The sequence below is a fragment of the Microbacterium sp. CGR2 genome, from assembly GCF_003626735.1.
Classification (GTDB): Bacteria; Actinomycetota; Actinomycetes; order Actinomycetales; family Microbacteriaceae; genus Microbacterium.
Map to the genome: position 1 here is coordinate 1701673 of NZ_RBHX01000001.1, position 47279 is coordinate 1748951.

At 65.7% G+C, this 47279-nt stretch carries 92 protein-coding genes; 47 read left to right on the forward strand and 45 right to left on the reverse strand.

The window, feature by feature from the left end:
- Positions 1-332: 332 nt before the first annotated feature.
- The 3 genes from D7252_RS08505 to D7252_RS08515 all read right to left on the reverse strand — a co-directional run bounded on the left by D7252_RS08505 (position 333) and on the right by D7252_RS08515 (position 1942).
- Positions 333-992 (reverse strand): cation transporter, encoded by a 660-nt coding sequence (locus D7252_RS08505; RefSeq protein ID WP_120776876.1) that lies wholly within the window; start codon positions 990-992, stop codon positions 333-335.
- The gene (locus D7252_RS08510; protein ID WP_120776875.1) at positions 992-1327 is read right to left on the reverse strand and encodes a helix-turn-helix transcriptional regulator; all 336 of its coding nucleotides are present in this window, start codon (positions 1325-1327) and stop codon (positions 992-994) included. The genes D7252_RS08505 and D7252_RS08510 overlap by 1 nt, the downstream gene beginning before the upstream one ends.
- A 69-nt stretch (positions 1328-1396) precedes the next feature.
- The gene (locus D7252_RS08515) at positions 1397-1942 is read right to left on the reverse strand and encodes a small multidrug efflux protein (RefSeq protein ID WP_120774992.1); all 546 of its coding nucleotides are present in this window, start codon (positions 1940-1942) and stop codon (positions 1397-1399) included.
- Positions 1943-2054: 112 nt separating this feature from the next.
- Here D7252_RS08515 and D7252_RS08520 point away from each other — a divergent pair, with 112 nt between their 5' ends.
- From D7252_RS08520 to thrC, 4 genes are all read left to right on the forward strand, one after another.
- Complete coding sequence (locus tag D7252_RS08520; protein WP_259461072.1) at positions 2055-3254, forward strand: sensor histidine kinase; 1200 nt, start codon at positions 2055-2057, stop codon at positions 3252-3254.
- Complete coding sequence (locus D7252_RS08525; RefSeq protein ID WP_120774994.1) at positions 3251-3853, forward strand: response regulator transcription factor; 603 nt, start codon at positions 3251-3253, stop codon at positions 3851-3853. Before D7252_RS08520 ends, D7252_RS08525 begins: the two co-directional genes overlap by 4 nt.
- 231 nt (positions 3854-4084) lie before the next feature.
- Positions 4085-4852, forward strand: a complete 768-nt coding sequence (erm, locus tag D7252_RS08530) for a 23S ribosomal RNA methyltransferase Erm (protein ID WP_120774995.1) — start codon at positions 4085-4087, stop codon at positions 4850-4852.
- Positions 4853-4942: 90 nt separating this feature from the next.
- Positions 4943-6346, forward strand: a complete 1404-nt coding sequence (thrC, locus tag D7252_RS08535) for a threonine synthase (protein ID WP_120774996.1) — start codon at positions 4943-4945, stop codon at positions 6344-6346.
- A gap of 15 nt (positions 6347-6361) precedes the next feature.
- On the opposite strand, the gene D7252_RS08540 is transcribed toward thrC, so the two are convergent.
- The 41 genes from D7252_RS08540 to D7252_RS08730 form a co-directional block, all read right to left on the reverse strand.
- The gene (locus tag D7252_RS08540; protein ID WP_120774997.1) at positions 6362-6772 is read right to left on the reverse strand and encodes a VOC family protein; all 411 of its coding nucleotides are present in this window, start codon (positions 6770-6772) and stop codon (positions 6362-6364) included.
- A 48-nt stretch (positions 6773-6820) separates the two neighbouring features.
- A complete protein-coding gene (locus tag D7252_RS08545; RefSeq protein ID WP_120774998.1) occupies positions 6821-7129 on the reverse strand; it encodes a thioredoxin family protein in 309 nt (102 codons plus the stop codon).
- Positions 7130-7253: 124 nt separating this feature from the next.
- Complete coding sequence (locus D7252_RS08550; protein ID WP_120774999.1) at positions 7254-7652, reverse strand: DUF1801 domain-containing protein; 399 nt, start codon at positions 7650-7652, stop codon at positions 7254-7256.
- A gap of 4 nt (positions 7653-7656) precedes the next feature.
- On the reverse strand, positions 7657-7881 hold the full coding sequence (locus D7252_RS08555; RefSeq protein WP_120776877.1) for a hypothetical protein: 225 nt from the start codon (positions 7879-7881) through the stop codon (positions 7657-7659).
- A gap of 131 nt (positions 7882-8012) precedes the next feature.
- Positions 8013-9023: an FUSC family protein gene (locus D7252_RS08560; protein ID WP_120775000.1), complete on the reverse strand. Its 1011-nt coding sequence runs from the start codon at positions 9021-9023 to the stop codon at positions 8013-8015.
- A 72-nt stretch (positions 9024-9095) separates the two neighbouring features.
- Positions 9096-9500 carry a VOC family protein gene (locus D7252_RS08565; protein ID WP_120775001.1) on the reverse strand — a complete coding sequence of 135 codons (405 nt, stop codon included), beginning with the start codon at positions 9498-9500 and terminating at the stop codon, positions 9096-9098.
- A 138-nt stretch (positions 9501-9638) separates the two neighbouring features.
- Positions 9639-10091: a hypothetical protein gene (locus D7252_RS08570; protein WP_120775002.1), complete on the reverse strand. Its 453-nt coding sequence runs from the start codon at positions 10089-10091 to the stop codon at positions 9639-9641.
- A 71-nt stretch (positions 10092-10162) separates the two neighbouring features.
- A complete protein-coding gene (locus tag D7252_RS19990) occupies positions 10163-10336 on the reverse strand; it encodes a hypothetical protein (protein WP_183055232.1) in 174 nt (57 codons plus the stop codon).
- Positions 10337-10403: 67 nt separating this feature from the next.
- The gene (locus D7252_RS08575) at positions 10404-11555 is read right to left on the reverse strand and encodes a hypothetical protein (RefSeq protein WP_120775003.1); all 1152 of its coding nucleotides are present in this window, start codon (positions 11553-11555) and stop codon (positions 10404-10406) included.
- A 3-nt stretch (positions 11556-11558) separates the two neighbouring features.
- Positions 11559-12017, reverse strand: a complete 459-nt coding sequence (locus D7252_RS08580) for a hypothetical protein (protein ID WP_120775004.1) — start codon at positions 12015-12017, stop codon at positions 11559-11561.
- A complete protein-coding gene (locus tag D7252_RS08585) occupies positions 12017-13012 on the reverse strand; it encodes a hypothetical protein (protein ID WP_120775005.1) in 996 nt (331 codons plus the stop codon). The genes D7252_RS08580 and D7252_RS08585 overlap by 1 nt, the downstream gene beginning before the upstream one ends.
- Positions 13013-13041: 29 nt before the next feature.
- Positions 13042-14586, reverse strand: coding sequence for a hypothetical protein (locus D7252_RS08590; RefSeq protein ID WP_120775006.1), 1545 nt, complete (start codon positions 14584-14586; stop codon positions 13042-13044).
- Positions 14587-14626: 40 nt separating this feature from the next.
- The gene (locus tag D7252_RS08595) at positions 14627-16327 is read right to left on the reverse strand and encodes a hypothetical protein (protein ID WP_120775007.1); all 1701 of its coding nucleotides are present in this window, start codon (positions 16325-16327) and stop codon (positions 14627-14629) included.
- Positions 16324-16578, reverse strand: coding sequence for an endonuclease domain-containing protein (locus D7252_RS08600; RefSeq protein ID WP_215110927.1), 255 nt, complete (start codon positions 16576-16578; stop codon positions 16324-16326). Before D7252_RS08600 ends, D7252_RS08595 begins: the two co-directional genes overlap by 4 nt.
- 326 nt (positions 16579-16904) lie before the next feature.
- The gene (locus tag D7252_RS08605; protein ID WP_120775008.1) at positions 16905-17402 is read right to left on the reverse strand and encodes a hypothetical protein; all 498 of its coding nucleotides are present in this window, start codon (positions 17400-17402) and stop codon (positions 16905-16907) included.
- Between the two features lie 157 nt (positions 17403-17559).
- Positions 17560-18993 (reverse strand): DNA sulfur modification protein DndB, encoded by a 1434-nt coding sequence (locus D7252_RS08610; RefSeq protein ID WP_120775009.1) that lies wholly within the window; start codon positions 18991-18993, stop codon positions 17560-17562.
- Positions 18994-19283: 290 nt separating this feature from the next.
- The gene (locus D7252_RS08615; protein WP_120775010.1) at positions 19284-19955 is read right to left on the reverse strand and encodes a hypothetical protein; all 672 of its coding nucleotides are present in this window, start codon (positions 19953-19955) and stop codon (positions 19284-19286) included.
- Entirely contained in the window at positions 19952-20515 is a 564-nt protein-coding gene (locus D7252_RS08620; protein WP_120775011.1) for a 5' nucleotidase, NT5C type, read from the reverse strand. Before D7252_RS08620 ends, D7252_RS08615 begins: the two co-directional genes overlap by 4 nt.
- Entirely contained in the window at positions 20515-21111 is a 597-nt protein-coding gene (locus D7252_RS08625) for a hypothetical protein (protein ID WP_120775012.1), read from the reverse strand. Before D7252_RS08625 ends, D7252_RS08620 begins: the two co-directional genes overlap by 1 nt.
- Complete coding sequence (locus D7252_RS19995) at positions 21111-21275, reverse strand: hypothetical protein (RefSeq protein ID WP_183055233.1); 165 nt, start codon at positions 21273-21275, stop codon at positions 21111-21113. The genes D7252_RS08625 and D7252_RS19995 overlap by 1 nt, the downstream gene beginning before the upstream one ends.
- Entirely contained in the window at positions 21272-21496 is a 225-nt protein-coding gene (locus tag D7252_RS08630; RefSeq protein WP_120775013.1) for a hypothetical protein, read from the reverse strand. The genes D7252_RS19995 and D7252_RS08630 overlap by 4 nt, the downstream gene beginning before the upstream one ends.
- Positions 21493-21723, reverse strand: a complete 231-nt coding sequence (locus D7252_RS08635; RefSeq protein ID WP_120775014.1) for a hypothetical protein — start codon at positions 21721-21723, stop codon at positions 21493-21495. The genes D7252_RS08630 and D7252_RS08635 overlap by 4 nt, the downstream gene beginning before the upstream one ends.
- A complete protein-coding gene (locus D7252_RS08640; RefSeq protein WP_120775015.1) occupies positions 21720-22037 on the reverse strand; it encodes a hypothetical protein in 318 nt (105 codons plus the stop codon). The genes D7252_RS08635 and D7252_RS08640 overlap by 4 nt, the downstream gene beginning before the upstream one ends.
- Positions 22037-22306, reverse strand: coding sequence for a glutaredoxin domain-containing protein (locus D7252_RS08645; RefSeq protein ID WP_183055234.1), 270 nt, complete (start codon positions 22304-22306; stop codon positions 22037-22039). Before D7252_RS08645 ends, D7252_RS08640 begins: the two co-directional genes overlap by 1 nt.
- Positions 22303-22587: a hypothetical protein gene (locus D7252_RS08650; protein WP_120775017.1), complete on the reverse strand. Its 285-nt coding sequence runs from the start codon at positions 22585-22587 to the stop codon at positions 22303-22305. Before D7252_RS08650 ends, D7252_RS08645 begins: the two co-directional genes overlap by 4 nt.
- Complete coding sequence (locus tag D7252_RS08655; protein ID WP_120775018.1) at positions 22584-22853, reverse strand: hypothetical protein; 270 nt, start codon at positions 22851-22853, stop codon at positions 22584-22586. Before D7252_RS08655 ends, D7252_RS08650 begins: the two co-directional genes overlap by 4 nt.
- Positions 22850-23050: a hypothetical protein gene (locus tag D7252_RS08660; protein ID WP_120775019.1), complete on the reverse strand. Its 201-nt coding sequence runs from the start codon at positions 23048-23050 to the stop codon at positions 22850-22852. The genes D7252_RS08655 and D7252_RS08660 overlap by 4 nt, the downstream gene beginning before the upstream one ends.
- Positions 23047-23616, reverse strand: a complete 570-nt coding sequence (locus tag D7252_RS08665; RefSeq protein ID WP_120775020.1) for an exonuclease domain-containing protein — start codon at positions 23614-23616, stop codon at positions 23047-23049. Before D7252_RS08665 ends, D7252_RS08660 begins: the two co-directional genes overlap by 4 nt.
- Positions 23616-23825 (reverse strand): hypothetical protein, encoded by a 210-nt coding sequence (locus D7252_RS08670; protein ID WP_120775021.1) that lies wholly within the window; start codon positions 23823-23825, stop codon positions 23616-23618. The genes D7252_RS08665 and D7252_RS08670 overlap by 1 nt, the downstream gene beginning before the upstream one ends.
- Entirely contained in the window at positions 23822-24142 is a 321-nt protein-coding gene (locus D7252_RS08675) for a hypothetical protein (protein WP_120775022.1), read from the reverse strand. Before D7252_RS08675 ends, D7252_RS08670 begins: the two co-directional genes overlap by 4 nt.
- Complete coding sequence (locus D7252_RS08680) at positions 24139-24387, reverse strand: hypothetical protein (protein WP_120775023.1); 249 nt, start codon at positions 24385-24387, stop codon at positions 24139-24141. The genes D7252_RS08675 and D7252_RS08680 overlap by 4 nt, the downstream gene beginning before the upstream one ends.
- A complete protein-coding gene (locus D7252_RS08685) occupies positions 24384-24632 on the reverse strand; it encodes a hypothetical protein (protein ID WP_120775024.1) in 249 nt (82 codons plus the stop codon). Before D7252_RS08685 ends, D7252_RS08680 begins: the two co-directional genes overlap by 4 nt.
- Positions 24629-24832, reverse strand: coding sequence for a hypothetical protein (locus D7252_RS08690; RefSeq protein ID WP_120775025.1), 204 nt, complete (start codon positions 24830-24832; stop codon positions 24629-24631). Before D7252_RS08690 ends, D7252_RS08685 begins: the two co-directional genes overlap by 4 nt.
- A complete protein-coding gene (locus D7252_RS08695; RefSeq protein WP_120775026.1) occupies positions 24829-25089 on the reverse strand; it encodes a hypothetical protein in 261 nt (86 codons plus the stop codon). The genes D7252_RS08690 and D7252_RS08695 overlap by 4 nt, the downstream gene beginning before the upstream one ends.
- Positions 25086-25376, reverse strand: coding sequence for a hypothetical protein (locus D7252_RS08700; protein WP_120775027.1), 291 nt, complete (start codon positions 25374-25376; stop codon positions 25086-25088). Before D7252_RS08700 ends, D7252_RS08695 begins: the two co-directional genes overlap by 4 nt.
- Positions 25373-25678, reverse strand: a complete 306-nt coding sequence (locus D7252_RS08705; RefSeq protein WP_120775028.1) for a hypothetical protein — start codon at positions 25676-25678, stop codon at positions 25373-25375. The genes D7252_RS08700 and D7252_RS08705 overlap by 4 nt, the downstream gene beginning before the upstream one ends.
- Positions 25675-26400 (reverse strand): hypothetical protein, encoded by a 726-nt coding sequence (locus tag D7252_RS08710; RefSeq protein ID WP_120775029.1) that lies wholly within the window; start codon positions 26398-26400, stop codon positions 25675-25677. Before D7252_RS08710 ends, D7252_RS08705 begins: the two co-directional genes overlap by 4 nt.
- Positions 26400-26987: a hypothetical protein gene (locus D7252_RS08715; RefSeq protein WP_120775030.1), complete on the reverse strand. Its 588-nt coding sequence runs from the start codon at positions 26985-26987 to the stop codon at positions 26400-26402. Before D7252_RS08715 ends, D7252_RS08710 begins: the two co-directional genes overlap by 1 nt.
- Positions 26984-27277, reverse strand: coding sequence for a hypothetical protein (locus tag D7252_RS08720; RefSeq protein WP_120775031.1), 294 nt, complete (start codon positions 27275-27277; stop codon positions 26984-26986). The genes D7252_RS08715 and D7252_RS08720 overlap by 4 nt, the downstream gene beginning before the upstream one ends.
- Before the next feature lie 254 nt (positions 27278-27531).
- A complete protein-coding gene (locus tag D7252_RS08725; protein WP_147406712.1) occupies positions 27532-27732 on the reverse strand; it encodes a hypothetical protein in 201 nt (66 codons plus the stop codon).
- Positions 27733-27779: 47 nt separating this feature from the next.
- Positions 27780-28076 (reverse strand): hypothetical protein, encoded by a 297-nt coding sequence (locus tag D7252_RS08730; protein WP_120775033.1) that lies wholly within the window; start codon positions 28074-28076, stop codon positions 27780-27782.
- Positions 28077-29261: 1185 nt separating this feature from the next.
- Here D7252_RS08730 and D7252_RS08740 point away from each other — a divergent pair.
- The 37 genes from D7252_RS08740 to D7252_RS08885 all read left to right on the forward strand — a co-directional run bounded on the left by D7252_RS08740 (position 29262) and on the right by D7252_RS08885 (position 43964).
- Complete coding sequence (locus D7252_RS08740) at positions 29262-29687, forward strand: hypothetical protein (protein WP_120775034.1); 426 nt, start codon at positions 29262-29264, stop codon at positions 29685-29687.
- Complete coding sequence (locus D7252_RS20370; RefSeq protein WP_259461073.1) at positions 29684-29812, forward strand: hypothetical protein; 129 nt, start codon at positions 29684-29686, stop codon at positions 29810-29812. The genes D7252_RS08740 and D7252_RS20370 overlap by 4 nt, the downstream gene beginning before the upstream one ends.
- On the forward strand, positions 29809-30345 hold the full coding sequence (locus tag D7252_RS08745; protein WP_120775035.1) for a hypothetical protein: 537 nt from the start codon (positions 29809-29811) through the stop codon (positions 30343-30345). The genes D7252_RS20370 and D7252_RS08745 overlap by 4 nt, the downstream gene beginning before the upstream one ends.
- A 571-nt stretch (positions 30346-30916) precedes the next feature.
- On the forward strand, positions 30917-31039 hold the full coding sequence (locus D7252_RS20375; RefSeq protein WP_259461074.1) for a hypothetical protein: 123 nt from the start codon (positions 30917-30919) through the stop codon (positions 31037-31039).
- Between the two features lie 55 nt (positions 31040-31094).
- Entirely contained in the window at positions 31095-31655 is a 561-nt protein-coding gene (locus tag D7252_RS08750; RefSeq protein ID WP_120775036.1) for a hypothetical protein, read from the forward strand.
- On the forward strand, positions 31652-31945 hold the full coding sequence (locus D7252_RS08755; protein ID WP_120775037.1) for a hypothetical protein: 294 nt from the start codon (positions 31652-31654) through the stop codon (positions 31943-31945). Before D7252_RS08750 ends, D7252_RS08755 begins: the two co-directional genes overlap by 4 nt.
- A complete protein-coding gene (locus tag D7252_RS08760) occupies positions 31945-32193 on the forward strand; it encodes a hypothetical protein (RefSeq protein ID WP_120775038.1) in 249 nt (82 codons plus the stop codon). The genes D7252_RS08755 and D7252_RS08760 overlap by 1 nt, the downstream gene beginning before the upstream one ends.
- 2 nt (positions 32194-32195) lie before the next feature.
- On the forward strand, positions 32196-32912 hold the full coding sequence (locus D7252_RS08765; protein WP_120775039.1) for a hypothetical protein: 717 nt from the start codon (positions 32196-32198) through the stop codon (positions 32910-32912).
- Between the two features lie 14 nt (positions 32913-32926).
- The gene (locus D7252_RS08770) at positions 32927-33271 is read left to right on the forward strand and encodes a hypothetical protein (protein ID WP_120775040.1); all 345 of its coding nucleotides are present in this window, start codon (positions 32927-32929) and stop codon (positions 33269-33271) included.
- Positions 33268-33564 carry a hypothetical protein gene (locus D7252_RS08775; protein WP_120775041.1) on the forward strand — a complete coding sequence of 99 codons (297 nt, stop codon included), beginning with the start codon at positions 33268-33270 and terminating at the stop codon, positions 33562-33564. Before D7252_RS08770 ends, D7252_RS08775 begins: the two co-directional genes overlap by 4 nt.
- Positions 33561-33731, forward strand: a complete 171-nt coding sequence (locus tag D7252_RS20000; RefSeq protein ID WP_183055236.1) for a hypothetical protein — start codon at positions 33561-33563, stop codon at positions 33729-33731. The genes D7252_RS08775 and D7252_RS20000 overlap by 4 nt, the downstream gene beginning before the upstream one ends.
- Positions 33728-33922 carry a hypothetical protein gene (locus D7252_RS08780; protein WP_120775042.1) on the forward strand — a complete coding sequence of 65 codons (195 nt, stop codon included), beginning with the start codon at positions 33728-33730 and terminating at the stop codon, positions 33920-33922. The genes D7252_RS20000 and D7252_RS08780 overlap by 4 nt, the downstream gene beginning before the upstream one ends.
- Positions 33919-34248, forward strand: a complete 330-nt coding sequence (locus D7252_RS08785; protein WP_120775043.1) for a hypothetical protein — start codon at positions 33919-33921, stop codon at positions 34246-34248. Before D7252_RS08780 ends, D7252_RS08785 begins: the two co-directional genes overlap by 4 nt.
- Positions 34245-34538, forward strand: a complete 294-nt coding sequence (locus tag D7252_RS08790) for a hypothetical protein (RefSeq protein ID WP_120775044.1) — start codon at positions 34245-34247, stop codon at positions 34536-34538. The genes D7252_RS08785 and D7252_RS08790 overlap by 4 nt, the downstream gene beginning before the upstream one ends.
- On the forward strand, positions 34535-34681 hold the full coding sequence (locus D7252_RS20005) for a hypothetical protein (protein WP_183055237.1): 147 nt from the start codon (positions 34535-34537) through the stop codon (positions 34679-34681). Before D7252_RS08790 ends, D7252_RS20005 begins: the two co-directional genes overlap by 4 nt.
- Positions 34678-34926 (forward strand): hypothetical protein, encoded by a 249-nt coding sequence (locus D7252_RS08795; protein WP_120775045.1) that lies wholly within the window; start codon positions 34678-34680, stop codon positions 34924-34926. Before D7252_RS20005 ends, D7252_RS08795 begins: the two co-directional genes overlap by 4 nt.
- Positions 34923-35216 (forward strand): hypothetical protein, encoded by a 294-nt coding sequence (locus D7252_RS08800; protein WP_120775046.1) that lies wholly within the window; start codon positions 34923-34925, stop codon positions 35214-35216. The genes D7252_RS08795 and D7252_RS08800 overlap by 4 nt, the downstream gene beginning before the upstream one ends.
- On the forward strand, positions 35213-35383 hold the full coding sequence (locus D7252_RS20010; protein WP_183055238.1) for a hypothetical protein: 171 nt from the start codon (positions 35213-35215) through the stop codon (positions 35381-35383). Before D7252_RS08800 ends, D7252_RS20010 begins: the two co-directional genes overlap by 4 nt.
- 10 nt (positions 35384-35393) lie before the next feature.
- Complete coding sequence (locus D7252_RS08805) at positions 35394-35795, forward strand: hypothetical protein (protein ID WP_120775047.1); 402 nt, start codon at positions 35394-35396, stop codon at positions 35793-35795.
- Positions 35792-36052, forward strand: coding sequence for a hypothetical protein (locus D7252_RS08810; protein WP_120775048.1), 261 nt, complete (start codon positions 35792-35794; stop codon positions 36050-36052). Before D7252_RS08805 ends, D7252_RS08810 begins: the two co-directional genes overlap by 4 nt.
- A complete protein-coding gene (locus D7252_RS08815) occupies positions 36052-36501 on the forward strand; it encodes a hypothetical protein (RefSeq protein ID WP_120775049.1) in 450 nt (149 codons plus the stop codon). Before D7252_RS08810 ends, D7252_RS08815 begins: the two co-directional genes overlap by 1 nt.
- Positions 36501-36704, forward strand: a complete 204-nt coding sequence (locus D7252_RS08820) for a hypothetical protein (RefSeq protein ID WP_120775050.1) — start codon at positions 36501-36503, stop codon at positions 36702-36704. The genes D7252_RS08815 and D7252_RS08820 overlap by 1 nt, the downstream gene beginning before the upstream one ends.
- Positions 36701-36931 carry a hypothetical protein gene (locus D7252_RS08825; RefSeq protein WP_120775051.1) on the forward strand — a complete coding sequence of 77 codons (231 nt, stop codon included), beginning with the start codon at positions 36701-36703 and terminating at the stop codon, positions 36929-36931. Before D7252_RS08820 ends, D7252_RS08825 begins: the two co-directional genes overlap by 4 nt.
- Complete coding sequence (locus D7252_RS08830; RefSeq protein ID WP_120775052.1) at positions 36928-37158, forward strand: hypothetical protein; 231 nt, start codon at positions 36928-36930, stop codon at positions 37156-37158. The genes D7252_RS08825 and D7252_RS08830 overlap by 4 nt, the downstream gene beginning before the upstream one ends.
- Positions 37155-37457, forward strand: coding sequence for a hypothetical protein (locus D7252_RS08835; protein ID WP_120775053.1), 303 nt, complete (start codon positions 37155-37157; stop codon positions 37455-37457). The genes D7252_RS08830 and D7252_RS08835 overlap by 4 nt, the downstream gene beginning before the upstream one ends.
- Before the next feature lie 182 nt (positions 37458-37639).
- On the forward strand, positions 37640-37855 hold the full coding sequence (locus tag D7252_RS08840) for a hypothetical protein (protein ID WP_120775054.1): 216 nt from the start codon (positions 37640-37642) through the stop codon (positions 37853-37855).
- Positions 37855-38214, forward strand: coding sequence for a hypothetical protein (locus D7252_RS08845; protein ID WP_120775055.1), 360 nt, complete (start codon positions 37855-37857; stop codon positions 38212-38214). The genes D7252_RS08840 and D7252_RS08845 overlap by 1 nt, the downstream gene beginning before the upstream one ends.
- 2 nt (positions 38215-38216) lie before the next feature.
- Complete coding sequence (locus D7252_RS08850; protein ID WP_120775056.1) at positions 38217-38519, forward strand: hypothetical protein; 303 nt, start codon at positions 38217-38219, stop codon at positions 38517-38519.
- Positions 38520-38536: 17 nt separating this feature from the next.
- A complete protein-coding gene (locus tag D7252_RS08855; RefSeq protein WP_120775057.1) occupies positions 38537-39112 on the forward strand; it encodes a hypothetical protein in 576 nt (191 codons plus the stop codon).
- Positions 39109-39264, forward strand: a complete 156-nt coding sequence (locus D7252_RS20015; protein WP_183055239.1) for a hypothetical protein — start codon at positions 39109-39111, stop codon at positions 39262-39264. The genes D7252_RS08855 and D7252_RS20015 overlap by 4 nt, the downstream gene beginning before the upstream one ends.
- Before the next feature lie 8 nt (positions 39265-39272).
- Entirely contained in the window at positions 39273-40838 is a 1566-nt protein-coding gene (locus tag D7252_RS08860; RefSeq protein ID WP_120775058.1) for a DEAD/DEAH box helicase family protein, read from the forward strand.
- A 45-nt stretch (positions 40839-40883) separates the two neighbouring features.
- The gene (locus D7252_RS08865; RefSeq protein WP_120775059.1) at positions 40884-42164 is read left to right on the forward strand and encodes an RtcB family protein; all 1281 of its coding nucleotides are present in this window, start codon (positions 40884-40886) and stop codon (positions 42162-42164) included.
- Positions 42164-42571, forward strand: a complete 408-nt coding sequence (locus tag D7252_RS08870; protein WP_147406714.1) for a hypothetical protein — start codon at positions 42164-42166, stop codon at positions 42569-42571. The genes D7252_RS08865 and D7252_RS08870 overlap by 1 nt, the downstream gene beginning before the upstream one ends.
- Positions 42568-42987 carry a hypothetical protein gene (locus tag D7252_RS20020; RefSeq protein WP_183055240.1) on the forward strand — a complete coding sequence of 140 codons (420 nt, stop codon included), beginning with the start codon at positions 42568-42570 and terminating at the stop codon, positions 42985-42987. The genes D7252_RS08870 and D7252_RS20020 overlap by 4 nt, the downstream gene beginning before the upstream one ends.
- Positions 42984-43478: a hypothetical protein gene (locus tag D7252_RS08875; RefSeq protein WP_183055241.1), complete on the forward strand. Its 495-nt coding sequence runs from the start codon at positions 42984-42986 to the stop codon at positions 43476-43478. Before D7252_RS20020 ends, D7252_RS08875 begins: the two co-directional genes overlap by 4 nt.
- Positions 43475-43729 carry a hypothetical protein gene (locus D7252_RS08880; protein ID WP_120775062.1) on the forward strand — a complete coding sequence of 85 codons (255 nt, stop codon included), beginning with the start codon at positions 43475-43477 and terminating at the stop codon, positions 43727-43729. Before D7252_RS08875 ends, D7252_RS08880 begins: the two co-directional genes overlap by 4 nt.
- Positions 43722-43964 carry a hypothetical protein gene (locus tag D7252_RS08885; RefSeq protein ID WP_120775063.1) on the forward strand — a complete coding sequence of 81 codons (243 nt, stop codon included), beginning with the start codon at positions 43722-43724 and terminating at the stop codon, positions 43962-43964. The genes D7252_RS08880 and D7252_RS08885 overlap by 8 nt, the downstream gene beginning before the upstream one ends.
- On the opposite strand, the gene D7252_RS20025 is transcribed toward D7252_RS08885, so the two are convergent.
- Entirely contained in the window at positions 43952-44128 is a 177-nt protein-coding gene (locus D7252_RS20025; RefSeq protein ID WP_183055242.1) for a hypothetical protein, read from the reverse strand. The two genes, D7252_RS08885 and D7252_RS20025, sit on opposite strands and share 13 nt — an antisense overlap.
- 620 nt (positions 44129-44748) lie before the next feature.
- On the opposite strand from D7252_RS20025, the gene D7252_RS08895 reads away from it, so the two are divergent.
- Genes D7252_RS08895 through D7252_RS08915 form a run of 6 tightly spaced genes read left to right on the forward strand, consistent with a single transcriptional unit; the run spans position 44749 to position 47278 of the window.
- Positions 44749-45276: a hypothetical protein gene (locus D7252_RS08895; protein ID WP_120775065.1), complete on the forward strand. Its 528-nt coding sequence runs from the start codon at positions 44749-44751 to the stop codon at positions 45274-45276.
- Positions 45269-45811 (forward strand): hypothetical protein, encoded by a 543-nt coding sequence (locus tag D7252_RS08900; RefSeq protein ID WP_120775066.1) that lies wholly within the window; start codon positions 45269-45271, stop codon positions 45809-45811. Before D7252_RS08895 ends, D7252_RS08900 begins: the two co-directional genes overlap by 8 nt.
- Positions 45808-45957, forward strand: a complete 150-nt coding sequence (locus D7252_RS20030; RefSeq protein ID WP_183055243.1) for a hypothetical protein — start codon at positions 45808-45810, stop codon at positions 45955-45957. The genes D7252_RS08900 and D7252_RS20030 overlap by 4 nt, the downstream gene beginning before the upstream one ends.
- Positions 45954-46673, forward strand: coding sequence for a helix-turn-helix domain-containing protein (locus tag D7252_RS19820; protein WP_147406715.1), 720 nt, complete (start codon positions 45954-45956; stop codon positions 46671-46673). The genes D7252_RS20030 and D7252_RS19820 overlap by 4 nt, the downstream gene beginning before the upstream one ends.
- Positions 46674-46692: 19 nt before the next feature.
- A complete protein-coding gene (locus D7252_RS19825; RefSeq protein ID WP_147406716.1) occupies positions 46693-46911 on the forward strand; it encodes a hypothetical protein in 219 nt (72 codons plus the stop codon).
- Complete coding sequence (locus tag D7252_RS08915; protein ID WP_183055244.1) at positions 46904-47278, forward strand: WhiB family transcriptional regulator; 375 nt, start codon at positions 46904-46906, stop codon at positions 47276-47278. The genes D7252_RS19825 and D7252_RS08915 overlap by 8 nt, the downstream gene beginning before the upstream one ends.
- Position 47279 lies beyond the last annotated feature (1 nt).

Genomic DNA, 47279 nt, shown 5'->3' on the forward strand with positions numbered 1-47279 from the left:
AACCTACGGGCAGGCGGTGCTCACGATCTTGTGTGCGTTATATGTCTCTTCGCCTTGCGTGCGCTAGCGATCAGCGTCTCAGGTGTCTCATTCCAGGGGAACACGCCGTCGCGGAACCGGTAGACGTGCACGATGCCGTTGTCGCTGCGCACCAGCATCGCATCGTCTATGAGGCGAGGATCGCGCGTCGTGAATGTCTCGACGACCACGGAGTGAGCGATCGCGCTGGAGACCGGCTCAGCCTCGCGGCTGCGCAGGAAATCGCGTCGACGTGAGGGGAGACGAGCGCCGATGTGGGCAACAGCGGGCGCCGATACCCGTGTCTCACGATTTCAGTCGTGCGACTGGTCGTGTTCGTCTTCGAGGATCATCCCCACAGAGGTGGCGCAGGCGTCGCCCTTCCACGCTTCGATGCCCTCGCGCACGGCGAAGGCGCTGATCACGAGTCCTGCGACGGCATCCGCCCACCACCACCCGAACAGCGAGTTGGCGAGGAGCCCGACCAGGACCGCGGCCGAGAGGTAGGTGCAGATGAGCGTCTGCTTCGAGTCCGCCACGGCGGTGGCGGACCCGATCTCGTGGCCGGCTCGTCGCTCCGCGAAGGAGAGGAAGGGCATGACCACGACGCTGACCGCGGTGAGAACGATGCCGATCGTGCTGTGGTCGGGCCGCTCGGCCGACACGAGCGCCAAGATCGAGGATGCGGCCACGTAGATCGCGAGGGCGAAGAAGGCGACAGCGATCACCCGCAGCGTCGGCTTCTCCCAGCGTTCGGGATCGCGGCGGGTGAACTGCCACGCGACGGCCGCCGCAGAGAGCACTTCGATCGTCGAATCGAGGCCGAATCCGATCAACGCCGCCGACGACGCCAGAGCCCCCGCGGTGATCGCGACGACAGCCTCGATCAGGTTGTAGCCGATCGTGAGCGCGACGATGAGGCGGATGCGGCGGTGCAGGGTCTCGCGTCGCTGGGACGTTCCGGTGATCGCCATCAGCAGGTGCACCCTTCGCCGCTGCAGCAGTCCGGTTCGACGACCAGCGTGACCCGCATGAGTTCGTCGAGAGTCGGAGCGATGTGAGGATCCGCCAGGCGGTAGCTGCTGCGGCGCCCTTCCGGGGTGCTCTCGACGAGGCCGCACCCGCGGAGGCACGCCAGATGGTTCGACATCGCCTGGCGTGAGACATCCAGGGCTTCAGCGAGTTCCGCGGGGTACTGGGCGGATTCACGGAGGGCGAGGAGGATGCCCGCCCGCGTCGGATCGGAAAGTGCGTGCCCCAGGCGGGCCACCGCCGCGACATGGGTGAGGGAGGCTGTTCTGGAGCTCATGACATTCATAATACAGAAGAGCGTGAATTCATGAATCCCTGAACGCCTCCCTCGAAGGTCCGACCGGACTCAGGCGACGGCGTTGACCGCCGTCGTGATGATCACAGTGAAGACAGTGGTCCATGCGATGATCGCGAGTCCCTGCCAGAACAGGATGCGGGCCTTGCCGACCCCGGCTGCGGCCAGCATGGTGGCCGTGAACTGCGTCGGCAGCAGGAGCGGACCGAGAAGGCTGACGCCGGGAACTCCGTAACGCTCGAAGGCCCGCTGGAACTTCCCGCGGCGGGCGGCTTTGCGGTCATTCTCGATGTCAGCGGCATCCACCGGCTGTGTCGTCGTTCCGCCACCGGCGAGTACCGGCTCGTTGGCCCGCGTACGGGTCACGATGGCTTTTCGCGCACCAGAGCTGGCGAGCACCAGCACCGCGACGCATACGAAGTTTCCGATGATGGCGGCGATGGCGGCGATCACCGGTGGGATGCCGCCGATGATGCCGATCGTGGCTGCACCCTCTCCTTCGATGAAGGGGACGGCACCGGCGAGAGCGACGATGAGCGGCTGCACGAGGTCGGGGACCTGGGCGACCCAGTTCTGGAAGGTTTCGATGAGGTTCATGAGTACATTCCATCGCTCGTCCGTCGCGAGCGACAGTGCCGGACCGTCACCGTTATCCGGGTGTATCGCCCTCTGACTCCATGACAACTGTCACGCCCGTATGGTGGTGGTCGTGAGCAGCTCCGCACCGCATGTCGCCTCCGCCGAACCGAGCCCCGGAGCGCAGCATCTCGCACGCGGCGTCACCGCCACCTGGTGGTACACGGTCACTGCGGTCGTCTTCCTCCAACTGGTTCTCGTCGGTGTGTGGACGGGCATCGTCGCGGCCACCGACACGCGCGGCGCCGTCATCGCCGTCGTGGGCATCGGTGGATTGCTGTGGTGTGCATCGACTCTTCTGCTGCTGTTCGACTATCGCCACCGCGTCGACGCCGGACCGGGTGTCCCCTGGAACCGGTTGGCTGTCCCGCTGCTCGTCGCCGTCGCCTTCGGTGTCACCGCCGGACTTGTCGGCGGCAGTTGGCAACTGGCGGCCATGCCGCTCATGCAGTCCGTCGTGCTGTTGAACTGGCCACGCGGAGTTCGTTACCGCGTGGTCATCGCGGCGACCCTCGTCCTGGTGATCCTGGGGTTCGTCGACTCCGCCACGCAGGCCGTCGACGCCGTCGTCCCCACCTTCCTCCCGGTGATCTACACCGCGCTGCTGCCGGGGATGACCGTGACCTCCCTGTGGTGGTGGGATGTGCTGATCACCCTCGACCGGGCCAGAGCGTCTGAGAGTCGACTCGCAGCGACGCAGGAGCGGCTGCGCGTCGCCACCGACGTGCATGACCTGCAGGGCCACCACCTGCAGGTCATCGCCCTCCAGCTCGAGTTGGCGGATCGCCTGCTCCCCGCCGATCCCGATGCCGGTATGGAACAGCTTCGCGCAGCGCGCGTGAGCGTCGACGAGGCGCGTCAGGGCACCCGCGACCTCGCCCTGCAGTTCAGGTCCGTGCCGCTGAGCGACGAGCTCGCCAATGCCCGCGATCTTCTCCGCGCCGCCGGTCTCGAGGTCGACGCGCTCATCGACGCAGATGCCGCGGCGGCGCCGGGATCGGCCCTGGGGCCGGTGATCCGGGAGACGACGACGAATGTGCTGCGGCACGGCGGCGGACGCCACGCCCGCCTGTCTCTCACCAGAACAGCGGATGCGTGGCGCTACGAGATCACGAACGATGTGCCGCCGGGCGCGGAGGTCGCCCCCGACGGGTCGGGGCTGGACGGCATGCGACGGCGCATCGACGACGCGCATGGCACACTCGAAGTGCGGGCTCAGAAAGACGAGTTCGCCGTGTTCGTGACCGTGCCGGTGGGGGAGACGAGCCGATGATCCGTGTGCTGCTGGCCGACGATGAGGGGATGATCCGCTCCGCGCTCGCCGCTCTGTTGCGACTCGAAGAGGACATCGATGTGGTGGCCGAGTGCGCGGACGGCGAGCAGGCCCTGGCCGAAGCTCTGCGACTGCAGCCGGACGTGTGCCTTCTCGACCTCGAGATGCCCGGTCTCGACGGGGTCGAGGTGGCCGAGCGTCTGAACCGGGCGATCGTCACCCGCTGCGTGGTGGTCACCCGCCATGCTCGCCCCGGCGTGCTGCGTCGAGCACTCGCGTCCGGGGTCGCAGGGTTCCTGCCGAAATCTCGCGGTGCCGGTGAGGTCGCGGAAGTCATCCGCCGGGTCGCTGCGGGAGCGCGCTACGTCGACCCGGAGATCGCGGCGGATGCCCTGAGCGACGAGCGCTCACCCCTCACCGATCGTGAACTCGATGTGCTCCGCGCCGGACGTCGGGGGCAGACGACGGGACAGATCGCGCGCACCCTGTCGCTCGCGCCAGGGACGGTCCGCAATCACATCTCGGTGATCCTGGGCAAACTGTCGGTCGGCACGCGGCAGCAGGCCGTGCTGATCGCCGAGGAACGTGGCTGGATCTGAGCGCGTTCGCTAGCATGTTGCCCATGGGAACAATATGCGCCGCGCCCGTGATGGGGCGCACCCTCGTGTTCCGCGACCGCCGCGCCTGACGGCGCGCTCGCTTCTCGCACGCATCTGCGCGCCGTCCACCGAGATGTCATCGCACCTCGGGACGGGCAGTCCGAACTGACGCATCTTCGCGTCCTCCTCCCTCCCTCCGAGGTGCTCCGAATCTTTCTCTGGAGCGCACTCATGCCTCGTTCAACCCATGGCGGCCGTCACGAACTCGGCCAGAACTTTCTCACTCACACCCCGACGCGGGACCGGATCGCGACACTCGTCCGGCAGACATCGGGACCGATCCTCGAACTCGGATCCGGCGACGGCGCACTCACACGCCCCCTTGCCGGCCTCGGCCGGCCCCTCACCGCGATCGACGTCGACGAACACAGAGTGCGGCGGCTGCGCAGTGCTCTGCCCGGTGTGCGCGTCGAGACGGCCGACGCGATGAGCTTTCCGCTCACCGCGGAGGTCGTCGTCGGCAACATCCCCTTCCACCTGACCACACCCATCCTTCGCCGCCTTCTGAGCGCACGGCGATGGCAGAACGCGATCCTGCTGACGCAGTGGGAGGTCGCCCGCAAACGGGCGGGGGTCGGCGGGGGCACGATGATGACCGCGCAGTCAGCGCCCTGGTTCGAGTTCGGGCTGGAGGGGCGTGTTCCGGCGTGGGGTTTCTCCCCGCAGCCCAGTGTCGACGGTGGTCTGCTGTCGATCACACGGCGCGGCTCACCGCTCGTCTCACCGTCGGACCGCGGCGCGTACGAGGCTTTCATCCGGGCGATGTTCACCGCTCGCGGGGGAACGCTGGATGCCGTCACCGCGACGGCATCGCGCGTCCCACGGCCGCGAGCGCGCCGCGCACTGGCCGCCGTCGGGGCAGCCACCACTCGGCTGCCGCGCGACCTGACTCCGTCTCAATGGGCAGGTCTGTGGCAGCATCTCAGCCCGACCCGCTGACGCGGGGAAGGACGGCATCCGTCATGCCGTCCTTCTCTGCCGTCACGGCCTGAGAGAATGAGGTGCCGAGTCCCGATCTGAGGAGCCACCGTGCCGTTCATCTCCACCCGTGGCGGAATGCAGCCGCAGTCGTTCAGCGAGACGCTGCTGGAGGGGCTCGCGCCCGATGGGGGGCTGGCGGTCCCCGAAGTCCTGCCGACGGTGGATGGGAAGACGCTCGAACGCTGGCGGGCGCTCACCTACCCGCAGCTCGCGACCGAGGTGCTGGGGCTCTTCGCTACCGACATCCCCCGCAAGGACCTCGCTCGCATGACGGCCGACGCCTATGCGGACTTCCCGGCGAGTGTCGTGCCGCTGCGGCCGATCGACGACGACCTCACCCTGGTGGGTCTGTCGGAAGGGCCGACGCTGGCGTTCAAGGACATGGCGATGCAGTTTCTCGGCCAGGCCCTCGAGTACACCTTGGAGCGCAAGGACGCCGTGCTCAACATCCTCGGTGCGACGTCGGGTGACACCGGCTCTGCTGCCGAGCATGCGCTCCGCGGCAAGGATCGCGTCGCCGTCTTCATGCTCTCGCCGCAGGGACGGATGAGCCCCTTCCAGCGCGCGCAGATGTTCTCTCTCGACGACGCGAACGTGCACAACATCGCCGTCGAGGGTGTCTTCGACGACTGCCAGAACCTCGTCAAGCACCTCGCCGGTGACCTGGTCTTCAAGCGGGCGCAGAACCTCGGCGCGGTGAACTCCATCAACCTGGCGCGCATCACGGCGCAGGTGGTCTATTACTTCTGGGCCTGGCTTCGGGCAACGGATGCCGGTGGCTGGACCGAACTCTCCTTCACCGTGCCATCGGGCAACTTCGGCAACATCCTCTCCGGTTTCTACGCGAAGCAGATGGGGCTGCCGATCCGCCGGCTCGTGCTCGCCGCGAACGAGAACAACGTGCTGGACGAGTTCTTCCGGACCGGGATCTACCGTCCCCGCAGCGCCGCACAGACCCTGGCGACGTCCAGCCCGTCGATGGATATCTCGAAGGCCTCGAACCTCGAGCGCTTCATCTTCGAGCTCGTGGGTCGCGACGCGACGCGCGTCACCGCCGCCTGGCGTGACCTCGCCGAGCAGGGCTTCTTCGACTTCGCGTCCGAGCAGTCGCGTTTCGTCGAGGAGTTCGGCATCGTGAGCGGCACGTCGACCCACGCAGACCGGATCGCCACCATCCGCGACGTGTACGAGACGACGGGGGAGATCATCGACCCGCACACGGCGGACGGCGTCAAGGTCGCCCGCGAGTACGTCGAACCGGGCGTGCCGATGCTCGTGCTCGAAACGGCGAAGCCCGAGAAGTTCGCGGAGACGATCCGCGAGGCGATCGGTGTGGAGCTGGCCTACTCGCCGGAACTTCGCGAGATGCTCGACGCCCCGCAACACGTGACCGAGATGGCGGACGACGAGCACGCCCTCCGTGCCTTCATCGAGGCGAACGCGCTGCGCTGAGCCGCGCGGCTCAGCTCACTCCGGGTCGCCGTGCAGCATCCAGGCGATCCCGAAACGATCGACCAGCATGCCGAACGTTCCACCCCACGGGGGGACGTCCAGCGGCATGGTGATCGTCGCGCCGTCCGACAGCTTGTCCCACACCTGCTGCGTGACTTCCTGCGTGTTGCCGCTGAGTGAGACCGAGATGCCCTGAGGCTTCTCGTACGTCATGCCGTCGGGAGTGTCCGACGCCATCAGCACGAGACCATCCGGGGTGTTCAGCTGGCCGTGCATGACGAGGTCCTGCTGGCTCGGGTCCTGCACCATGTCCGGGAAGTCGCCGAACACGCTGATGTCGAGTTCACCGCCGAGCACGCTCTGGTAGAACTCCAGCGCCTGTCGCGCGTCGGTGCGGAATGAGAGGTACGGGTTGAGGTCAGGCATGAACGGCTCCAGGGTGTGAGGGACGAGCTCGGCCGGGCTTCTGCACGCTCAGTCTGCGCTCGGCGCTGTGCTCTCCGCAAGGGTGGCTGTGTCAGGAGGAAGGGCGCGCACGGCTGCCGTCAGCACTTGCGGCACGGTGGGGACTCCCTCGGCGCGGAACACCTCGGTGCCGGAATCGTCACGGATGATGACGGTGGGGGTGAAGCGGATGTCCAGGTCTTCCGCGGCGTCCGGCTCGGCAGCGATGTCGATCTCGGTCACGGTCGCGTCCGGCAGAAACCGCACCGCGTCGGCGAGCACCGAGCGCGTGCGCGAACAGGCGCCACAGAAGGACGAAGAGACGAGCGTCAGCTCCATCGGTACCTCCTCGGTCGCGTCACGTGCCCGTTGATGCAACCGTCGGCGCCTGCCCGGTGTTCCCGGTCAGGTCACTGAGCGGTGATCTCTTGGCTGGGGGATCGCCATGGCCGGGGCGTCGACCTCAGAATTCCGTCCGCTTGACCAGACCGCGGTTCGTGCGGATGCGCTCGTAGTCCCACTGGATCGTGCGGGACTCAGCCAGCCATTCGGACAAGGCTTCGGTGTCGATCTCGGCGACGTCGTGGAAGCGCGCCTCTGCTGCCTGGAACGTGCCCGTCGGGGCGAGACCCGCCGCGTCGAACGACTGACCACTCCAGAACATCAGCCGCACGGCATCCTTCAGGCGGTCGTAGCCGACGATCGGATTGCCGTCGAGGAACCAGACCGGATGCGCGTGCCAGACCTTGCTCGTCGCTTCCGGGAGTGCGCGTTCGATCTCCGCCGCGAGCGCGTCGCAGATCTCGCGGTCCTCGGGCGAGAGCCGGGCGTGGTACGCGTCGATCTCCGCGGGGCGCGTCATGACGCTACTCCCGGTCCAGACCGAAGGTGCGCTTCACGAGGGCCTGCACATCGCGGTCGAGCCCGTCGATGCGCGTGTCGACGGCATCGAAGCGAGCAGTCAGTTCGCCTCGCAGACCGCCGATCTCCGCGCGCATCACCCGTGTCGAGACGGCGGTGAGCATGCCGAACATCAGGGCGATGAAAGCCCAGATGGTGGTCCAGATCTGCGGTTCGGTCAAAGCGGGCACGCTCCTATTCTCGTCGGTGAGTTCCATCCTGCCAAGCATCCGCAAACGCGGGCACGAGATGGGGAGAAGTTCGCTGCGGCGCCCGGTGTGGAGGAGAGCCGGCGGAGAACTGGCGGTGAGGGGGGCGCGGCTCAGGCAGGTTTCGCCCCGCGCCGCGGATGCAGGAGCCCGGATGCCGCGCCCAGCATCGCGCCGACGAGCGTGTCGACGATGCGTTCCCACGCCACGTCCATCGAGCCGATAGAACCGGTCGCCGCGCCGGTGAGCAGGAGGACGAGCGGGGTGATGAACACCAGGGCGAGCGCGTAATGACGCACGACGACCAACTCGATCGTGAACTGCAGGGCGCCGAGCAGCACGGCGAGCCAGATACCGGACGGATGCAACAGTGCGAGCAATGCGTACACGCCGACGCCCACGACGGTGCCCAGCATTCGGTGCAGACCTCGCTCGAAGGCCGCGCGCCGCGCCGCGGCGACACCGATCACGGCGACGGCCGAACCGACGATCCAATAGGTCCGCGTCGGATCGATCACGAGACCGAGGAGCACCCCCGATACAGCCACGACGGCAACGCGCAACAGCAGCACGCGTGAGTCGGCGTCCAGCGACGGGCCGGGGAGTATCTCCTTCAGTGGGCGTGGGTGCACCGCTCGCGCCCGCGGAAGAAGCAGCGGCGTCATCGCGACCAGCAGCGAGAACCCGCAGCCCGCAGCGAGCGCGGCGATGTAGACCAGCGGATCAACCGAGGAGGCGGCGACCACGTGCCCCGACAGCCCGAAGATCAGCACGAAGAACAACGGCCCAGGAGGGCCGAGGCGGAAGCCGAATGCCAGCGCTGCGGACCCGACCGCCACGATCACCACCCCGATGCCCACCCACCAGGCGTTGCCTGCCGCGATCACGCCGAGCGTGGCGCTGAGCACAAGGCCGGCGGCGACCAGAGGCAGCACGCGGACGCGGTCGATGACGGGAGCCGACCCGAGAAAGAGCACCGTGAAGGCGCCGCTCGCGGCGATATACCCGAGAGCCGGGGCGCCCGCGATCGTCATGACCGCGATCGGAACGCTGATCCCCAACGCCGCCTGGATGGCCAGCGGCCACCGGGGGCCTCGCGAGGGCGCCAGAGCGAAAAGAGTCACACCTCTATTCTCGTCCTCGTCAGGACGGCGTTCGACCCGGCGAACTCCGACGCCCGTCGCCTGTGCCGACAGTCATGCCTCGCGCGGCGGGTTGTACATGAACTCGATGCGGATGCCGTCGTCATCCTCGACGAACGAGGCGTAGTAGCGGTCGGTGTAACGGGGATAGTGCTTGGGATGGCGGACGGCGGTCCAACCGGCATCCAGCGCGACGGCGTGCAGTCGATCGACCTCGTCGCGAGAGGCCGCCGCGAACGCCAGATGCTGCCACCTCACGCGGCCATGGTGGTGCGGGGCTGTGCCGTCTTCGCGCGCCGAGTACAGGATCATCTCTGTCTCGCCGCCGTTGTTCCAGGAGATCGAGTGATCGTTCTCGTAGCCGCTCTCGTAGCCGAGGGCCGTGAGCACGGGATGGAACTGCGCCCGTCCCCGCTCGAGGTCGTCAACGGTGATGCCCAGGTGGTCGAGGAGTGCCATGCACCCAGTCTGGCTCCCCCTTCGCAGAAAGCCCAGACAGCTGACTGTCGCTGTGCCGCTCAGTGCGGAGCGTGGTACTCGGCTTCCACGGAATAACTCAATGGGCATGTTGTTGATCCGCGACAACTCTCCCGGAATCTAGCAGCTGTGGAAGCAGTCGAGCGGGCGGGGCGTGCCTTCCGGGCGGCAGGCGCAACGGCCGCGGCCTCGCCGGCCGCCGGGGGAGATGATCAGGAAGGAGTCGCTGGCGGCGGCATTCTCGCCTGCCGTGGCTTCGTCGAAGAACGACTGCGCGACCTTGAGAAGCGTATCGCCGCGTCCGATCGTGTTGATGGCCAGGTCGTCGGTCTTGATTGAGCGCTGGCTCTGCGCGTACTCGGCGGCGAGCTGCAGATAGAGATGGCCTGCGGCGCGGAGCACGTTGCCCGCCTGGGGGATCAGGACCGCCTCGAGGGCTGCGTCTGACCAAACGTAGTAGTCGCCCTGCCCATCGACGGGCGGGGCGAGCGGCTCGAACTGGGTATCGCCGACGAGGGCTCGGAGCTGGCCGACCGCAGTGTTCGGATCGAGCGGAGCGATTCCTGGGTTCACGAGTCCTCCTCGATTGGACCAGCCCGCCCCGAGGGCGAATCACCCGGAGCGGGCTGGATTAGGGGCTTGTTTTACGGCGTGGGTGGAACCACGGTGACCCACTGGACGACGCCGTTGACGTGCTGCAGCGTCTGGGTCTCGGTGGCGTCGTACCCCGGCGCCACGACCGCGAAGGGCTGCGGGTCGTTCAGGACGTGGTTGGCGGGAACGTCGCCGGTGAGGGTGATCGGCTTGGGATTGGCCATGCTGGACTCCTATTCTAGAAGAGCCGCTCCGGCGGTGGGGCTAGGGCGGCTCTTCTTACGAGGCGGGTTACGCCGGGTTGACCTTCAGGACGTACTTGTCGTCCCAGAGAACCGCACCGGTGAAGAGGCGCAGGCGGAACGAGGAGGTGTCTCCGTCGAAGCCACCCTCCCAGACGCCGACCTTGCCACCGCCGGGGAGGTAGCCCTGGTCGGAGCGCACGCGGATCTCGGGAGTCGTGTACCCCTTGAGGTTCAGACGGTCGAGGACCGGACGGGCGGTCGTGCCGGGGGCCGGGAACATGCGCCACTGGTTGCCCGAGAGGCGCGGGTGCTCCTTGATCGTCACGTTCGGGAAGAGGGCCTTGAGATCGGCATCGGGGGCGAGCGTGAGCGCGCCGTTCTGCACGGCGATGATGCGGCCGAGCTGATTGATGTCGTACTCGAGGAACCGCTTCTTGCCCGGCGCTACCAGAACGATGTAGCGAGAGATCTCGCCAATCGGGTTCTTGTTGACCAGGCGAGCTTCGATCTCCGCGGCACCCGCGATCAGGGCGTGAGCCGAGACCGGAGCGTTTGCTGCGACCGGCGTGCCGTCGATCAGCGAGGTGGCGGTGAGACCGAGAGACGCGGACTCGAGGGCCTCGAAGACCTCGGCGATGTGCGTCTTCTTCACCGTGGTCAGGAACTGATCAGGCAGTTCCTGGATCTCGCCCAGGTCGTCGTTGATGACGGCCTCGAAGGTGACGTCCGCACGGAAACCGCGCTTGCGAAGGCGGCTGTAGTAGCTCTCTTCGTCCGACGTGATCGTGACGTGCGGGTACGGCGTACCCTCGGGGACGACCGCGGCAGCGCCGTGCTCGTCGAGCCCGCCGCCGTCTTCACCCTCGGGGTCGTCGCCCGAGATGAGACCGCGCAGGACGACCGGGCGGAAGTCCTTGACGGTGCGCTGGCCAGCGATCTCGCCGATCTCCTCGAGGGCGTCGGGGAGCTGCGGGATCATGTTGACCGAGAGGACGTGCGCGATCGAGTGGCCCACGTCGGTCGACGTGAGCAGCTCGGCGAGCTGCGCCTCTGCGACGCGGCTGGTGGAGGCTGCATCGAGCAGCTCCATCGCGGCCTGCGCCTTTTCCTCGGTGACGCCCGGCTGGGGCTTGATCTGGTTGTCCAGCGTGAACTGGTCCTCGTACTGCTCGAGCAGCGTCTTGATGTCTGTAGCCATTGCTCAGAGTCCGATCGCGATGGGCAGCTTTCCGGCTGCCTTCTGGTAGGTGGCGGAGTAGTTCACGACGCCCACGCGGGTGTTGCTCGTCGAGACGAGCGTCAGCGCGCCGCCAGCCGTGAGGAACACCGGGGTGCCCTGCGGGGTGGAAGTCGGGACGGGGGTCGTGCCCGTGGAGACGATGTCGCGGAACGTGAAGGTTCCGTCGATGGCAACGCCTGCGGCGTACTGTCCGATCGATGTGGCCTTGTCGTTGCCGACGCCGGCTTCGGTGGGCTCGGAGATCTCGTACGGCCCGATCTCCGTCACCTTGCGGGCGGTGATGCCCGTGGTGTTGGTGAGCGAGACGCCGACGACGCCGTTCTGGACCGCGAGCGTCCCCTTCGGAGTCGGCGCAGCGAAGTTCCAGATCTTGACGAGGGCGTCAGTGTGCGAAAACACCGATGCGGTTGCGATAGCCATCAGCGACGGCCTCCCTTCAGGGCGAAGCCCTGCTTGGTGCCGGCGGGCTTGCGTGCCGACTCGATGACGTGGGCGCCGGGCTTGGCGCCGGGCTCCTGGGACTCGGCCACTGCGTCAGCGACCTCTTTCGCGGCGGCGATCTTCTCCGTGACGTCCTTGCCCTCGAGTACCTCGGCCTTGAGGGCCTCGGCGATCTTCTCGGGCAGCTTGGCGTCGTCGATAGCCTTGAGGCTGGCGGCGGCGTCCTTTGCACCCTCGGCGCGAGCGGAATCCAGAGCCTCGGCGGTGGCCTCAGTCTTGGACTCGTCGGCCGGCTTGGCGGACTCGGTCACGAAGTCGAACACCGGCTTGAGGGACTCGGTCATCGCTGCCGCGGTTGCGGTTGCGATAGCCGTGATGTCCTTCTCATCCAGCATGTGTTCTCCTTCTCTCTCCTCCGCCGAGGCTTCGGCAGCAGGTGTTTCACCCTCGGGGAGCCCAAGGGAAGATTCGATGGCGCGGAGGGATTCCTCCGCGCGCTTGATGCGCCCACCGCGGCCTGCGGCGACCACGACATCGACAGAGCGATACGGATCCTCGGCGTCGAACTCTCGGACGTTGAGCCGGCCATCCTGCAGAGTTTCGCCCTCGGCGCCGCAGAAGATAGACAGGCCGACGATGTCGCCGAACTCCTCGAGGAACTCGACGTACTCCTTGCGCGGCTTGTAAGCAGCGAGCAGTGCCCGCTTGCCTTTGTCCTCGCCCACGGACACATTCACAATGCGACCGGCGATGGATTCGACCGGGCGAAGGTGTGGCTTCTGCGGGTCGATGGGATGATTGAGGAAGGAGGCGACGTTCTCAAAGACGTGCTCGCTGGCCCCCTCTTCGAAAAGGTGGGGACCATAGCTGCCTGACGATCCTTCACCCTCCGTGATGATCACGATCGGGTAGGTGCCGTCGCTCTTCTTCGGCGCGAGCTTCGCGGCCTCCTGAATGAACAGACGCTTTCCCATGAGATCAACGCTAGACGCGAATTTGGCCCTTAATTCTGGATGTCGTTGCGAGTGTCCGTCGGTCGGCCGTCATCGCCGCCAGCGCCCTGACTGCGACCCTGAGTCGGCGAGGCCGCCTGCGCGCCACCGGAAGGCGCGCCGCCCCCGCTGCCTGAAGAATCCGCGTCGATGTCACGGCGGTTCAGGGAGTTCTTGTTGTTCGGGATGAGGACGCCGTCGGGGATCTCGTAGCCGCCGGGGACGCCGAAGATGTCGTCGATCTGTTCGGCCGCGTCCTCGGGGGTCATCAGGCCCTGCTGCCACTTCAGAACGACGGCCTGCACCTTGCGGTATAGCTCCGCGGCGTCGGCGAGCGTGCGGAAGTAGACCTTGATCTTCTTGGCGGCGTCGCCTTTGCCTGCCATCCAGCGCAGCACGCGCATGTCCAGCTCGACGTGCTCCTCGCGCCGGGATTCGACGGCGAGGCGGGTGGGCTCATCCAGCGTGGCGGCGCTGCCGTAGCTCGAGCCGGCGTCGCCAGGGTTGGAGGTGAGTGCGATGTTGGAGACGTCGAGGTTGGAGGCGATGACCGCGATCACTTCGCGGATGCTGCTGAAGTCGTAACCCTTGCCGGCGGTGCTCATCGCTGAGAGCGCGTTCCCGCCGCCGATGCTCGCCATCGAGCCGGCGCCGTTGGGTGTGGCGTAGGCGTTCTGCTGGTTCTTCGCGCCGGCGGCGCTCGTGCCGGTCGCCGCGTACAGGATGGTGGCCATGGCTTCCGAGACGTCGAGGCCGTCCATGTACATCTGCTTGGCGTAGTTGTTCCAGATCCACGCGCCGAGAGCATCGGGGAAGCCGAACTTCCATCCTTCGACCGTGTTGGCGTGCATGTCGAACGCGGTCCAACCCTCGGCGACTTCCTCGTCCTTGCCGTCAGTCTTGACCGTGGGCAGTTGCTCGCTCTTGTAGGTGTCGACGAAGTACCAGCGGACCTGGTCCGCATACTTGCCGTCGGACTGCCGCTGGCTCCATGCGCGGCGGTAGGCCCAGATGATGGACTCGTCGTCAGGGTCGCTCATCGTGTCAGTGATCTGCGAAAGGGGGACGCTGTGGAGAATCTTCGTGGAGTCCTCGCCCACCCACAGCGCGAGACCTTCGGAGTAGAGGCGCTTCTCGCGGCGCGTTCGCGCCTGGGGAGCGAAGAATGCGCGCTGATTGATCGGGTTGTCGATCAGCTCCTGGACGTTCGTTCCCTTGCCGCGGCCCTCAGTGGGGATGTCGTCGTACTGGATCTTGCCCTGCCAGACGTAGGTCGAGCGGAGACTGAAGCCCTTCTTCATCCAACCGACCATGGAGGACTCGAGGATGCGCTCCGCCCATCGCTGCAGGTCGGAGAGTTCGAGCCCTTCGGTCGGTCGGGCGTTGCCGCCGCGGAAGATGTCCCACCCCTTGTCATCCAGCGCGAGCTGGGCGCGGACGTTGTCCAGGCCCTCCTTGATGATCGCCTGCGCTCCCGCCGCTCCGGCCGTCTCCGTCGTCTGGGCGGCCGTGAGGACATTGAGCATATCTTCGATGATGCGGTTTTCGCGGGGCATAGCTCAACGTTAGGCGCGGATTAGGCGCTTAATTCTGGTCCTATACGGGCTGAACGCGCCGCGCGCGTCGCTGCTGGGTGAGTTCTCGGCCGAATTCACGAGCCGGCACCGCCTTGGAGTCAGCCTCTTCTTCGGGGATCAGCACCCGCAGCGAGGCGTACATGGCGGCGTCCGCCCGGTCTGGGGAGCCGCCCATCATGGTCTTCATTTTGTCCTTGGGGTCGATCTTGATCGCCCCGCTCACCAGCTTGTAGGTGATGAGCATCAGTTCGTCCCGGAGGAGGTTGTCCGCAGAATCGATGTCGAGGAGGCCGTCGCGCATGAGGTCGGCGAAGTGGTCGTGGATCTCGTCGCGCCAGATGCGCCAGCGAGAGATGTCACTCGAGGATCTGGAGCCGATGACGCGGATGACTTCGTACTTCCGATCGGCGAACTCCGGAGACCGCATGAGGTCAGTGGCTACGCCGGAGCCGACGGCGTTGCCGTCGATGCGGACTTCGGTGGCGCCGAGGTGCTTGGCGATCGCGTGGATCCGCCGCGCGTTCGTCAGCGTGTCCTCCTTCGACCAGACGCCGGTGGTCTCACGGGTCTCGGCGCCATCCTGGTACAGGATCGTGTCGGCGAAGAGGCGGAGGTGGCCGCCGCGGTTGACGTAGACGACGGACTCGTCATCACCGGTGGTCGCGATGTCGCAGCCGAGGATAACTGGCGTCTCGGGCTCGTACTCGATCTCCGTCTCGCGGGCCTTCGTGATGTGGTCCTCGGCGAAGAACGTGTTGTCGGCGTCGCCGGGGAACTCGCCCATCACCTTGGCGAGGAAGCGGCCGTTGGGTGTGCCACCCTCGCGCCGCATGTACTGGTCGTCGTCCGGGTGCTCCTCGTCAGGGATCAGGTCGCCGCCGACCTTCCACGCCCGCTCCTTGTGCGCGATCCAGAGCTTGCTCGTGAGGCCGGAGAGCATTCCCGCTTGCTTCGCTGGGTCGTCGGGGTAGACGATCTCCCCGGTCATCGTCGGCAGCTCGTAGGCGGTGATCGTGTGCAGGTTCCAGTCGGCGCCGGCGTCGGTGTTGAAGAGGTTGTAGAACGGGGTCGCGCGGTGGTCGGGGTTCCCGATACCAAGGATTCGAGAGTCGAGTCCTGTCATCACGGCCTCGGCCGCGGTGAACAGATCCTCCGGGAGGCCGCCCATCTCATCGAGCCCGACCAGCGTGCGGTACTTTCGCGTTCCCTGGAACGCGGAGACGATGTCGGTGTCGGCGGGGCGCTTGCCGATCGCGATCGCCTCCTTACCTGAACCGTCAGGCTTCTGGTAGTTCCATTCGAGTTGTTCGCTGATCCAGCCGATCGGGCGCTGCCCACCGCTCTCTTTCGCCTGGGTTGCCATGTAGCCGTAGGCGTCTTTCAGGTACTTGAAGATGACGGACTTGATCTGGTCGCGGCCGTTCGCTGAGAACAGCGCGAGGGACTCCTCGGGCGGGAAGGCAGTGACCCACCAAACGCCGAGGTCCGAGACGGCGAAAGACTTCCCGCAACCGTTGGCGCTCTTGATCGCGTTGCGGATCTTGCCGTTGGTCGGCGTCGCACACTCGACCATGATCCCGGCCATCTTCTCGTAATAGCGGCGTCCGAGAACGTCGGACGCCCATGCGAGATAGTCGTGCTGGTAGATGCGCTTCTTCGACTTCTGGACGAGTTCCTCCATCGCCAGGTCAAAGGAACGCGCGCTGATCGCAGAGGTCACGATGCGTTCTCCAGATAGGTGATCGCTGCGCGCAGAGTGTCGATGTCGTCCCCGAAGGCGCCGAGGCCCATGTTGCACGAGGTGCAGAGCACGCCTCGAACGCACTGTCCGCAGGCTGGTGAGACAGGGCAGCAGGCGTGGTCGTGGTCGATGGCGAAGTCCAAGCCTCCCGGCTCGTCACTCCCGCAGATGTCGCAGGTTACATCCGCCAGCAGCTCGACCAGGCGCTCATCGGAGATCCCGTACCGCATGGCGCGGCGGTGATGCTTAGCGCAGACGGTGCGGCCCCGTGCGCCGCGCTGACAGCGCGGCATTGCGCACGGGACGGTCACCTCGATTGCTTGCGGTGAGAGACCCCGCTTGGTCTGGTAGTAGTGCGTCGCGCAGAGGTCTGTGCTGTAGTGCGCACGGTCACAGCCCTCGAACGAGCAAGTTGCGCCAGACGGGCGCCGCGCGCGAATGTCACGGGTCTCGCCGTACAGCCGGAGATGTCGCAGGTGGGAGTGGCAAAAGCCGCTCCCCTTGCAGAAGCGCCCGCACGAGACGTGTGAGCAGACCGCGTCAGCGATGACCTGGCTCAATCCTCCACCGCTTTCTGTTCGATCACGGTCTGCGCGTGCCGCATCGCCTCGATGACGAGCTGGTCCCACAGGTCTGGGTCGACTTCCGAGCGCAGCGCGCCCTTCATGTAGGAGAGGCTTTGGTCGACGACCTGCCCGAGGACGCGCGCGACGTTCAAGTCGTACGTCTCGAGGTCAATCTTCGTGGCCTCGCGGCGCTTGTCGAGGCGAGCGCCGATCTCCTTGAGGAAGCGCAGCTGCACGAGTGCGTTGTCCAGGTCGAGGTACTTCTCTTCGAGTTGGGCGAGGATGTTGCGCAGCCGGTAGAGGACCAGCTCGTCCTGTTCGGCAGCATCAACCCACCGCTTCGAGGTGAGAAGCACCGTCTTCTGGGCTGCGACTCGTTCGGGAGTGATGACGCCGCCGAGCCGGCGGGAGATCTCCTCGGCGGATTCGGAATCGCAGTACCGGAGGATCGTCTGGTCGATCTTGCTCAGCACGACATCAGTGGACATCCCCCAAGTCTAGGGCGAATTACGTGCGTAAAGCGTGAACATCGTGTTATGCTCTACTCGTGTGATGGTGTGTCCCCGCCGGTGAACTGAAGGCCCCACCCCCATGATGCCGGATTGTTAACCCGGCGGAGGGGTGGGGCCTTCTGTTTGTCTCGGACTATTTCGTCTTGCCAGCCTTCGGCATTGAGGCCTCGAACTCGGCGTTCGCCGCCAGCAGTTGCTCCAACGCAGGATCGGCGAGGAGATCCGCATCGAGCGACTCTTGCTCGGCGGTCGGCGGCGCGGGGGGCGCATCCTTCGGTTCGGCCCACAGCCACGGTGCGCCCTTCTTGCCAAGGATCGCGGCGTCGACCAGCGTCTTGACGATCCCGCGGATGTCCTGGCCGCGCCCGTTCGGCGAGAAGGCGTTCACGCTGAATGCCTCGTTGGGCATGTTGTTGATCCAGATGGAGTTGAGGTGCGCGCCACCCAAGAGGTGAGGCTCGATCACCTTGAAGAAGTCCTTCACCTGCTCGCGGGTCCACTGGTGCTTCTCGCTCATCAGGTCGTGGTAGACGCCGGCGAGAACGCGCAGCATGGCGGGGGAGCCCAGGAGAGTGGTCGACCGCAGTGTCTCGACCGAGACTTGGCCGATCTTCATCGCCTCAAGCTGCGGGAACGTCTCGGACACGAGGTCGAGGAACGAGCGCGCATCCTCGGCGACCTTCTGATCACCGAGGATTCGCTCCTGCACCTTGCCGATTCGGCCTTCAAGCCCCACCTGCACGGCGCGGATGATGTCGGCGACGTGGCGTGCGGTGGCGTAGTCACTGCTGTTGCGCTTCAGGCGATCGTTTTCGAGGTCAACGCGCTTGTCGAGAAGGGGGTGCTCGAGCACGGTGGGCAGCGCACGGTTGACGACCTTGAAGCTGTCGAAGCGTGAGCGCACGGAGGCGGTGATGCCGAGCGCATTGTCTGCGATGTCGAAGAACATCTGACGGTACTCACGGGTGTCGTCGGTCACCTGTAGTTCGACGGAGACGCGCTCTGAGCTGAAGCGATCCTCGAGTGATCGGGCGGCGCGCAGGGCGGCCTCGGCTTCGCGGACGGCCGACGAGGTCTTGTCTCCGTGCTCGGCGCGCATGGCCCGTGCTCGGAAGTCCTGCGCCTTCTCGATTTGCTGGGCGATCAGCTGTAGTGCGATATGGAAGCCGAGGATACGGTGTTGGCCGTCAAGGATCTGAATCTTTGAGGCGGAGCGCTTCGGGTAGGACATGACGCCCCACTGCGCGAAGCCGTCCGAGGGCTCCATCTCGGAATCGAACTTGAAGATGGAGGGTGCCCGCAGGATGATGCCGGGAATGACCCAGCTCTCGCGCGAGAGGTAGTAGTCGGCGAAGGCCTTCGCGTGGTTCTCCCGGATGGCGCGGTTGCCAGGGTTCGGGACGCTCGGATCCGGGCGCGGAACCATGTTGACGATCTGTGCGGGGGACAGCGAAAGCCCGAAGACCGTGCGCCCACCCTGCTTATAGCGGGTCGCGTACGTCTGCTCTTCGGTCGCGATCCCAGCGACAACGCGGTCGCGTGTCGGTTCAGTAACGGTTTTGGCCACGAGAGGTCCCCTTCAATAGTGACGTGAATATGTACTTTACGCTCTAATTTGGGGGCGGCGCAACAACGCGCGGGGGAGAGCTGACTTCAATGTCGGAGGGCTCCGCCTATGCTTCTGAGCATTCGAAGAAATGTTCTAATGAGGACCGACGGAGGGGTTGGCCAGTGAAGACCGAGACAGTCAAATTCAAAGAGTTCGATGGAGGAAGGTCCGTGGAGATGCAGAGCGCCCCCGACTTCGTGTTCGTCGAAGCCGGGGGCCACTGCTACGCGTTCGATCGCGCACTGTTCCTACATGGAGTGTCGAAGCTCCTCGGGATCTCCGTCATCCTCGAACGCGACGTCGAAGGGGACTTTGCGCTCCCCTGACCGGTGACCGGCGATGACGTCCGCCTTCGCCTCCAGCTCGGCCAGCGTGCCGTCATTCAGGAGGGTCGAGTGGAAGTCGTCCGCCGACACTGAGTTCTCGCTGGCGTGCGCCGCGGTTCCAGCTGTGGGGGCATGGACACCTGGACGCTCGATCCAGAGGGCCTGACCACCGAGCTGCGCGATCATCCTGACTTCGTTGGGGAAGCGGATGCCGGTCACCACGACAGGGTGGCCGGCGGCGCGGTGATCGTCGATCTTCCGGGCCATGATCTGCACCCAGACGTTCTCGCCGATCATGTTGCGGCCGACCTCCGTCCCGAGCTGCTGCAGCAAGCGCCGCACCTCGGGAATCTTCTTCGCCTCTACGTACCCGACCTCCGCGATCAGCTCGGAGTATCTAGCGAATTCCACCTCGGTGTCGTAAACGTTCCCGTAAGCCTCGACGATCGGGTCGATCGCGAGCATGGCCTCGTGGAGTGCGTCCGACATCCCGAGCTTGACGTATCCGTGCTTGTCGACCAGGCGATCGGCGAATGCGTCCTTGCCGGAGCGGAGGCGACCGCCGAGACCAATGAGGGGTTGCGAGAGGTTCATGCGGGCACCCCCAGCCCGTCGATGAGGAGGGGCATCTCCGCCCAGTCGTGGAGCCGTGCGCGATCGGTGACGTGCCTGTTGTAGGCATAGTCGCCGAAGACGATGTGCTTCCAGGTCGGCTCCATCGAGCCACTGATCTTGGGCTTGTCGTCGATGAGGAAGTCGCCGTGCACGATCGTCTTGTCGTTGGTCAGCACGAGGCGGGAGGCCCAGTGCGAGCCGTAGTGGCGCATGATCCACGCGAGCTTGTCGCTCGCGCACGTCGGGTTCGAGATGTACGGGCTCGAGACGATCCGCACGTCGTGGCCGGCCTTGACGGCAGCCTTCAGCGCCTCTCGGGCGCCGGGGATCGGCTCCAGCCGGCTATAGAAGCCCGGCTTGGTCATGATCTGTTCGATGAGCACCTTCTCGGCATCAGTGCGGCCGAAAGTGAGATCCCACTGCGCCTGGAAGGCGGTTCGCGGGATGTTTGCTGCGGCGTCGCCGGCCAGATCGAGGCAGCGGTCGAACTCGTCACCCCAGTGGGCGATGACCGCGTCCATGTCGACGAGAATGCGCATCAGAACTCCCGTCCGTAGTCGATGCCAGTGACGCGGAGCTTCTTGCCCAACAGCCACGACCGGGCCTCGGGAATTCCCGCGTAGCTCGCGACCTCTGGGCGCAGGTAGGCGAGCGTCAGGTGCGGCTTGTACTCGGCGAACGAATCGACGTGCGGCAGGATGCTGAGCGCCGCGTTCATCTCTGCCAGCTCGTCACCGCCGAGGCGTGCCACGAGGCAGCCGTAGGGGAGGTCGGCGTAGGGGGACTCGAAAACCTCGATATCGACAACCTCGACCGACACCTCACGCGGCCATCCGATCAGCTCGTTGATGACGTCCTTGCGCTGATGCGATGGCGTAAGCAGTCCGTACTTTGCGGTGACGTGAGCGCTGGCCTCGGCCACGGGGCCCTGGACCCAGTGTCGCCAGTCGCCGTCCGGCGCGTAGACATAGTCGCTCTCAATGATCCGTACACCCCAGGACTGCCTATCGAGCTGCTCGCGAACGTCGAGCGGATCGAACGTCAGTCCAACGAATCCGAGCCGCTTCATCTCGACGCCGGCGGCGTCGAGAATGTCATCGCGTCCGATGAACTGGTTCTTGTCTGCGGCAGCCATCAGCTCGCCTTCCTGAGCGCGACCGGATCCACGATGCGGGTGTCGAGCCCAACCTGGATGATGGCCTGGCTCGCGGCCAGGCCATTCGGGGCGCCGAGGTACTTCACGAAGGTGGCGCGAGTGGGGCCGGCGAAGACGGTGTCTCCGGGCTTGAAGTCGTTCATGAGTTTCTCCTTATCGAAGTTGAGGTGCTGTCGTCGGGGGCGCCGGTGATGGTTGCGGCCTCGACGGCCTCGAGCACGATCGTCCGGCCGTCGTCGAGGCGGTACGCGCGCCATTCGACGTTCGGGTCGCGGTCGATGAGCTTCCCGAGTGGGAACCGCCAGCGCTCGTCCGGCTTGACGAGACCGACGTGGCTGCCGGGGTTGAGGGCGACGGTGGTCATGCCGGCTCCATCACTCGCTCGACGGGCATGAATGCCGTCAGCTTCTCGACAGGGAACGTGCGGATCATCCCGGTGAGCCCGGAGGTGACGGTGGCGTACGCGACGTCGTCCGCGGCCTGCTGGAAGCTCAGGATCTTCCAGGTCGTCTTCTGCGTGAGATCCGCGGCCGGGCCGACGAACACGGTGTCGCCGACCCGGTGTCCATGCGAGATGGCGATCGCGCTCATTCGGTGCGCTCCCAGATCTTCGGCCATTCGAAGCGGTGCGAGCGCAGGCCCCGGTCGGTGCCGAGGATGCGCGCGATGCCCGGCCGGCGGATCTCGACCGACGCGACCTTGTCGATGTCATGGCCGAGCGCCTCGATTAGCGCCTTAATCCGCTCGCCGGGCGTGGCCTCCTCGATGATCGCATCGGCGATCTCGACCGCGCCGGGCTCGATCGAGACGGGGGGCGCAGCCTCGCCGACGGGCACCGCGGGCTCGGTAAGCACCGCGAGCAGCGCTTCGTCGGCTTGCGGCTTGGTGTTCTTGGCGGATGCCATCAGTTCTCCTCGTTGTTGAGCGCGGCCTGCTCGGCCGCGAGTTCGCGTTGGATGGTGGGGAATTCGGCGATCGTGCGGAGCTTGCCCTTCCAGCCGAAGACTGGCGCCCGCTCCATGCCGGCGTCCTTCAAGCGCTGCGCAGCCGCCTCGTCCTCCTCGACGTTCACCACGGTGTACGGAAGGGCGGCGGCGTCGAGGCGCTTCATCACCGTGTTGCAGGTGGCGCAGATCGTGGTCTTGTAGATCTTGAGCTTGTTCGCCACAGTCACAGCTCCAGGCCAGACGGTCGCGTGGGCAGCTCCAGGGTCTGCGCGGTAGAGCCGAAGCGTGCCTCAAGCTCCAGCACCTTCGCGCTCACTTCCCGCAGAACCTTCACGAGATCCGCGAGGCGGAACATCCCGAGCACGCGCTCCTCGCCGTCCTCGGGGTCGATGTACTGCAGCTGCACCTCGACGATGTCCCTGTTGCCGGGGCGGGGCTCGGCAAAGAGCACGCGCCTGTCCTCGGGGAGGAAATCGTCTTGGCCGGTGGCCTCGAGCTTGATGGTCATTTGTGGTCTCGCTTTCTGCGCCAGAGGGGGCGCCGTGTGGCTTGGATCGCGGCGTGCTGCGCCGCAGGGAGTGGGGGAGTGAGCGCGGCGGCGATGTCTCGGCCGTCGAACTCGCCGAGCGTCACCCAGCGATCGTCCTCGCCGTCGAAGTCATCGGTGTAGGTGTGGCTGATGCGGACGGTGCTCGTGTGAGCGCTGAACGCGATGGCTAGGGAGTTGCGGCCATCGCGCGACTCGAGCGTCAGTGTCTGTTCGAGCGCGGTCATGCAAACGCTCCCGGCGTCGGGCCGTTGTGGTGGCTGATGAACGCCAGCACACCGAAGAGGACGAACAGGGCAACAAGCGTCCAGTAGGTCACCGCATGGATGCCGGAGAACGGCAGCCGCATGATCGCGCCGAGTGCAGCCTGCCCGAGCGCCATCAGGCCCACGGTGAAGCTGGCGAGGATCAGCACGCCGGTCACAGCGAGGCCGCCATCACGAGTCGGAAGTTCCGCGCGTACTGGATCGACCACTCGATGTCGGATGCCGCGCGGTGCGCCTGGTCCGTGTCCGGTACGTCGAAACGGGCGACCTGCTCGGGGACCAGCGGCAGCGACGCCACCGTCTCCTGCAGCGTCCGCACGTCGAAGTTCCGGTAGTGGACCATGTCGTCGACCTGTGACGTCTTGCGAGCGAGCATCCGGCGGTCAAACTCGACGCTGCTCCCGAAGAGGTAGGGTTTCTCGCCGAGCGGAACGCGGTTGTTGACTGCGATCTGCATGTCGGCGACTACCGAATGGAGCGAGCGGCGGGGCCCGCCGGGTCGGATGGCGTCGAGGAGCAGCCCGTTCTGCTCGTGCATCTCGTATGCGAAAGGGCTCCGCTCGAGCAGCGCGATGACGTCATCTCTCTTGTTCGCGATGACGGCCGACTGGATCGGCACGATCTCCTCGAGATCGGGGCCGAGCAGACCCCACGCCACCTCGAGGATCAGATCATCATCGATGAGCCCGGTGGTCTCGATGTCTACAGGCAGGAAGTAGGTCATTAGCTCGTCCTCTCAAAGGCTTCCGGGTCGACGATGGGCGGCGGTGGCCACGCGCCTTCCGTGGCGACGCCACCGTTCCACCAGCGTGACTTCATCTCCTGACCTGCGGGCGTGATCGGGAGGTCGTTGAAGATCGGGCCGACGTAGTGGGGGATCCGGCTGAAAGCCAGCCCCGTGAGGATGCCGGCGATGAACGCGAGGGTCTTCATTCGTCGCCCTCCTTCACGAAATCCGGGTGCGTCGGGCACTCAGGGGTGCACGTCGCGTGTATCGGGGCGTCGATGTCGACCGAGTACAGCCAGTCGAGAAACTTGCCGCGCAGCTGTGCCTCGTTCAGGCGGCTCGCCTGGGTGGTGAGCGCCTCGGCATTCTCGGAACGCTGGATGCCGATGTCGGGCCTGGTGTTGTTCGGCCAGCGACGCAGGAAGTCTTCCTCGTCGGGCACCCACTTGCCGTGCTCGTCCTGCTTCACGGCACGCTTGGTGGCGTTCAGGATGAACATGGTCGGTGCGGTTGCGGTGGTCATGCCGATACCTCCGGTTCGATCTCGATGGCGGGAAGGATGGCGTCCGGCTCCGAGATCTCGGCCTCCAGGACGGGGATGAACTGGTCGAAGATCGCCATGGGGATCTTCAGGTTCACCTTGACGGCGATCTGGCCGGACTCGAGCGCCGGCTTCCTGACCTTCATGGCGGCCACGCGGGGTGGCTTCCACGTATGCGAGTGCGGCTCGAGGATGAGGTAGACGGAGGTGGTGCGAGTGTCTCTCATCGCGTGCCCCTCTCCCGGATGGTCCAGCCGTTCTCCGCGATCGCGGCCTCGAGGGCTGCCACGGCGGTCGCAAATGTGGCGCCGTGACGGGTCATCTCCACGCGCTCACCGGTGGAGAGGTAGCCGTCCAGGGTCGCGGTCCACTGGTACGTGACCATAGGCTCTGCGCTGGAGAGGCCCGTCTCCTCATCCAGCACGTCCTCGGTCGCGTTGATCGAGCGGCGAGTGACGTACGGAGCGGTCATGCTCGGTACCCCCGCGAGTCAGTCTCGCCCGGAGCGGTCGCTCGAATGGTGATCCAGCTGCCCCAGAGAGGGCCCTGGCTGGCTACGTACGCCTCGGCGTCATCCACGGACGCGAACGGGCCGATGTAGCGCGGCAGCTGGTCGCTGTGGCCGGAGTCCCGACCCAGCTCGGCCTCGATGAAGAACGGCTTGTCGGTCATTTCGATCCCCTGCCGAAGATGACGCTCAGGATCAGGAGTGTCGGCAGGATGAGCCCGAGGACGTTGGACAGCGTCGCCGGGTGACCGTTCGCCAGTTCCACGATGCTCGAGGCGAGCCAGACGAGCGCCACGAGAGCGCAGAGCCCAGCCGCGAGAGCGAGGGCCACGATCACTGCCCCCAGGCCGACGAGCGACCAGTCGAAGGGCCGGCGGCGCGTCTGCCTGGACGCGAGCCGCTGTGCAACGGTGGGACTCATCGCGCCACCGGGCCGCGCTGGGCGTTCGGCATCTGCGGGCCGCCGGTCTTGGCGACTCGCGCCGTGTGGCCGGTTTGCATGTGCGTGAGGCGCGGCGCGTCGAAGACGGCCTCGATGACCTGCTTGCGCTCGGTGTCATACGTCTCGAGGCAGACCCGCTCGCAGGCGTGCTGGAAGAACGACACCGAGGTGGCGACACCTTCGAAGCCGGTCTGCTTGTCGATGTAGCGCTCGCCCGTGATGATGTCGCTCTCGTAGGCGTGCTTCCTGCGTGCTCCGATGGTCATACTGCGCTCTCCTCTGCTTCTGCGCTCAGGAGCGCGGTGATGGTGGTGGGGTCTTCGGTGACGGCGGACAGGAGTTCGATCAGGTCGCCGAGGAAGGCCCCGATCCCGTCGTTCGGCGCGGCGTTGCTCAGTGTGACGCTGACCTCCACCTCGGTCTCCGCCTCGTTCATGTCGATGTCGATCAGGATCCGCATGGGGCCGGTCGGGCCGAAAGCGACCGTGCGCAGCTCGCCGGTGGAGCCGCCTGGCGGGAAGTTCTTGATCTGGATGTTGACGGCATCCGGGCTGGTCTCATCGGTCACTTCTTGCCCTCCGACTTCTTCTTGGCGGGCTTCTTCGGGACTGGCTCCGGGGTCGTCCCCTTGATGTCGTCGATGCGGATGCGACCATCGTCGAAGATGCTCGCGAAGACGGCGGCGCCTCCGGCCGCCGGGTCGAAGCCGATGCGCGGGTAGTAGAACGAGAGCTGCTGCGCCGGGGCGAGCCCGGCGACCTTCTTCTCGGTGGCCTCTCGCTCGTCGGCTGCCTTCTTCTCTGCGCGGACCTCGAGCGCGGTCTGGATGTCGGCCCAGAAGCGGTCGGTGTCGTGACCCAGCGTGACCTGTTCGATGTCGCCGCGCTTCGTGACCTTGGGGTAGCCGTGACGCTCGTACCCCTTGATCTCGAGGGCGTTGAGCAGGGCGGCGATCGTGTTGCGGCGGGCCAGATCTGCGGCGGTGCGCAGTTCTGCAGCCCAGCGCTCGGCGTCCGTGCTCGAAGCGTCCTTCGGGGCGGTCCAGTACGTCGTGAGCAGGGGGCCATGCGTGCCAACAGATGCGGGACCGGGGCTGGAGGTGAAGCCGGCCTTCCGAAGAGTGGTCTCCGCACGCTGCTTATCCCACTCGAGCTGTTCGATGCGGTCGCGCTGCTGCTCGACGCGGACTTCGTGGGATGAGACGCGCGATTCCGCGGCTTCGCGGTCGCTCTCCGAGCGCTCCAGCGCCTCGCGGAGCTGGCGGCGCGTCCTGGGGGTGGGGGTCGCCATCAGAACTTCCTTCCGTGCTTGTGGGCACGCGTGGCGTTGTACGCGAGCTTCTCGAAGATGATCGAGGCTAGGTCGAAGCCCGCCTCGTGGGCGAAGTCGAAGGAGCGGATCACGATGTCGGCGATCTCGGAGGGGACGCCCTCCGGCTTGCCGATCGCGTCGTCCAGGACGTCGGGCTTCTCGCCGGCTGCCCAGGCGTAGGTGTCGCCGTTGACCTTCGCGGAGTACCAGGTCTCGTCGGAGCGGCGGCCGTTGCGGAGCTCCTCGATCGCTTCGGCAGCCTCGGTGACGATGAGGGCGAGGCGGGCGGTCTGGTAGTTGCGGAGGATCGCCTCCCAGTTCTCCTCTGGATCAGGCTTGCCATCCGGGCCCTCGGACAGACCGCCCGCGCGGTTGATGGAGCGGACGGCGTCGAGCTGGTCGCGGATCTTCAGACCCTCCTCGTGGAAGCCCTTGGCGGCGTTCGCTTCGCCGATGCGCTTCTGGATGTCGCGGAGTACGTTCTGCACGAGGTCCGGCGGGAAGTGAAACTCGCGCTTGTGGACGATGCCGGCGGGGTCATAGCCCACCCCAGTGAAGCCGCTCACGCGGGGGCCTCCGTCGGGATCTCGACCTTGCTGAGGACGGGGAGGGCGCCGAGGTGAAGGAGCACCGTCCGCTCGACGTACTCGCCGATGGTCTTGGCGTACTGGGCGGGGTCGGCACCGTGCGGGTGGTCGAGCTTCGACCCGTAGGTGACGTCCTTCTCGCCTTCGGTCTCGAAGTCGAGTCGGATGCTCGTCGACCTCTTGGGCGGTTCGACCGGTGCCGGCGGCGTCTCGGGCGTGATCTCCGTGCCGTCGGCGAGATCGGGCTGGGTGAGCGTGGGGTCAGTCATGAATGGTGCTCCCTTGTCTGTGCGTGGGTGTGGTCTGCGCCAAAACTTAGGCGTGTAATTCACCATACATGATGTTTAAGGGCGTGGGAAGAGTCCCACGAAAAGTTCCTCAGAGACGCGAGATGCCCCTCGGGCGGGAGGGGCGCCGAGGGGCTCGAGCGGACCACTCGCTCGCTGTCCTTTGTTGCCGAGGGGCGTTGGGACACGTCCAGCCTACGGGTGGATCTGGGCCTTAATTTGGGCGGGGGAGCCGCTCACTCGGCCGGTGCGTCGGTGCGGTACATCCGCGAGGCGGCGGTGGCCATGATGCCGAGGGCGTCGCCGATCTCGGCCCACGTCATGCCGGCCTGGCGGGCGGCGTGGATCGCTGCCCAGCGGGTGCGCCGGTAGTTCTCGGCGCGGAGCGCGATCAGGCGCTGCTCGGCGGCGGCTCGGGACGGGCTCTCGTTGGACATGATGTTCATCATAGGGTGAAACGGGCGGCCTGGGAAAGCCCGATGCGTCAGCCGCGGAACGACAAGGGCTGTGCGTCGCGGCGTGCGCGGTCCCGCTCGCGTGATGCGTGAACCTCGAGCGCGTCGAACGTCCGGCTGCCGACCTCCTTGGCGTGCAACGACAGCAGCCAAGCGGTGAGGGCGAGGCTGATGAGTCCGGCGCCGATCGAAAGCCCGAGGATGTTGGCGGCGGCCGTCTGCGACGTTTCGAGGAAGGATCCGCGCGGCCAGCTGAGCGCGGAGACGAGGAGGAAGACCAGGCCGAGCAGGAGCGAGGTCAGCGAGACGATGGCGAGCGGCTTCATGGGCCCGAGTGTAGCGGTCGACCGGCATCCTGCGCGCCCGGCGGTCGATAACCTTATCGCCGGCGCCGCAGCTCCGCCAGTTCCGCCGCTGATGGAAGGCAAAAATTTCTGGAACGCAGTGAAAGTGGGACGTTTCCCACCAGGAAACGGCTGAACAGCACCAAATTTGTACGGTGGCAGCCCAACCCAGGTCACGCGCCCCGCCCGCTGCACAATCCGTCACCTTTGCCGCGTGCTTCCAATGCGTCGCGCCGCCCGTTCACCCGCGACGCGGCCCCGCGCCCCGCTGTGCGCGCCGTTGCGCCCCGCCTTGGGCTATCGCATGCCCTAGGTGTGCGGGTGTGTTGTGCGTGGCGTGGAGCGCGTGCCCTGCCCTGGCATGGGGGATGGGTGCCCCTGCCTACTGGCCTCGCATGCGCCAATGTAACGGATGGGTAACGGTCTCGTTTTTAGGTCTTTATCGCGATTAACGTAATGTTCAACACCTTGGTACGGATGCCGGGGTTGGACGAATGGGATCGCATCATGGCTAACACCTTCACCCTTACCGATACTGAACTCGCATGCGGCGTCACTCTCGGCGCCGTGCACGCGGCGCGGGACCGTGGCCTAGTGCGGGATGAGCGTTCTGTCTTCGTCGCAGAGCGCCACCAGGCTCCCGCTGTGGCAGGTGCAGCCGCACGCATGGCCCTTGGTGGCCCTGTGGAGTTTTCACACCTGGCCTACGGATGCCCGGTCTACCGTCTGGTGCGTGCCTGATGCGCCGCTACGCGGTGCGCGTGCTGTCCTATGGCCGATGGGGATGGGAGCAGGGACCGGCGCTCACGCTGACAGAGGCTGCAGCACAGGCCGCGCGCTTGCTCGCCCTCCCGCATGTGACCGCTACCAAGGTCGAATCGATCTACTAGCCCGCCATGCGCTACCGCATCGAAGTCCACTTCGGGCGGGGCTGGGAGTGGTACGGCTCCGACGATCAGCAACTCAGGGCCTGCCGCGTGGCTAAGGGGATAGCCGAGTCAGGCTTCCCCGCCCGTGTCCTCGACACCCACGATTCCGACCGCATTATCTACGCACGATAGCGCGCCATTGTCCCGCCTGCCGGATACTCACGGCAACCACACCGGGCACCCGGCAGGCGGGGCTGTAGTTCGCAGTACACACATGTTCACAACCATTGGAGACACCATGAGCACCTTCGAATTCGACTCCACCTATTCTGCGCTCACCGGCGAGAACGTCGGCGGCGTCTACATTCCCACCGTTGAGCACAGCGACACCGCAGACATTCTCATCGACGGCGTCGGCCTGGTAGACGGCCCCGGCCCGCTGGGAGAGTGGAGCGCCCTCACCGGCTACACCGGCCAGCATGGCTACCGCGGCGCTGTGATGCACCCCTCAGAGACCGCCGACGATGACACGATCCGGGAATGGGTACGTGACGCCGGGGGGGACGTGTTCGCGATTGTGGAGGTCCGCGAGGACGACGGCTCGTTCCCGGACGGTGACCCCATCGGATGGGCGATCATCTACTGCGTCGCCGACCCCCACACCGACCCCGCGCACCCGCGATGCTCATTCGACTGCCCCGCGCCCATGATGGTCCCGGCATGACCCCTCAGACCCGCCTACGCCCCCGCTGGCCGGACATCGCCGCCGCGCTCGCTGTCGCCGCGTTCGCCGTCGCCCTGCCCCTCACCCTCCTCACACTCGCCGCCGCCGAAAGGATCGCCCCATGAGCACCAACAGCCTCACCTACGCACAAGCCACCGGCATCACGTCCGACGCACAGCGCAACCGGATCGCCGCCGACCACGCCCGCTATCAGCAGGCCTTGAAGGCGGCGTCGCGGGCCGTTCTCGACGGGTATGACGCCCTGGCCGTTCTCGACGGGTATGACGCCCTGGCCGCTCACGCCTATGAATCGGCGCGCAGGGTCGCTCACGTCGCCTCGACGCACGGCAACCCCGGCCCACTGATCGACCAACTCGAACGGGCCTACGCCGACGACAGCGAGGACGAGGGCGCGCTCATGGCTGTCTGGGCTCGCGTGCGTCGCCGCCTACCTGGCAGTGACGGCGCTCCGCGCCTGGCTGATGCTGTGAGCCTCACTGCCGAAGATCACAGATCTAAAGCGGGGGAGTCAGACCGTCGAGCGCTGCGCGCGCACTCACCCGCCGAAAGTCGTGCACTGCGACGGGAAGCACGCGAACACCGTCTGTCGGCTCTGCTGGCTGAGTATCACCTGTCAGACAGCCCGACCCGAGTTTAAGACGCAAATCTTGAGGTATCACACGCACGCACGTCGCGAGGTTGAGCGGACAGCCGCGAGCCACCTGGAGAGAGTTATCCACAGCCCTTTTCACACCGCCTTTCCCGCAAGTTTGCACACACCTCCCTAGACCCCTCTACATATCTACTCTTCAACAGTATGAATGTAGTAGTAGAGGTTTGTGTGTGTAGAGCGTTGAACCCCTCTCCCTTGAAACCATTGGGATCGCGAGGCTCTCAGGAACCTCCCAGCCTTACACATACCCGTTTTTTACACATTCACGCCTCAACATTCAACACGTAGTGCCGACACAGCCTATCTGCAAATTGTTGAGGCTAACAGTCCAAATGTAGAAATGGCGTGAAGCTCATGTGTAAGAAAACGTGAATGTGTACTTCGGCGCGAATATGTAGCAGCATCTGGCGCGACATCGCCAGCCGACTTATCCACAGCCCTTCGTTACCCAACCGTGACCGAAAACAAGCGGCTAACTGTTGAACATCTAGTTCAACATCGCTACTGTTGAACTACTGGGCAACGAAGCCACCCCCACACGAAACGGAGAATGACCATGGCACGACAGGACCCGAAGCGGACCGCGCAGAGCAAGCAGCAGACCATCGCCCGCCGTCAGGCTCGCGCCGTTCGTGAGCGCCAGACGTTCCGCACCACGGCCTCCGGCCGCGCTCGCTGATCCTCCCGGTTTAGCCCCTAAATTCTCTCCACCACCACACATCCTGGAGCACATCGTGACCACTCTCTCCGCAGAAACCGCCGACCGCTACCACCGCTCAATCCTCGCCGCATGCGACGCTGATGCCCCGTTCGGATACGTCAACCGCCAGACCGACGAGCAGGCCCACGACTTCGACGAACTGGCACAGGCGCTCGACCTGGCGCCCCGCGTGCTGGATGACATGCTGACCATCGCCGACCGGATCGAGTCCGGCGAACTGCTGGAGGACGGTTCCGACTGGTACGACGAGAACGGCGACGAGCGCACGCTGCCCGACGACGCCGAACCGCACCCGACCCGCGCCGAGATCCTGGGCGACTGGGAGCCCGCGAGCGCTCAGGACTACCTCCAGGACGCCCTGAGCATCCGCTACACGGCGAGCGGGCGCGGCGCGGATGACTACATGAGCGCGGATATCGCTATCGCGATCGGCGGACCCAACGTCTGGATTTCGACGGGCGATAAGACGCTGACCGTCTACTGGGGCGGCGAGCCGGAAACGCGCGGCCTCCCGTTCGAGTTCTGCGAGCAGCTGGACGAAGCGTGCGCCGAATACTGGGGGATGAGCGAGTGAGCTACCGCGACACCGCCCGCGCATTCGCCACGGCCTCAGCGACGGAAGAGCGCTGGTCACCCCAGGCGCACTGGTTGGACTCGATCACGCGGGGCACCCCCTCACACGATGCAACCGGCTACGACCCGAACGCCACCGCGCGCGCATACGGTCGCCACGTCGAGAAGCTCGCCGCCGACCTGCGCGAGGCGCTGAGCGACGACGCACAAGAGAAGCCGCTCCGCGCCTACGCCGTCACGCTGGAGGACGCCGCCCGCGCCCTGCTCGCCGCTATCGGAGAGGACGCCTGATGCCCCCGTACTGCGAAGAACACGCGATGTACCACGACGAGCCGGGAGAGTGCGATGCGATGCGCGCCGCCGACCGTTTGAAAGCCAAGATCGCCGCGCGCCGGAAGCGCGCCGAGCGGATCGCTCAGCGAGTAGCGACAGACCATTCCGTCAAAAACAACCCTTTCCCCGACTCCTGGGACGCGCTGGAAGAAATGCTCACCGCCGCCGCCCTGCAAGCCCTCACCGAAACGGAGAACACGAAATGACCATGATCGACACCGCCCCCACCGCCCCCGACACCGCAGAGGCCCTGCTCCCGGTGCTGGAAATCCCGCTCTCGGTCGCGATCCAGTCCGCCGCCGCCATGCTCACCAGCGCAAGCAAGGATGACGTGACGCCAGTGCTCACCACGGCACATTTCGACGGGACTCACCTGAACGCAACCGACCGTTACAAGGTGGCCCGCTTCGAGATGCCGACCAAGCCGGCGAGCGAGGAAGGCAGGCTCACGCTGGGCGAGGCGTTCCTGATCCCTCGCGCCGCCCTCGAATGGGTGACCAAGATCACCGTCAAGTCGCTGCGGCAGAGCGGCATCCTGTCCGGCCTCTACACCATCCGCTACGAGCGCGAGTCGGACCCGCGCGGCGAGGGATACCAGAACGCCCCCGGCACCGTGACTGTCTCCGTCGTCGACCATGCGGGCAAGACGGAGCGCTCGCAGGCGTTCGACGGCGTGGTCGGCAACTTCCCGCCCGTCGCCCGCCTGTTCCCGGAGAACCCCGACGAGGAGGTGACCACCGGAACGCAGGCGTTCAACCCCGCCTACATGGGCGTGATCCTCGCCTACATCGCCAAGTACAGCGACCGGGGCGCACCGTTCCGCTTCCGAGTGGCACAGTCCAACGCGGGACACAAGCTCGCCCCCGCGCTCATCACCGGCGCGGGCGCATCGTTCCTGATCCAGCCCCACCTGATCCTCCGCTGAGAAAGGCGCGCACGATGAGCACCAACCGATACCCCGGCATCAGCGACGAGAACGCAGCCCGCATCGTTGCCCGCGAGCCTTTCGAGAGCGTGCAGAGCCGCGGATACGTCCGCAGTGACGGCGCGTACATCATCGGCAGTGGTCGCCTGATGAACGACGACAATAAAGCTCGCGACCTGCTCGCCGTCTACCCGGACGACCGGATCGAACCGCTCCGCATCACCGCGAACGCCGAGCCGATCGCCCGCATCCTGGCCGACGCTCGCGAAGAGAAGGAGCGCCACGCGACGTACGCCGACATGCTGGAGCGTGGCTACAGCGACCATGAAGCTCGCGAGGAAGCATGGGGTCACGAATGAGCACCGCAACCGCCCTCGAAATCGGCGCATTTAACCGATCCGGCCTCGCGCAGATCACCGACACCAACTGGGATTCGAACGGCACGCTGCGCGTCACCGTCCGCGAGATGATCGGCGGCTTCGACTGCTGGATCGGCGGCAAGAAGCGCGCGATCCGCGTCATGCGAGACCTGGCCCGCCGCGCGCTCCCCGAGTACCACGAGGGTCAGACGAAGGGCGCCCGCCTGGTGCGCACGTTCTACGCAGACGGCGGCCACCACGCCACGTTCGCAGTGACGAGGGTCGCGCGATGAGGCAGCAGAGGCGACACCGACGGGTCTCGACCACCCGACTCCGTTTCGAGCCGTTCGGCGGGCGCAACGCCTACCGCACCAGCTACACCCGGTACGCCAACCACCGCCGCATCTACTCGGTGCCGTTCGGCGCCTACTGGATCGACCTGGAGGAAAGAGCAGCATGAGCGCCGCCCTCCGAGCCGCCTGGCTGGCCGACATGGCCCGCCTGGTCCCGCAGATCGAACCGCACCTGTTCGTCATCGACGGCCAGCCCTACATTGGGGACACCTGCCCGCCGCACCTGGCGGAGCTTCACACCAAGCTCGCGAGCATCGGCTACGCGAACGGCTTCTACGAGACAGAGAGCGCAGCATGACCACCTTCCATCTGAGCATCACGCTCGACCCGGCCACCGTCCACTCGGGCGACGACGTGCAACGCGCGCTGGCCTTGACCGGCGCAGAGCTGGCGAACAAGTACGACGGGCTGCACCTGCCCGACCACCTGACCGGCATCATCCGCGACGCGAACGGGAACGCGGTCGGGACGTGGAGCACGGGTACGCCGCCCGTCATCCTCACAGAATCCATCGCACTCGCAGCCGCCGAAGACTACAGCGCGGAAGGCTCCACCTCCGAGCAGAGCGTCGGCCGATGGGCGCGCGAGTTCGTGGAGCGCGCACAGAACGGAGAATTCGCATGACCACCAAGACTCACACCAAGGAAGCCGCCGACGAGGCGATCATCGAGCGAGCGTTCGAGCAGATCGGCGCGGACAATCCGATGTCATTCATCACCCGCGCCGACGTGCGCCAGTGGCTCGACCTGCTCCGCCCGCTCATCTCCGAGCGCCTGGTCGTATCGAGCGCCAGTGGCGACGTGCGCACCTGGATCGGCGGCGACACCGTGGCCGACCTGCTCGAAACCGTCAACGGCTACCTGGCAGACGGCTACAAGCCGGAAGAGCTCGTGATCGAAGGGCTGACGCGATGAGATACCGCATCCACTACACGCTGGCCGACGGCTCCGAGGACAGCATCGTCTTGGCCGGCGACTCCATCGAGTCCATCCGAGAGCAAGCCGCCGAAGAACTCGCCAAGCGAGGCGGCACGAACCCCTGGTCGGAGGAAGCATGAGCACCAAGACCCCCGAGGCAGCCACAGACCACAGCGCCGAGGTGACGATCACCCTCCCGAGCGGCCAGGAAATCACCGCCTGGATCGGAACGTCACTCGCCGACGGCTCCGCTCTGGTTCAGATCGACACGAACGGCACTCCTGGCAACGTGCGCGTGTTCATCAACGACAGCGACCAGCCACTCCTGGACGAGAACCCGGAGACGGGCCAGTACGAGGACGTACTGGAAGGAGCGGGCGAATGAAGACCGCAGAGCAGATCGCAGAACAGACCCTCGACCACTGGCTCACCAACCTAGCCGACACTCGATCCGTCACCCAGATCATCGCGCAGGCGATCGAGGCCGACCGGGCGCAGCGCGCCGCCGATCTGCAAGTGCTGGCAAACGCCGCGAGCCACTGGGCAACCGAGCTGACCGAGTATGTCATCGACGGCTCACGCGAGGCGGGGGATGCCGAGAGCGCAGAGGCTCAGGAGGTCGAGCGCGACGCAATCCAGGCGGTGCTGGGCCGCTACCTCGGAGGTGTCGCATGACCCGCACAGAGTGGGACGACCAGCGCACCGCCCTGGCCGAGCGCATCGACCGCTTCCCCACCCGAAAGCACCCCGCGGTTAGGCCACTAATCCGCGAGCATGACCGGCTCACCGAGTACGGCCTGCAGCACGAATTCATCAGTCCGGCCGAAGCCGCGCGAGCGTAAGGAGCAGCACATGGGAATGCACTACAACATCACCTTCCACAACGCACTCATCAAGCCCGAGAGCTACGCCGCCATGATCGGCTGGACACCCGAGGCTGCCGCCGCCGAGCCGGAAAGGGTCGCGGAGCTGGCCCTCGCGCACGTCACCGAGTTGCTCGGAGAGTGGAGTGATCCCGTCCAGGACGAGGACGGCATTCTCATGGACGGTGACGGCTTCAACGACAGTGCGAGCTACGGCTACGGAGAGCAGTTGAGCGGCCTCCTGGCTCACTGCGAACCGGGTGCGTACATCCACGAGATCGACGACGAGGAGTCCAGCGGCGAGCAGTGGCGCATCCTCGTGATGCCGGATCGCACGGTCAAGGTCATCCAGCCGGTCATTATCTGGCCGGGGATAGAGGGGGCAGCATGAGTACCGCACCCGAGCCTTACTTCCGCGGCATCAACTCCGACGCCTCCGAGTGGCGCGACCGCGACGACCAGCACGCACTCCGCTACGAGGTGGTGGACCTGAACATCACCGCGACCCTGACCCGAGATGTCATGTTCAACGGCACCGAGCGGGCCGAGCGCCTAGTGTCCGTCATCGAGTGCCGCGAATGCGGCGCGATCCTCCGCACAGCCAACCGACGTAAGCACGAACGATTCCACGGAAGGGTGGGCAACTGATGACCGAGAACATTCCCCAGACCAGCGCCAGCGAGCGCATCGAGCAGGCCCAGAAGGTGCTGGCCGAGTTCAGGAATGCCACACCTGAGAATGGCAAGAACGACATCGACCGCTACCGCCTGGCCCTGGAGATGGCCGACCGGCTCGAAGCCCTCATCACTCCGCCTGGAGTGCACGATAGCGAGCGAAGCCTTGCGCGAGACCTGATCACGAAGACCCCAGCACACGTCAGCGGTCAGGGTATCCGCTTCCAGTATGACGATCTGATGGAGATGCTCATGAGCGCCATCCGCGCCGGCATCCAGTACGCCCATGAGCGCTGGGAGCCCGCCGACCACCCGAGCCAGGAGATGATGCTCCGCTGGCTGGGGATCACGCACGAAGAGTCTGTGCGAGAACACGAAGCCTGGTTCATCCCCGAGCAGTACATCGAGAAGGAAGTCGACTGATGGATGTGATCGACGCTATCGACGCGCGTATCGCCGCGTCTGCCAAGAAGCGTGAGCGCCTCGCGCAGGCGGTTCAGGCATTCCTTGACGAGGACAATCTGGGGCGAGGCTTCACCGACGCGGCAATCCTCGACGGCCAGCCGACAACGGTGCTGGTCGAGTTCCAGAACGAGACCTTCGCCATCACCGTGGAGGACGCATGAGCACGCCCGCTGCGCCGGTTGCCCGCGTACACGTCGACGACTACGACCCTGAGGTCTACCGGGGTGAGGATGCGCTTCTTGTCGCAGAAAAGATGGCGAACGTGTTCCGCGGAGACTTCCCCGGCGCCATTGTCGGCGTGAGCTACAACCCCGAAGCCGCTGAATCGAAGCGCCGCCTCGTGCTGGAGAGCTTCGGGTTCAACGCAGACCAAGGAGAGAACGCATGACCACCCCCAACCCCTACTACAGCCCCCAGAACCTCGACCTGTCCCGCGCCTACGGCCTCCCGGTCAAGACGGTGGATGACGCGATCCAGGGTGCGCTGGAGCACGCTGTCAAGGTGGAGGGCTGGTCGGGCATCCCCGACCTGAACCCGCTCATCTGGAACTTCATCTCCGACGACGTGCTCCACACCCTGGACGGCCACGTCACGATGGGGGAGGCGGCGGCGTGAGTACGAACGCAGACCTGATCGCCCGGTTCGACTCGTGGGCCGCCATGCCGCAGACGGGCAGCCTCAACCAGCAGCAGCGCTGGCGCTCGTTCGCAACCGAATTGCGCGACGCGCTGGAGTCGGTCGAGAACGCGAGCCAGAGCCCAGAGCGAGAGGAGGCGTACCGAGTCCTCTCCGAGCACGCAGCGGCGCACCTCGACGTCGCCCTCTCGGACTCGAACCAGAGCCAGGCCGAGGGGTCGCTCGCGCTCATGGAGAGCGTCAACATCCTGCACCACGGAAGAAGGACTCGCGCATGATTGCGATCCCACTCCCAGCCGCCCGCGCGGCCACCTAGACCGATGACGCGGCACAGGAGGGCTTGATGCCGCGCATCACAGCACGCCTGGAGCGTGCGGCTGACTCTCGATCTGGGGTCGAGGGCCGGTCGGATGAAACCAGACACTCAACACGAACACCTCACCGACAGAAGGAGAAGAGCATGAGCCCGAAGACTGAAGCCGAGCGTGACCTCATCGACACGCAGATCAAGCTGAAAGCCACGAAGTCCCGGATGCACAAGGTCGAGCTGGTTCTCCAGTTCAATCGCAAGCACGGGCAGCTTCCCGTCAGTCTGCTGGATGTGTTCGGCCACTCTGAGTACGTGCGTGGATTCGGAGCTGGCGTCAAGGATGCGACCGGAGAGGACGACGACTGATGACCCTCCTGACCCCCGAGTTCGAGACCCTGCACTCGATCGCCCGCTCCCTCGACCGTCTCCCGCTGACCACCGAGCAGCGCGCCGACATCTTCCACGCCTGGGAGACGGCGCCCGATGAGCCGATCCCCTCCTGGCCCCAGTCGGCCGCCGACGACGAGAGCTACGACCGCTACTGCGAGAGCGCCGCGGGCCGCGCATGGCGCCGGGTGCGGTACTTCCGTCTTCACCGACAGAGCGGCAGCCACTACGCCACCGACCTGGACGAGGCCAGCAACTACGAGTCCGCGCCGACCAAGACCGAAATCCTCCAAGCATTGACCAACGCCGAGCACCTCCTCGCCGGCGGGAAGGAATGACCATGATCGAACCACTCAACCTCCAGGTTGCACGCGGCCAGAGGGCCGCCGCAGACCTCCGCGACGCAGAGAACATGATGCGGCGCATGGCCGCATGGGACCAGCTCTTGGCGCAGGAGAAAGCCGCCGAGTACGAGAAGGGCAAAGAGTCGCGCTACGCGGACCTGCCCGACTTCGCGCCGGTGTTCTGCGTGGACTGCCGGGACGACGTGTTCCCCGACTTCACCAAGGAGCCCGACGGCGCGTGCCCGTTCGACATCAATCATGTGCTGGGCACCCACGCCCTCGACCGGGCTGCGGCCTGAGAATTAAGGAGCAAATCTTGAGCGCGACAAAGCAAGCCCTGTTCGACAAAGGCCTCGAACTGCACCTCGCATACAAGGGCGCCAAGACCCGAGAGCGGGAGATCGCACGCCTCCAGGCCGAGGCGCGCGTCCAGGATGTCCTCGACCAGCGCAACATCTTCCTGGCGGCCCTGGTCGACGACGAGGGCTTCTCGATCAACGACGTCACCCGCATCCTCGACAACAAGAACTGGGACTGGGCAAAGAAGGCGGTTGAGGCCGGCCGCGCCGCCCGCCAGGCGGCGGCACCCGCGCCGATCATCTCCATCGACGCTCACCAGCCGGACGGCCCGTACAGCTGGATCGCGGCGGAGCAGCGGCTCGAGGTGAGCATGGCTCAGGCCGAGTTCGAGGAGTACCTACCGATGCTCGCCCGCCACCCGCACCACGAAGGCGAGCAGTGGGAGTTCTCGTATGCCGACGGCAAGCTCCTCCCGCACTTCGCCGACGATGACGCCACCTGGGAGCACCCGGTCGTCCAGGTCGTGATGACCGAGCGCGGCAAGCAGCAGGCGATCGCCTACATCGAAGCACAGAGCAAGGCCGCGGCATGAAGTCCCCCGAGGAGAGCGGCGCACGAGCGGTCCAGCGCTACGTCGATCGGGTCAAGGGGGAGCACGGCTTCCACCCGATCCTGATCCCCACCGAAGTCGTGGCCGGCCTCATCGCCGCTGCGATCCGCGCCGACCGCAAGAAGCGCCAGTAAGGAGCACCATGGAACGCCTCACCCCCCACGACTACCAGCAGGCAGCAATCGACAAGATCCTCGCCGAGCCGACGCGCGCCGCGCTGATCGGCGACGAGGTGGGCATGGGTAAGACCTTGCTCGCGGCCGAGGTGGCAATCCAGGCCGGGTGGCGGCGTGCACTATTCATCGGCATCGCGGACACCTTCGACCAGTGGAAAGACCACCTCGAAGGGCAATCGGAGGGTGCGGTGACCATCCGCCGCATGGAGTCCACGAAGGCGGGGCGCGCGGCGTTCAAGGACTTCTTGGCAGGCGAGCCTGGCTTCTACTTCGCGGGCATCGCGTGGCTGGTGGCGCAGGACTGGAAGTACCAGAACAAGCTCGACTTCCAGGGCAACCCGATCGAGAAGATCGACAAGAAGACGGGCATGCCCACCGGGAAGATGGAGCGCGAGCGCATCCACCTGAAGACGTTCGAGAAGATGTCGAAGCGCAAAGGGAGCGCGGTCGACGCGGTGGTTTTCGATGAGGCGCACCAGGTCGCCAACAAGGATTCGATCGGCCGCAAGACACTCATCACGTTTCGCGGGGCGCCCGACGCCGACGGCAACCCCACGATGCCGTGGAAAATCGCGCTCAGCGCGACGTGGGCCGGCAACTCGTTCGAGAACGCCTGGAGCCTCCCGCGCTGGTGCTGGCCCGACCTAGTGCCGGCGTTCTGGAACTGGCACGACATCTGGTGCGCGACCGAGAAGGTCTACGTGCCCGGCCGCAAAGAGCCGGTCAACCGCGTCATCGGCGAGAAGGTGCCGGGCGAGTTCATCAAGACGCTGCCCTGCTACATCGACAACCGCAACCATGAGAAGGCGCCAGCTCCGACCATCATCCACGTCGACCCGACGCCGCAGCAGGCCTCACAGTTCGAGGATCTGAAGAAAGATCTGATGACCTGGGTCGAGACCGAGGCGGGGGAGACTCCACTGGTGGTCGACGTGCCGGGCGGGCTGTACGCCCGCTTCAAGCAGCTAGCGCTGGCCGAGTTGACTGTTGATGAGGACGGCGGCGTGGCGTTCGCACCGAACGCAGCATCCGCGAAACTGCGCGTGCTGAAAGGCATCCTCGACCACTGGGGCGACCAGCCGGTCATCCTGTTCACCGATTCGAAGATCTTCGCCCACCTGGCCGCCGACCGGATGCGCGCCGCAGGGTATAGCGCCGAGGCATGGACGGGCGACGTCAGCCGGTTGGAGCGCGCTCGGATCAAGGCGGACTTCGTCGAGGGGCGCCTGCAGTACCTGATCGGCACCGTGCAGTCGATGGGCACGGGCCTCGACGGGCTGCAGAAGGTCTGCTCGAAAGCTGTCTGGCTGAACGTGCCCGACGGTGACCCGAAGCTTGAGGAGCAGGCGCTCGGTCGCGTGTTCCGTCAGGGCCGCACGCTCGCCCACGGCGAGTTCGAGCACGTCCGACTGGTCATGCGTGATTCACAGGACGAGGGAATCCTTGAGCGACTGCTCGTCAAGGGCGCCTCCATCCGCTCCTCGATCGACAGCCGGATGGCGAACACCGTCGAACAAGCTATTGCAGCTTGAGTAAACACTATGTACCGTGAAATAAGACTTAAAAGGAGATTAAACATGAGCGAAACCACCGCACAGTATCCCGTCAAGCTGAGGGGCACAGGGGCCCCCGTCCTGATGTGGGCCCACGAGCACGAAGTAGAAGCATCCGCGCTGCAGCAGCTCCGCGACGTCAGCGAGCTGCCGGGCCTCCACGGCCTGCGCGTGATGCCCGACGTGCACTGGGGCAACGGCGCCACCGTTGGCTCCGTCATCGCGATGGAGCAGGCCCTGGCGCCGGCTGCCGTAGGCGTCGACATCGGCTGCGGCGTCAATGCCGTCCGTACCAACCTCACGCTCGAGGACCTCGGCGATCGCGACCTCCACGCCTTGCGACTGCGTTGGGAGAAGGTCGTGCCCGTCGGTTTCAGCAGCTACGAGCGCGCCGGCGATCAGCTGAAGGTACTCAACCCCCAAGAGAAGCAGCGCACTGCGCGGTTCCTCGACTCGGTGGACACCCTCCGCGCTGACCTCACGGAGCGGAGGAACAGCGACGCAGCAGTGCGCGGCCGGGCGGCCCACCAGCTGGGCTCCCTCGGCGGCGGCAACCACTTCATCGAGCTGTGCTCGGACTCGATTGGCCGACTCTGGATCACGCTGCACTCGGGAAGCCGGAACATCGGCAAGAGCCTCGCGGAGCGGCACATCCAGATCGCCAAGGGCCTGAAGGAGAACGAGGAGCTGCCGAAGCACCTGCAGCCGCTGAGCCTGTTCTACAAGGGCACGAAGGAAATGGATGACTACCTCCACGACCTGCGCTGGGCTCAGGAGTTCGCGATGCTCTCGCGTACCGTGATGATGGAGGCGGTCAAGCACGAGCTGCAGGACTACTTCGAGAACTCGGGCCTCTCGGCGCCGCGCCGGTACGTCAACTTCGACGAGGAGATCAACTGCCACCACAACTATGTGGCGGAAGAGATGATCGACGGCAAGATGATGATCGTCACCCGGAAGGGCGCGATCAGCGCGAAGAAGGGCGAGCGGGCGCTGATCCCCGGCTCCATGGCCACAGGCTCATACGTGGTGCGCGGCCTCGGCAACGAGGCCTCCTTCCAGTCCGCGTCACACGGCGCCGGCCGCAAGATGAGCCGAGGCGCTGCGAAGGAAGCCTTCCGGGGCGTGGATGACGGAGCGGCTCAGATCGCACGTCAGCTGGGCAGCGTGGAGTCCCGCCGTGATAGCGGCATCCTCGACGAGCTGCCCGAAGCGTACAAGCCGATCGAGCAGGTGATCGCGGCAGAGAAGGATCTGGTCGAGGTCGAACACAAGCTCGAGACGATTCTCTGCGTGAAGGGCTGATGATGGCCGTCAAGGAACGAATGGGCTACGCCATCGAGTGCGACTTCCCGGACTGCGGGACGAGCACGCAGGACCTCGGCGACTACGCCTTCTGGGGCTCGCTGGAGGATGCCGTGCAGGAGTGGGTTGACCATGACGGCTATGCCGACGACCTGGGCTACTACTGCCACGGTCACACGGTGTGGAACGACTCCGAGGAAGAGGGTATTGAGGAGCGTGTGCCGATGCCCTACTCGATCGACACACTCTTCGACCTCGCTGAACGCCGGATCGCGTCGAAGATCGACTACCTGACGCGGAACGCGCTCTACAACCACGGCAACCGCGTCCGCGACCTTGCATCGCGCCAGGCTGCTCGCTATGCACGCGCCAGCCGTGAAGTGAAGATCAGGATGGTGCAGCGATGAGCGAGCCCACAAAGATCGAGAAGCGCGGCTTCCGGGTGCCGGTGAGCGAGGAGTTCACGCTCATGCTGTCCGGCTTCGAACGCAAGGGGCACTGGGAGGAAACACCGTTGACCAACGAAGACCGCGAGTTGCATGCGCGCGCCGTCGCCGCGGTCGAGGAAGTCAACTCCAACCCGTGGGTCCGACTCTCGGGCTACGACTACGACCTCGACGTCGCCCCACTCAAGCCGAAGCGCCACTTCGTGCCCGAAGAGACGCACGAGGAGCACCTGGCCCGGTGGATCGCCGCCGGCCGCCCGGAGCGCTCATTCGCTCGCGACGCCATGCAGCAGCGCATCGCGCACACCTTCGCCAGCGGGATCATCTCGCCGGAGAGCGCGTTCCGCAACGCAGCCAGACTGACAGGAGCAGCATGAGCACCGAACTGATCGCGGAAGCCCGCGGCTTTATCGAAGGCAGCGACCCGAACAACGCCCGCACGACGCTCATCCGCGACCTCGCGGACGCACTCGAGAAGGCTCACACCCCGAGCGCCCCTACCGACGACGAGCGGGAAGCGCTGGCTCAGGCTCTCCACAACGCCGTCGAAGAGATCTACCCCGTGTCACTCTCGGTGCGCCGTGATCGGTACTACGCACAGGCCGATGTCGTGCTCGCTGCTGGCTTCCGTCGCACCTCAGTACCGGAGCCGAGCGCGCACTGCGATGGATGCGCGAAGTTCCAGCATCATCACTGCTACCACTGCGGGAAGCGCGCCGGACTGTCTCACCCGATGTACTGCCCGAACTTCACCAAGGATGATCCGATCGCGGCACACGGTCGCGAGCTTCGACGCAAGTACGGCGATGACGTGACGGTCCCCGGTGGAACGCGCGTCACCGACCAGGGAGAGGAGAAGAACGCATGAGCGGCAAGACGTACTTCGAGCGGAACAACGAGGGCATCGGGCGTGCGATTGCTCGCAACGAGTGTGCTGAGCCCGGCCCTTGGGGAACTGTGTGCACGGAGGACATCTGGCACCGCTACTCGCACTATGACAGCGGTGATGACTCATCGTGGCAGGACGACTGGCGCGACTACGGCCCGGATGACGAGGACGATCCCGACACCCGTCCCGCCACCCCACCCGAGAACCGAGAGGAACAGAGCAATGGCTGAGACGCCGAGCATCAAGATCCAGATCGATGAGGCCGCGCTCAAGGAGCAGGTCACGAAAGCGCTACAGGAGTCCATGCAGGATGCAGCCATGCGACTCCGGTCCGCCGCCGACGCGCTCGACGGTGGCCGGTGGATCACCGAGTTCGAGGAGTATCAGGCGAAGCGACTCCGCGATGAGTTCGAGCGAGGGCGACGGGATGCTCTGGCCGAGAACCGAGAGAGCTACGAGCGATGACGTTTCGCGGCGGCGACGGCCTTGTCCCTGATCCAGGTGGACGGAGGGACTTCACCAGCCGCGTTCTCGATGAGCGCGAGTTCGGCGTCCGAGAGGCGGAGGTTGATCGCGTTGGTGCGGGCGTTGCCGGTGGATGGTCGTCCGCGGGGTCGCTTGTCGGTCATACGGATGACTATACCGTAAAGCGGAAAAGAGTGGACATGGACGGATTTATGCTTTACGATAAATACATGGAGAACGCAACGATGCAGTGCAAGCACCCCCTCGGATTCGCCACCCTTCGCAACGGCGAGGTCACCTGCTTCGACTGTGGCACCCCGACCCCCGGACGCTGCGTGTGCGGTGCTCTCTTTCGCACGATGCACTGCATGAGCCGCGGGCACATGAAGGGTCCGACGCTGGTCGTTGAACAGGGAGAAAACTGATGCCTGAACCACTGAACGCCGAACGAGAGAATGCCGCAGCCGCCTACGTGCGAGCGGATGACGGAGGGCTCTACTCCACATCGGACGACAGGTTGCATAACGCGTTCGTGTCGGGCGCCGAATGGGAGCGCGACGAACATGGGGCGGGAGGAATCGCCGGTCTTCCACCTACGGCGACTCCCGCCCCAGCAGGCGCACCCAGTGACGAAGCGCGGAAGGGGTGGAGTGCCGCGGACCGTAGAGACGCTGAGACTGAGGCCAAGCGACGTTTCAGCGAGTGGCAGAACAGCAACTCGGGGCCGAGTGGTGGAAGTCGATCCATTCCGCCACCCCACCCGAGAACCGAGAGGAACAGAACCTTGGCTGAGCACACGCTAACCACCGAGACGATCCGTGAGCGCTTCGCTGATGCGTATGGCAACTACGCGAACGGCTTGGAGGACTTCGACCGCTGGCTGGCTGCTCACGATGCCGAGGTGCGGGCCGATCACGAGAGTGAGGCCGCGGAGCGACTGGGCCTGCTGTTGTGGCATCTGACCGGTGGTCGGCTCTCGAAGAGCACCTATGACGTGTCGACGATGGTCGCTCAGATCGAGGACACGTTCGAGCGCGAGCGAGCTGCGGAGCAGGCGGATGTGGTGCGGGCTGGTGTCGTAGCCGAGGAACCGGACTGGGAGTACGGATACGAGCTCATCGAGTCCGACACCCGTGACGTTCTCACGCGGGGATTCCCGTTCGATACGGCTGCTCAGGCAGCAGTGGATGCGCTCCGTCGCGCCGACGAGGAGTTCGACCCGGAATACCCACCGCTGTCGCCGGAGGTCGTTCGTCGTCGCAAGGCTGGCCCGTGGGTACCGGTGAACCAGGAAGGAGCAAGTCATGCGTGATCCGTACGCAAGCCAGAGAAGGCAGTTCATCAGCGAGACGCAGCGCCACGAGATGCGCGTTCTCCACGACGAGGGGCTCTATCGCCACCTCCGCTTCCAGGCGCCGGGCACCGGCATCTGGCACTGGGATCTCATTACCTGGCCCGGCTCGCTTGCGATCCGCGGCGACATCGGCGAAGGCCATATCTTCACCCGTGTCGACGACATGCTGCGGTTCTTCGATCACGGCCAACACGCCCACCAGATCAACGCCGACTACTGGGCGGAGAAGCTGGATCTCGGTCGCAACTCCGTGAAGGAGTTCTCGGCCGAGCGTTTCGGCGTGTGGTGCGCCGATGGCGAGTACCCGATCAACTCAGCGGATGGGCTCGTCGACCACGAGCAGGCCGCGATCGACACCCTGGACGATCTGGGCGTCGAGTGGGACTTCGAGGACCTCGAGTCGTGGCGTGACTACGGCCACCACTTCATCATCGCGCTGCACGCGATCCTCTGGGGTGCGAAGCGGTATCACGAGAGCAAGGAGCGAGCATGAACGAGGAAGAGGAGACGGCCACGCCGTACCAGGTGTACGTGTTCGACTGCCCGAGGTGCGGCGGTCGGACGGAGATCGGCGATCAGGATCCGGCCGCCGTTGAGGAGTGCGCGGATTGCGGCGTAGATGTGGTGATGGGCCGATGACGTCACTGACCGCGGCTCGCGCGCCAGGCCTCGATGCGCCGTCGGCGCTCCAGCCAGTCGCGCGTCTGCAGGATACCCTCCGGGTCGACGTGGGCACGGAGCACTCGGTCGCATTGGCCGTCGAAGTCGGCGTCGGCACCCAACTTCACGGGCTCGCGCTCGAGGAAAACGACCGCCTCGAAGAAAGGGTGGCGGGCGCGACCGATGCGGACCTGCTCGATCCGTCCGATGAGCGCACCATCGAGCTTGACCTGCCACTCGGGCGGCCGACGGGGGTCGAGCTGGGTCTGGGTGACAGCGAGACGGGAGTCCATGGTCGCAATGTAGCCCGAGCCCCCCGCACAGCGAATCCGGCGAGGATCAAAGCTCTCCACGAGGAAGGTCTCGACGCTAAGGTGATCGCCCAGCGCACAGGGCTCAGTGAGAGGCAGGTGCATCGGTGGCTCGGCAGAATGTTCGGCGAGGGGTGGCAGCGGATGCCGCGCGTGAGCCCGGTGGCAAAGGCGCGGGTGCTCCAGTTGAGCGCCGAGCAGGTGCCGCCGGATTGGATCGCCGAGACGGTCAAAATCAGCCGCACAGCCGTCGACAAGATCCGCGAGAAGGCGGGATTGAATCTCGATCAGGAATGGAAGGTCGTTCGCCTGGCCATCCAGCACGACGCGAAGCTCTTCAACCTGCACAAGCAGTTCAGCCCCACCTCTACCCGGAGACTGTGATGGGGGTTATCCAGGATGGATGACCACTGACGAAAAGATTCAAGCCGTCGAGGAATTCCTCGCATGGCGGGAGAACGCCCACCCCACGACCGCCCCCATCCAGCTCGTCGAGACCTGGCGCGCCGCTCTCCAAGCCGTCGATGACGCGGCGCTGCTCGCGGACATCCGCAAGGAGGCTGCGTTTGTCAGCACCTCGGATGAAGCGCTGGCGCTGGTGGAGAGGATCGCTCGTGGTTAGGCACAAGCACGGGCGCCGCCCTTTTAAGCCCTTCACTGACGCGCTGGCCGCCGCCAACGAGAACGAGAACGCTCCCCAGCCGTACTGCATCGACCTCCCGGAGAAGTACGTCGACTACGAGGTGGGCCAGCATCCCGACGAACATACTGCGGCAGCGATGTGCGCGCCGTGCCCCCTGCTCGAGCTGTGCAACATCAACGCTCGTCAACAGTTGCCGGAGCACGGCGTGTGGGGCGGGATCGCCTGGGTGAACCGCCGGCAGGCCCACCTGCTGCCGATCGAAGAGAAGGTCGTAACGCTGACAGTGGTCGCCGTGGACGCGGGGCCCGCGTCCACGGCGATCGCAGGCGTGCTCGAAGCGGCCTAAA

Bases quoted from the DNA above. Each gene is read 5' to 3' on its own strand.
- D7252_RS08585 (WP_120775005.1), bottom strand. From the start codon at position 13,012: ATGGGAAAGCGTCTGTTCATTCAGGAGGCCGCGAAGCTCGCGCCGAAG.
- D7252_RS08580 (WP_120775004.1), bottom strand. From the start codon at position 12,017: ATGGCTATCGCAACCGCATCGGTGTTTTCGCACACTGACGCCCTCGTC.
- D7252_RS08770 (WP_120775040.1), top strand. From the start codon at position 32,927: ATGAGCACCAACCGATACCCCGGCATCAGCGACGAGAACGCAGCCCGC.
- D7252_RS08850 (WP_120775056.1), top strand. From the start codon at position 38,217: ATGATCGAACCACTCAACCTCCAGGTTGCACGCGGCCAGAGGGCCGCC.
- D7252_RS08800 (WP_120775046.1), top strand. From the start codon at position 34,923: ATGAAGACCGCAGAGCAGATCGCAGAACAGACCCTCGACCACTGGCTC.
- D7252_RS08545 (WP_120774998.1), bottom strand. From the start codon at position 7,129: ATGGAGCTGACGCTCGTCTCTTCGTCCTTCTGTGGCGCCTGTTCGCGC.
- D7252_RS08740 (WP_120775034.1), top strand. From the start codon at position 29,262: ATGAGCACCTTCGAATTCGACTCCACCTATTCTGCGCTCACCGGCGAG.
- D7252_RS08805 (WP_120775047.1), top strand. From the start codon at position 35,394: ATGGGAATGCACTACAACATCACCTTCCACAACGCACTCATCAAGCCC.
- D7252_RS08600 (WP_215110927.1), bottom strand. From the start codon at position 16,578: ATGCGGTACGGGATCTCCGATGAGCGCCTGGTCGAGCTGCTGGCGGAT.
- D7252_RS08575 (WP_120775003.1), bottom strand. From the start codon at position 11,555: ATGGCTACAGACATCAAGACGCTGCTCGAGCAGTACGAGGACCAGTTC.
- D7252_RS19825 (WP_147406716.1), top strand. From the start codon at position 46,693: ATGACCACTGACGAAAAGATTCAAGCCGTCGAGGAATTCCTCGCATGG.
- D7252_RS20010 (WP_183055238.1), top strand. From the start codon at position 35,213: ATGACCCGCACAGAGTGGGACGACCAGCGCACCGCCCTGGCCGAGCGC.
- D7252_RS08665 (WP_120775020.1), bottom strand. From the start codon at position 23,616: ATGACCTACTTCCTGCCTGTAGACATCGAGACCACCGGGCTCATCGAT.
- D7252_RS08820 (WP_120775050.1), top strand. From the start codon at position 36,501: ATGGATGTGATCGACGCTATCGACGCGCGTATCGCCGCGTCTGCCAAG.
- D7252_RS19995 (WP_183055233.1), bottom strand. From the start codon at position 21,275: ATGAACGACTTCAAGCCCGGAGACACCGTCTTCGCCGGCCCCACTCGC.
- D7252_RS20370 (WP_259461073.1), top strand. From the start codon at position 29,684: ATGACCCCTCAGACCCGCCTACGCCCCCGCTGGCCGGACATCGCCGCC.
- D7252_RS20030 (WP_183055243.1), top strand. From the start codon at position 45,808: ATGAACGAGGAAGAGGAGACGGCCACGCCGTACCAGGTGTACGTGTTC.
- D7252_RS08635 (WP_120775014.1), bottom strand. From the start codon at position 21,723: ATGAGCGCGATCGCCATCTCGCATGGACACCGGGTCGGCGACACCGTG.
- D7252_RS08775 (WP_120775041.1), top strand. From the start codon at position 33,268: ATGAGCACCGCAACCGCCCTCGAAATCGGCGCATTTAACCGATCCGGC.
- D7252_RS08760 (WP_120775038.1), top strand. From the start codon at position 31,945: ATGCCCCCGTACTGCGAAGAACACGCGATGTACCACGACGAGCCGGGA.
- D7252_RS08860 (WP_120775058.1), top strand. From the start codon at position 39,273: ATGGAACGCCTCACCCCCCACGACTACCAGCAGGCAGCAATCGACAAG.
- D7252_RS08720 (WP_120775031.1), bottom strand. From the start codon at position 27,277: ATGACTGACCCCACGCTCACCCAGCCCGATCTCGCCGACGGCACGGAG.
- D7252_RS20020 (WP_183055240.1), top strand. From the start codon at position 42,568: ATGAGCGAGCCCACAAAGATCGAGAAGCGCGGCTTCCGGGTGCCGGTG.
- D7252_RS08825 (WP_120775051.1), top strand. From the start codon at position 36,701: ATGAGCACGCCCGCTGCGCCGGTTGCCCGCGTACACGTCGACGACTAC.
- D7252_RS08700 (WP_120775027.1), bottom strand. From the start codon at position 25,376: ATGACCATCGGAGCACGCAGGAAGCACGCCTACGAGAGCGACATCATC.
- D7252_RS08875 (WP_183055241.1), top strand. From the start codon at position 42,984: ATGAGCACCGAACTGATCGCGGAAGCCCGCGGCTTTATCGAAGGCAGC.
- D7252_RS08815 (WP_120775049.1), top strand. From the start codon at position 36,052: ATGACCGAGAACATTCCCCAGACCAGCGCCAGCGAGCGCATCGAGCAG.
- D7252_RS08640 (WP_120775015.1), bottom strand. From the start codon at position 22,037: ATGGCATCCGCCAAGAACACCAAGCCGCAAGCCGACGAAGCGCTGCTC.
- D7252_RS08550 (WP_120774999.1), bottom strand. From the start codon at position 7,652: ATGACGCGCCCCGCGGAGATCGACGCGTACCACGCCCGGCTCTCGCCC.
- D7252_RS08625 (WP_120775012.1), bottom strand. From the start codon at position 21,111: ATGGCTGCCGCAGACAAGAACCAGTTCATCGGACGCGATGACATTCTC.
- D7252_RS08655 (WP_120775018.1), bottom strand. From the start codon at position 22,853: ATGACCGCGCTCGAACAGACACTGACGCTCGAGTCGCGCGATGGCCGC.
- D7252_RS08630 (WP_120775013.1), bottom strand. From the start codon at position 21,496: ATGACCACCGTCGCCCTCAACCCCGGCAGCCACGTCGGTCTCGTCAAG.
- D7252_RS08885 (WP_120775063.1), top strand. From the start codon at position 43,722: ATGGCTGAGACGCCGAGCATCAAGATCCAGATCGATGAGGCCGCGCTC.
- D7252_RS08695 (WP_120775026.1), bottom strand. From the start codon at position 25,089: ATGAGTCCCACCGTTGCACAGCGGCTCGCGTCCAGGCAGACGCGCCGC.
- D7252_RS08670 (WP_120775021.1), bottom strand. From the start codon at position 23,825: ATGAAGACCCTCGCGTTCATCGCCGGCATCCTCACGGGGCTGGCTTTC.
- D7252_RS20005 (WP_183055237.1), top strand. From the start codon at position 34,535: ATGAGATACCGCATCCACTACACGCTGGCCGACGGCTCCGAGGACAGC.
- D7252_RS08680 (WP_120775023.1), bottom strand. From the start codon at position 24,387: ATGAGAGACACTCGCACCACCTCCGTCTACCTCATCCTCGAGCCGCAC.
- D7252_RS08605 (WP_120775008.1), bottom strand. From the start codon at position 17,402: ATGTCCACTGATGTCGTGCTGAGCAAGATCGACCAGACGATCCTCCGG.
- D7252_RS08590 (WP_120775006.1), bottom strand. From the start codon at position 14,586: ATGCCCCGCGAAAACCGCATCATCGAAGATATGCTCAATGTCCTCACG.
- D7252_RS20015 (WP_183055239.1), top strand. From the start codon at position 39,109: ATGAAGTCCCCCGAGGAGAGCGGCGCACGAGCGGTCCAGCGCTACGTC.
- D7252_RS08505 (WP_120776876.1), bottom strand. From the start codon at position 992: ATGGCGATCACCGGAACGTCCCAGCGACGCGAGACCCTGCACCGCCGC.
- D7252_RS08615 (WP_120775010.1), bottom strand. From the start codon at position 19,955: ATGAACCTCTCGCAACCCCTCATTGGTCTCGGCGGTCGCCTCCGCTCC.
- D7252_RS20375 (WP_259461074.1), top strand. From the start codon at position 30,917: ATGGCACGACAGGACCCGAAGCGGACCGCGCAGAGCAAGCAGCAGACC.
- D7252_RS08795 (WP_120775045.1), top strand. From the start codon at position 34,678: ATGAGCACCAAGACCCCCGAGGCAGCCACAGACCACAGCGCCGAGGTG.
- D7252_RS08510 (WP_120776875.1), bottom strand. From the start codon at position 1,327: ATGAGCTCCAGAACAGCCTCCCTCACCCATGTCGCGGCGGTGGCCCGC.
- D7252_RS08780 (WP_120775042.1), top strand. From the start codon at position 33,728: ATGAGCGCCGCCCTCCGAGCCGCCTGGCTGGCCGACATGGCCCGCCTG.
- D7252_RS19990 (WP_183055232.1), bottom strand. From the start codon at position 10,336: ATGGCCAATCCCAAGCCGATCACCCTCACCGGCGACGTTCCCGCCAAC.
- D7252_RS08840 (WP_120775054.1), top strand. From the start codon at position 37,640: ATGAGCCCGAAGACTGAAGCCGAGCGTGACCTCATCGACACGCAGATC.
- D7252_RS08810 (WP_120775048.1), top strand. From the start codon at position 35,792: ATGAGTACCGCACCCGAGCCTTACTTCCGCGGCATCAACTCCGACGCC.
- D7252_RS08675 (WP_120775022.1), bottom strand. From the start codon at position 24,142: ATGACCACCGCAACCGCACCGACCATGTTCATCCTGAACGCCACCAAG.
- D7252_RS08830 (WP_120775052.1), top strand. From the start codon at position 36,928: ATGACCACCCCCAACCCCTACTACAGCCCCCAGAACCTCGACCTGTCC.
- D7252_RS08870 (WP_147406714.1), top strand. From the start codon at position 42,164: ATGATGGCCGTCAAGGAACGAATGGGCTACGCCATCGAGTGCGACTTC.
- D7252_RS08525 (WP_120774994.1), top strand. From the start codon at position 3,251: ATGATCCGTGTGCTGCTGGCCGACGATGAGGGGATGATCCGCTCCGCG.
- D7252_RS08785 (WP_120775043.1), top strand. From the start codon at position 33,919: ATGACCACCTTCCATCTGAGCATCACGCTCGACCCGGCCACCGTCCAC.
- D7252_RS08620 (WP_120775011.1), bottom strand. From the start codon at position 20,515: ATGCGCATTCTCGTCGACATGGACGCGGTCATCGCCCACTGGGGTGAC.
- D7252_RS08745 (WP_120775035.1), top strand. From the start codon at position 29,809: ATGAGCACCAACAGCCTCACCTACGCACAAGCCACCGGCATCACGTCC.
- D7252_RS08725 (WP_147406712.1), bottom strand. From the start codon at position 27,732: ATGTCCAACGAGAGCCCGTCCCGAGCCGCCGCCGAGCAGCGCCTGATC.
- D7252_RS08765 (WP_120775039.1), top strand. From the start codon at position 32,196: ATGATCGACACCGCCCCCACCGCCCCCGACACCGCAGAGGCCCTGCTC.
- D7252_RS08730 (WP_120775033.1), bottom strand. From the start codon at position 28,076: ATGAAGCCGCTCGCCATCGTCTCGCTGACCTCGCTCCTGCTCGGCCTG.
- D7252_RS08540 (WP_120774997.1), bottom strand. From the start codon at position 6,772: ATGCCTGACCTCAACCCGTACCTCTCATTCCGCACCGACGCGCGACAG.
- D7252_RS08880 (WP_120775062.1), top strand. From the start codon at position 43,475: ATGAGCGGCAAGACGTACTTCGAGCGGAACAACGAGGGCATCGGGCGT.
- D7252_RS20025 (WP_183055242.1), bottom strand. From the start codon at position 44,128: ATGACCGACAAGCGACCCCGCGGACGACCATCCACCGGCAACGCCCGC.
- D7252_RS08865 (WP_120775059.1), top strand. From the start codon at position 40,884: ATGAGCGAAACCACCGCACAGTATCCCGTCAAGCTGAGGGGCACAGGG.
- D7252_RS20000 (WP_183055236.1), top strand. From the start codon at position 33,561: ATGAGGCAGCAGAGGCGACACCGACGGGTCTCGACCACCCGACTCCGT.
- D7252_RS08565 (WP_120775001.1), bottom strand. From the start codon at position 9,500: ATGGCACTCCTCGACCACCTGGGCATCACCGTTGACGACCTCGAGCGG.
- D7252_RS08845 (WP_120775055.1), top strand. From the start codon at position 37,855: ATGACCCTCCTGACCCCCGAGTTCGAGACCCTGCACTCGATCGCCCGC.
- D7252_RS08900 (WP_120775066.1), top strand. From the start codon at position 45,269: ATGCGTGATCCGTACGCAAGCCAGAGAAGGCAGTTCATCAGCGAGACG.
- D7252_RS19820 (WP_147406715.1), top strand. From the start codon at position 45,954: ATGACGTCACTGACCGCGGCTCGCGCGCCAGGCCTCGATGCGCCGTCG.
- erm (WP_120774995.1), top strand. From the start codon at position 4,085: ATGCCTCGTTCAACCCATGGCGGCCGTCACGAACTCGGCCAGAACTTT.
- D7252_RS08790 (WP_120775044.1), top strand. From the start codon at position 34,245: ATGACCACCAAGACTCACACCAAGGAAGCCGCCGACGAGGCGATCATC.
- D7252_RS08515 (WP_120774992.1), bottom strand. From the start codon at position 1,942: ATGAACCTCATCGAAACCTTCCAGAACTGGGTCGCCCAGGTCCCCGAC.
- D7252_RS08710 (WP_120775029.1), bottom strand. From the start codon at position 26,400: ATGGCGACCCCCACCCCCAGGACGCGCCGCCAGCTCCGCGAGGCGCTG.
- D7252_RS08650 (WP_120775017.1), bottom strand. From the start codon at position 22,587: ATGACCATCAAGCTCGAGGCCACCGGCCAAGACGATTTCCTCCCCGAG.
- D7252_RS08690 (WP_120775025.1), bottom strand. From the start codon at position 24,832: ATGACCGACAAGCCGTTCTTCATCGAGGCCGAGCTGGGTCGGGACTCC.
- D7252_RS08685 (WP_120775024.1), bottom strand. From the start codon at position 24,632: ATGACCGCTCCGTACGTCACTCGCCGCTCGATCAACGCGACCGAGGAC.